Origin of the sequence: Pseudomonas sp. PS01270, from assembly GCF_029959775.1 — a bacterium.
Taxonomy (GTDB): domain Bacteria; phylum Pseudomonadota; class Gammaproteobacteria; order Pseudomonadales; family Pseudomonadaceae; genus Aquipseudomonas; species Aquipseudomonas atacamensis.
Genome location: NZ_JASCPT010000039.1, coordinates 1 through 42,176, shown reverse-complemented (window position 1 = coordinate 42,176; position 42,176 = coordinate 1). Strand labels below are relative to the sequence as shown.

Sequence of the window (42,176 nt, the reverse complement as noted above, 5' to 3'; positions counted from 1 at the left end):
GTGTGTCATTCAGCATTGAATCCTCTGGCACGACGCTTTCGCGAGCAGGCTCGCTCCCACAGTGGCGGTGGTGACTGGAATGGCGTGACGCCAGCACTCTCGACCGACCGCGTCTACACTCTTTTTCATTAACGGAGGTAGCGCTCGGCACTGCGCCGGCAAAGGAGTGCGCCATGTCGCCAGGATCTCAAGGCAACGGCCCGGCCCGGCAACGCGGGGCGATCGGCTTGATGGCGGCTGCCACCCTGAGTCTGGCGCTGGTGATGATGTTGCTGGTGGTCGACAGCGGTCGCTTGTACATGGAACAGCGCAAATTGCAGCGGGTCGTCGATACCGCCGCCCTCGAAGCGGTCAGTCGCGGCGGCAATTGCCTGCCCGGGCTGAGCGCCGCCAGTTATGCCGGGCAAAGTGCGCTGCGCAATGGCTACGTGGTGGATGCCGCCAATACGCTCGCGACCACCTGCGGCACACTGGCCACCGCTGCCAGCGGTATGCGCAGTTTCACTGTCGATGCCACGCAATCAAGCGCAGTCAAAGTCGCTGCCAGTCGTACGGTCACCAGCAGTTTTGCTGGCGGTGTGCAGGCGCTGTTCAGTGCCACGCCGGTCAGCCTCAATACCACGCTCAATGCTTCGGCAGTCGCGGCCAAACCGCAGCCGACCGTCGCCCAACTGAATATTCGCAGCACCCTCGCCAGCATCGACACAGCGCAGTCGAACATCCTCAATCCGCTCTTTTCCGGGTTGCTCGGCGGCAACGTCAACCTCACGGCGGTGGGCTGGGACGGCTTGCTGCACACCGATATCAACCTGCTCAAATACCTCGATCAACTGGCCATCGACCTCAACGTCGGTGCTGGCAATTACACGCAGTTGCTCAATACCCAAGCGACGGTGACGCAGTTGATTCAGGCCGCAGCGACGGTAGTGCAACTCAACGGCGCGACCGCGCAAGTGGTCACCGCGCTGGGCCAGTTGCAGGCCGCCGCCATCAATGCGGCGCCGGTCAGACTCGGCGAGATCCTGCAACTGCAAACCGGCACCACGGCGGCGGGGCTGGATGCCAACCTGCAATTGCTGCAACTGGTGCAGGGCGTGGTGCAACTGGCCAACAGCAAGAGCGCGGTGGCGGCGACCTTGCCGGTCAACGTGCTGGGGCTGGCCGGTGTCACGGTACGGGTGAAGGTGATCGAACCGCCGCAGTTCTCGGCGATTGGTGATCCGGCGCGGGCCAAGGCCGATCCGTTGGGACCGGACCGGATTTATGTGCGCACTGCGCAGGTGCGCACGCTGTTGTCGGTGAATCTGCCGGTGTTGACGGGAGTCGTAGGGCTGACGAACGCGGTATCAGGGCTGGTCGGTATGCTAACGCCGACGCTCAATGCGCTGTTGAGCCTGAATCTGGTGGACACAATCAATTCAGTGTTCTGCCTGTTGGGTGCCGGCTGCCAACAGCTCGATCCGAAGCTGCTGCCCTCACCGCAGATCGACATCGCGCTGGATGCCGGCGGGGCGAAAAGCTATGTCACCGATTACCGCTGCCCGACCGACGACAGCGGCAGCAAAAGCCTGACTGCCGCCACAACAACCTCTCTGGCAGATCTCAAACTCGGCAAGATCGATCCTGTCGCGGCGTTCTCTTCAGTCGCCGAACCAACGGTGGCGCCGCTGCCGCTGGTCGATCTCGGCATCATCACCTGCCACAGGGTTCTCGGCATCGGCAGTTGCGATGCCGCCTCCCACGTGCAGTACGGCGCGGGCGGCATCGCCATCAAACTCGACACCAGCGTCGCGCAGACCACGCAGAATCTGCTGTTCTCCAGCACCACACCCTTCGCCACCCCGGCCAATCTGAAACTGCCGCCCAGCGTGCTACCGGCCGCGCCGACCAGCAACATCGTCGGCAGCCTGGCGAACACCCTGTCGGGCATCAACCTGATCGTCTACAAACCCGTGGGCAGCAACCCGCTGGGCGCTGTCGTCACCGGTGTGGCTTCGTTGATCAGCGACGTCAGCGACCGCTTGTTGCCAGTGGTCACCGGTTTGATCAGTCCCTTGCTCGACCCGTTGTTGAACAATCTGCTCAAAGGCCTGGGCATCAATCTGATGAACACCGAGGTGGGCGCCAACATGACCTGCGGGCAGGCCGGCAAGGCTTATCTGGTGATCTGATCATCCGTGGCAATCGGCAATTCGATGCAGAACCGTGCGCCCTCCGTGGAGTTGCGCACGCTCAACTGGCCGCCCATGTTGGCGATGATGCCGTAGCTCACCGACAGGCCCAGACCGGTGCCGACGCCGATCGGTTTGGTGGTGAAGAACGGCTCGAAGATCCGCTCCAGCAAACGCGGATCGATGCCGCCGCCATTGTCCTCGACCCACAGCCGCACGCTTTCCTCGTCACGCTCGGCGTAGATCGAAATCCACGGTTTGAACGCTGAGTCGTTGTCGCGTTTGCTGAGCAAGGCGTCACGGGCGTTGACCATCAGGTTGATCAGCACCTGCTCCAACTGATCGACGTAGCCGCGCACCTGCGCCTCGAAACCGGTCTCACTGATGCGCAGATCGACACCTTTGCCGCGCATGCCTTCGGCCAGCAGCGACAGGGTGCCTTCGATGGCTTGGGCCGGGTTGAACAACTGTTGTTCGATTTCCGAGCGCCGGCCGAACACGCGCATGTGGTCGACCACCTTAGCCGCGCGTTGAACCTGAGCGTCGATGCGGTTGAGTTTGTCGGTCAGATAATCGACCTGCACATCACCGTTGCCGAGGCGCTTGAGCACGTTGACGATGGCCATGCGCATGACGTTCAGCGGTTGATTGATCTCGTGGGCAAGGCCGGTGGCCATTTCGCCGAGGGTGGCCATTTTCGCGCTTTGGGTGAGTTGCTGTTGCGAGCGGCGCACCTCGGTGTTGTCGCGGCCCACCGCTTGCACTTCGATCAACTGTCCCTGCTCATCGAACACGCCGCGATCCGACCAGACCCACCAGGCGTGTTCGCGTCCGGGCAATTGCAGGCTGATTTCCGCTGTACTCACTGGCTGTTGCGGCGTCAGTTGGCTCAAGCGCTGAACGAACGCTGCGCGCTGTTCTTCGGACATCCAGCCACCCAGATCAACCCCGGGCAGTTGTTCCGGGGTGGATTCCATATAAGTCGCCAACGGTCGGTTGCCAAAGATCAGCGTCAGGTCAGGGCGATAACGGCAGATCATCGCCGGCGAGTCCTCGACCAGAATCCGGTAACGCTCCTCGCTCTGCCGCACCTGCTCGGCGGCAAGCGTTGCGTCGGTGACGTCCAGCCACAAGCCCACCGCCTCGACCGGCAGGCCGAGATCGTTGCGCAGCAGTTTTGCCTCATCGAGCAGCCAGTGATAGTCGCCACGGCTGTCGCGCAGGCGATAACGCGCACGCACCGAACCTTCGCGCAGCAACTGGCGGTTGCGCTGGAAATACAGTTCACGGTCTTCGGGATGCACGCGCTCGGCCAGTGTTGCTGCATCGCAATCTTCCAGCGTCCAGCCCAGCAAGGGTTGCAGGCTGGCGCTGAAAAACGCCGGGATCAGTGCACCTTCTGCATAGCGCTGCACGTAGATCACCGCCGGTGAACTGGCAATCAGATTATCCAGCCGCGCATGGGCGGCAGCGGCGCGCTGTTGTTGATTCTGGATGTCGCTGATGTCGAGCATGAACCCGACCAGACGCCGATGCTCACCGGTGCCGCTGACCTGGCCCTGAACCCGATACCACGTCGCTGCTGCGCCGACCTCCGCGCGGTGCAGACGTACGCTCAGGGTCAGCGCTTCTCCTTGCAGTTGCAGGGCGCGCAAACGGCTGCGCAACTCGTCGCGATCGGCGGGATGAAACAGCGACAGCCAGTCTTCTACCGGCAGCAGGCGATCGCTGAGATTCAGGGCCGAGGCCAGCGTCGGCGCCAGTGCAATCTGCTCTTCGGCACTGATTTCCCACCAGCCGGTGCCGAGCAGGTTTTGCAGGGAATCAAGACGTTCCATCGATTGCACATGGCGCTGCTCGCGCAAGCGGCTGAGCAGCGGTCCGGCCAGCGCGCCGGCCAGGGTCAGCCAGTCACGATCGGTCAGCCATGGCGCCACGTTGTCGACCGTATAAAACCCACAGAGCAGCCAGGCGACCACGCCCTGGTCATTGCTGTAGGGCACGGCGAAACCGTTGGCGTTGCCGAACGTGGCCTGCAATCGCGAATGTTCATAGCGGCCCTGCGGGCCGGCGAGGCGTTGCGGCGCGCTGCCGTTGAGGCTGTCCAGCGGCGTGCCCAGCGGCTGGCCGTCCTCCCACAGTTGCGGGGCATCGTGGCCGCGAAACTGTTGATGAATCTGCCAGCCCTGGGCCTGTTCATCCAGTAACGCCACGGCGAGGCAGGGGATATGCCAGCGCTGGGCGATGGCCTGCAATTGTTCGCCAAGCACCGTCGGCAGACGCGTCAGGCTGCACGTGCGCAGACGATCGCTGACCTGCGCGGCAAGGGTCTGGCAGGCGTCGCGATCGCGCGCTTGCTGACGTTCGAGCAACAGGTCGGCGATGTCGAGCATCTGCAATCGCCAGCCATCCTCCAGCGGCTGCACCCAGCCGCGCAGGTGCAGGGGCTGATCATTGAGCCCGGAAAAGTCGAGATCGAGGAGTTGCCCCTGCCAGTCTCTGGGCTGACCTTCGATAGTCAGCAGACTGTGCGGCAGCAGGTAGGCGCTGAGCGGCAGCGGCTGACCCTGAGGTTTGTGCTGGGCGAGCAAATGCCGCAGCGGGCCGGCGATCTGCAACACATCGCCGTTGCCATCCAGATAAAAATGCAGGCCGATCGGCGGCGCGCCGAGATGGTCCGGCAAGTCGTGAGCTGCGGTGGGGGCGCGCATGAGCAAGCGCCCGAAAAACTTATCGCCGGCGGTCAAAATTGCAGGCTCGAGCGGGCGGTCAGGTGCGTGGGCAGATTGGGCACCGTGCCAATACCCGGCAGCACCAGAAACGGCATGATCTGGTTGAGCTTGCTCACCGGGTAATTGACGCTGACGGTCAGGGTGCCAGTCCCCGCGTCGTACGCCGCACTGGTGTCGGTGCCGACCACCAGATTCAAGGCCGAGGGCAGCCATTGCAGTTGTTGGGTCAGCGCAGCATTGGCGGTGTTGACCAGCACCGTCGAATAGTTCGGCGTGGTCGGGTCGACCGCAACGCTGCGGCGCACCGCCTCAGCGGTGGCCTGGTTGAACGATTGCATCATCACGAAGGGCAGGCCGTAGCTGACCAACCCGTAAAACACTGCGAAAAAGATGATGAACACCAAGGCGAATTCGATCGCCACCGCACCTTTTTGCGACCTGCGAAAGCCGTTTTTCATGCGTGCGTCTACCCTGACAGTCACTGCGTAGTATCAGCATAGAATCAATCAGGCAAAACGGACGGCTTTCAGCGGATGCAGATTTCCCTTGTTCTGATCTGGCTGGCGATCTGCGCCGCGCAGGATGCCCGGCAGCGGCGAATTTCCAACATGTTGACCTTGGGCGTAGGTGCGCTGGCGTTGGTCTGGTTGTTGGCGACTGGCACTACTTGGCTGGGCGCCGACGCGGGGCAGGGCGGCTGGGCCTGCCTGATCGCTCTGCTGCTGACGCTGCCGGGTTATTTCTTGGGCCGCATGGGCGCCGGCGATGTGAAATTAATGACAGCCCTGGGTCTTGCGACGAACGGCATATTCGTTCTTGGCGCGTTTATCGGCGCGGGCTTGGCCAGCGTGCTGTGGCTGCTGCTCGCGCCAAAAGTCTGGCCTCATATGGCTCAAGGAGTTAGAGAGCATGTGCGTCATCTGGCCCCGGACAAGTCAAAAAAGCTGCCATTTGCGCCGTTCGTGTGGGTAGGTGTAGTGCTTTCGCTGTACTGGATCACCTGATCGCGGGGTGCCACTAGTCCTATGTACATAGTCGGAAAGTGGGTCTACTTTCAATTCAGGCGAATACGCCACCAAAGTGCAGGAACCGTCAGCGTTGGCCGAGCAAATGGAGTGGTTCGTGAACAAGCCTAATTCGGTAAAAATCCTCGTGGTCGATGATCAGCCGCTGATCGTCGAAGAACTCTGTGAGTTTCTCGAGAGCAGTGGCTACCGTTGCGTGCCGTGCGACTCGAGTCTTGAAGCCATCGAGCTGTTCAGGGCGGACCCGGACATCGGTCTGGTGCTGAGTGACTTGCACATGCCGGACATGGACGGCATCGAGTTGATCCAGGCGTTGCAGCGGCTGGCCGGCAAGCAGCGGGTGTTCGAGGCGATCATGCTCACCGGGCGCGCTGACAAGCAGGATGTGATCAAGGCGTTGCGTGCGGGGATTGCCGATTACTATCAGAAGCCGATCGATCTGGCAGAGTTGCTTGAGGGTGTGCAGCGCCAGGAACTGGCTTTCCAGGAGCGGCAGAAGAATCTGCATCTGGGGCATTTGAATCAGAAGTTGCAGTTTTTGTCCGAGTCGATTGATGACCTTTATCAGGATCTGGACAAGGTACGGCGCTCGCCCCTGCCGGTGGTGAGTGATGGTGAGCCTGAGTCTGTGGAGATACCGGCGGTGTTCAATCAGTTGTCGCCCCGGCAGTTGGATGTGGCGCGGTTGGTGGGCAAGGGGCAGACCAATTATCAGATTGCCTGTGAGTTGGGGATTACCGAGAACACAGTGAAGTTGTATGTGTCGCAGGTGTTGCGGTTGACGCATATGCATAATCGGACGCAGTTGGCTTTGGCGCTTTCTCCTGGTAGTTCGGCGGGGCGGCAGCGGGTTACGGCGCATTGACTTGGCGGCCTTTGGGCCGACCATGCTTTGGGTGGTTGGGGTGAATATCCGTTTCTTCGGGTGTTGCGGCTGGCGGTTTCGCCCTTACGGCGAGTCACTTTTTCAAACGCCAAAAAGTAACCAAAAGGCTGTGCCCTGACGTTCGGCCCCTCGCTGGGGCTCGGGGTTCCTTCGCTCCGGGATCGATCCTGGCGCAGCGGCTCCGGTTTGCTTCGCTGCACCTCCTTCCGCTGTGTCTGGCTGCGCCAGACGGTCGCTGCGCTCCCACGCCCGGATCAATCCCTCCACTCAGCCTGCCGACGGGCTCCCAGATCAAGATCAAAAGCTACTCGAGCTTGCGCTCATTGTTTTGAGTGGTGAAAAGCATGCGGTGTCTGGCTTTCGTTTTGCGCTGGATTCGCCCCTCACCCCAGCCCTCTCCCGAGGGAGAGGGAGCCGATTTGCGGGTTGTTCATAATTTGCATTCGACTCGGTATCTCAGGTCGGCATACCTGACCTAAACAACTCGGTCGGTCCCCTCTCCCTCTGGGAGAGGGCTAGGGTGAGGGTGCTTTTGATTTTTATTGTTTAAATCTGTGTCTGATTTGCCAGAACCTTCCCACAAGGTTTTCAGGTTGTCCGTCGGACGTCGGGTCACTAGTCTCTGGCTGTCGCTGACAACTCAGCGGCCAGGTGTGGAAACCTGAAATTCAAGTAGTTGCTTTGCATTGCTACCGTAATCGTTGTCGGCGTGTTCGTTCGTCTGCAAACTGTGTCGCGGCGGCTGTGCGTGGGCAGACTTTGGTCTGGCCGGTTGCCTACTTATCGGTTTTCCACCCTGCGTACAGCTGCCACCTTTTGTCGTGTGGAAACGACAGAAGAGGGCGTCACAGCCAAGTAGGAGTTCTCATGGACAAACTGATCCCAGACCCACCCCCATCCCCCACCACCCCGCTCGAAGACGCCATGCGCGCCGACGATCTGATGAAAAACCGCGAAGCGATAAAACGCGCGCTCGATTTCTATCTCTGCCCCGAACCTGCAAAACCGCACCCGCCCAGCACGCTGTTCATGGTGGTGCCCAATGTCGATACCGAAAGCCTGTTGGCGCATGCCTGTGAGTCGCTGGCGTCAGCGAGTGCGATGGCGAGTAATTTCGCTGGCGAGTTGAGCGGGTTTCAGCGCAGCACGGCGTTGGCGATTCAGCAGATTGTCATGCTGGCCGAGCTGGCGGTGAATCGAGCGCTGGATCGGGTGGATCCGCAGAGCTGAAACCGCGTTATCGTTCTTCGCGAGCAGGCTCGCTCCCACCGAAAGCACGCGGTCGACTGTGGGAGCGAGCTTGCTCGCGAAGGGGCCTTTAAGCGCACCAACAAACTAATTCTTGCTCTCGATCTTCCCGCCCGCATCCGGATCGTAAAAATCCGGAATCTCGTACTGGTATTTCTTCAGCCAGCGCTGCATCGCCAGTTCGCGTTCGGTGGCGGTGGCGCTTTGCGGTTTGGGCGAGGCGGCTTTGTTGCGGCTTTGCAGGACCAGCCAGCCTTCGGTTTCCTGTTGTTGCGCCGAGGCCGGGCCGGTGTCGATGGCGTGGGCGCTGAGGGGCAGGGTGAGCAGGGTCAGGTAGCACAGGCCTTTGCGGATGGTCATGGCTGTCTCCTATTCGAGCGTCGGCGGTAGCGGGTCGATGAAGGCGGCGACGCGGTCGCCGGGTGTGGCTTTGGTGTTGGTCGGAGCTTTGAGCTTTTCCGCGCGTTGCTGCGCTTCGGTGAATTGTTCCGGGGTCAGTTTCGAGCGGCTGACGATTTCCGCAGCTTGCGGCCAGTCGTTCTGGTAGAGCAGCAGGGTGACCATGTTCAGCGTCGCCAGTTGATTGTTCTGGCTCAGCTCGATGGCGGTGAGGAATTCGAATTTCGCTTCGTTGAGGCGCAGTTGGTTGAGGTAGACCACGCCGAGATCATTGCGGATTTTTTCGTCGGTGGGCGCCAGGCGCGCGGCGCGTTGCAGGTGGGCCTGGGCCTGGCCGTTGTCGCCACGGGCGGCGTAGACCTGGCCCAGGCCATGTTCGGCCTGGGCGGTGAGGCAGCCGCCGAGCAGGCTGCGGTAAAGCGGCTCGGCTTCGCTGCGGCCGAGCAGGCGATAGACCTTGGCTTTGCGCAGGCGCACTTCGCTGAGGTTGTCCGGCAGGCTTTGCAGGTTGGCGAGGCTGGCGTGGAGCTTGCCGTCGCTGGCCAGGTCATCGGCGAGGTTCAGCGACAGTTCCTGCTCCGAGGTCAGTTTGCTGCAGCTGGACGGCGACAGCAGCGAGGTCCACGGCGCCTGGCCGTCCGTGGCGCAGCCGCTGAGCAGCAACAGACTTGCCATGACTATCAGTACTTTCATCAAACGCTCTCCATGAGCCAAGGTCAGTTTGCGAAGGCGCGGGCAATGGCGGTGAAGCCCGGGCCGGCCAGTACGATCAGCAGGGCCGGAAACAGAAACAGCATCATGACCACCGACATCTTCGCGGACATTTTCGAGATGTATTCCTGCAGCCGGGTCAGGCGTCGGTCATCGAGTAATTGCTTGAGCGCCAGCAGTGATTTCATCGCGCCGCCGCCCTGGTGGATCAGTTGCTGGAGGATCACGCAGGTGTCGGTGAATTCGTCCACCGCGAGCATCACCGCCGTCTTGTTCAGCTCCTGCCCCAGCTCCAGACCCGAGTCGACGCGGCTGAGGATCAGGCGCAGTTCGCTGGTCAGCTCCGGCAGCAGTTTCTGCGCTTCGACGCTGAGCACGCGCAGCGCTTGTTCCACGGCCATGCCGGATTCGAAGAGGATGCGCAGCAGCGGTATGAACGTGGAAATTTCCACGGCGATGGTTTTCTGTCGGCGGGCGGCGGCGTAGGCGAGCAGGCGTTTGGGCAGTAGATAGCCGCCGCCCGCAGCGAACATCGGCGCCATCCAGCGGTGGCTGGTCTGCGGAAAAAACACTTCCTGCAAAAAGATCGCCAGCCCCAGAGCGAGCAGCGGCGTGCCGATCTGGCAGGCGGCGAAGAGCGCGCGTTCGTTGGCGCGGCGCCAGCCGAGGCGGCCGAGCAGGGTCTGGGTTTCGCTGTCGATGCTCACCGAGCCCCGGCCGAAACGGCTGTTGCCCAGCGCGCGCAGCCAGTGGCCGAAACGGTTCTCCCGGACCAATTGACCGTGCAAGCGCTGATGCACCTGTCGCACGCGGCGGCGCTCGGTGAGCAGCTGATTGCCCAGCAATAACAGCGAACCGAGGAGCAACAGCAACGCCGCGAGCCAGACCATCTCAAACGCTCCGCAACATGCGCCACAGCGCCAGACTGCCCAACACCTGCAACACGGCGGCGCTGAGCAGCATGGTCTGGCCGCTTTCGTCGTGCCACATGCCGAGCATGTAGCCGGGGTTGGTCAGCATGAAATAGCTCACCAGAATCAGCGGCAGCAAACCCAAAACCCAAGCAGTCATGCGAGTTTCCCCGGTCAGCGCGCGCAACTGCCGCGCGCCCTGGTCGCGCTCGCGGATCAGTTTGATCAGGTTCTCCAGCAGCTCACTGGCGTTGCCGCCGTAGCGGTGGTTGACCTTCAGGCCGAGGGCGAACATACGCAGTTCGTCCTGCTCGTAGAGTTCGGCAAAATCGCTGACGGCGTCAGGCAAGTTCACCCCCAGTTGCACGTTGCGCTGTACCCGGCCCATGGCCGCTTTCAAAGGGGCTTCACTGGCTTCGATGGCGCCCAGGACTGCATCGCTGAGGGTGCGCCCGGACTTGAGGCTGCGCACGGTGTGGTCAAGCAGTTGCGGCAGTTGTTCGATCATGCGACGGATCCGTTGCCGGTAGCGAATGGCGATGTACAACCGCAACGCCACGGGCGGGACGAGCAACATGATCAGCAAACCAACCCAGCTCCCGAGTAAAAATCCCAGGCCCATCGCCGCCGCCCACAGGCTCAGCCACAGGCCGAAACGCTCGCTCGGCCGACCGAGGCCGGCACGTAAAAACATCCGTTCCACTCCCACCCACCTGGCCTGCTCGACGGCCAGCTGCGGTTGTCCGGCGGCGAGTCGATTGAGGACTTTTTCCTTCGCGGTCTTGCGCAGCCCTTGCAGGAACAGATAGATCGACAGCCCCAGCAGCATCAGGCAAATGGCGATGAGAATGATCGGTCCCAGCATCTGCGTGCTCCTCGCCGTCAGCCCAGGTGAGCGTCGTGGCGCAGCTTGTCGCCGGCCGGGTTGACCGCTTCGCGCACAAAGCCGAACCCCGTGCGGCGGTCGAGGCGGAACAGGGTGTTGGTGACGTAGACGTCCTCGCGAATGCCGACCACTTCCACCACTTCACTGACGCAGCGCCGGCCATCGGGCATGCGTGTCAGTTGAATGATCACGTCGAGGGCGGCGCAGATCATCTGGCGCAAGGTGCGTTCGGCAATCGAGCGTCCGGTCAGGCCGACCAGCGTCTCCAGACGCAGCAACGCATCCTGGGCGTTGTTGGCGTGCACGGTGCTCATCGAACCGTCGTGGCCGGTGTTCATCGCGGTGAGCACGTCGACCACTTCGACGCCACGGATCTCGCCGAGAATGATCCGGTCGGGACGCATGCGCAGGGCGTTGCGAATCAGGTCGCTGGCCTTGACCTCGCCATGCCCCTCAGCGTTGGGCGGACGGGTTTCCAGACGCACCACATGCGGATGGCCGAGTTGCAGTTCGGCGACGTCTTCGATGGTCACCAGCCGTTCGTGCGGGTTGATCAACTGGCTGAGGATGTTCAGCAGCGTGGTCTTGCCGGTGCCGGTGCCGCCACTGATCAGTATGTTGCAGCGCCTGCCCACGGCGTTCTGCAGAAATTCGAAAATCGCCAGATCGATGGTCTGCATCGCCATCAGGTCGGTGCTCTTGAGCATGTCCTTGCGGAACTTGCGGATCGACAGGCACGGGCCGTCGAGGGCAATCGGCGGGATGATCGCGTTGACCCGGCTGCCATCGGGCAGGCGCGCATCGACCATCGGCGAGGACTCATCGAGGCGGCGCCCGAGCGGCGCAAGAATGCGCTGCATGACCCGCTCGACGTGATGCGCATCGATAAACCGCAGATCGCTCTGATGCAGTACGCCGTCGCGCTCGATGAACACCCGGTGCGGGCCGTTGACCAGAATCTCCGTCACCGACGGGTCGCGCAGCAGGACTTCCAGTGGGCCGAATCCGGTGAGTTCGTCGACGATTTCCTCGCCCAGGCGCTCCATCTCGTAGCGCGAGATCGCCAGGTGCAAACGCGCGATGTATTCGGCGACCTTGTCGGTAACGAACTGCGCCAGTTGCTGGCGTGAACCTTCCAGCAGGTTTTTCCCCGACTCCTCGATGGCGTCGATGATGTAGCGGTGCAGCACCAGTTTCAGGCCTTCGTGATCGCTGTTGCCGATCGCTCCGCGTGGCGTCGCGCCAAAGAGTTTTTCTGCGCTCATGAGTGGCCTCGCAGACGGTCGAACCAGGTGACTTTCGGTTTGCTCAGGCCTTCGGAACGCTTGGCCAGACGTTCGCCGAGGGCGCGCAGGCTCTGGGTGAGTTTTTCCCGGGGCGCCAGTTCGAAAAGGCTGACGCCCTGATTTTTCGCGTTCAGGCGCACGTCGGGACTGAACGCCAGCACGGCGATGACTTCCAGATTGAAAGTCTTGCCCAGGGTCTCGGCATCCGGCGCGACGTTGTTCAGGTAGCGATCGATCAGCAAGCGCCCGTGCTCGAGCTTCATGCCTTTCTCGCGCCACTGGTTGAGCACGGCGAGGTTGCGTCGGCAGTTGAGGACGTTCTGGTCGGTGTACCAGAGCAGTTTGTCGCAATGGCTGACGAAGGTGCGCAACGCCTCACTGTCGGCCTGCCCGGTGAGGTTCACGACAATGTGCTGAAAGTGCTGGCGCAGGGCGCTGAGGAGCATGTACAGCTCGGCGGCGCTGGTGGTTTCCAGCGGTTCGTCAGTGTTGGCATAGGCAAGAATGCGCAGGCCGTGGTCGGCGCTGGTGAAAGCGCTGTCGATCAGCGTCGCGTCGAGCCGGCGCAAATGACGCAGGGCATCGCCGAAGTGAAACGAGCTCTCCAGCCCCAACAACGCGAGGCTGTCGCCACGGGGCAGGCCGAGATCGAGCAGCAAGGTTTGCTGGCCGCTCTTCTGCACCACCATGGCCATGTGATTGGCGAGCAAGGCACCGTCGGAACTGCTCTGCACGCCGTACATCACGGTAAGCCCGCCCAGCTGCGTGTTGGGAGTGACGGCGGGCAGGCGTTTGCCCAGGCGCCGCACCAGCCCGGCGACTTCGCTGGAGCGTGAGCCATAGGCGACAAAATCCCGCGCACCGGCGCGCATCGCATTCAGCACAAGCTGATTGTCCATACCGTCGCCGAGAGCAACGATCGCCAGCATCGGCTTGGCTTCCAGCGCACCTTCGATCAACGCACTTTGCGCCACGACATGCTCGCGGTCGAGACCGACGAAGACCAGATTGGCGAACGTTACATCAACCAGCGCGAGCAATTCATCGAGGCTGCCGGCACCGGCGCTGATCACCTGGCCGAGTGGCGCGAGGGCGCTTTGCAGCCATTCCAGATCGGTGCTGTTGCGGGTGATGGCGAGGAAGGTCTGACTGAGATTCTGGTTCATTGCGACAACCCGCTGCGCTTGTCGAAGTTGCCGTTCTCAAGGAAGAACATGCGATAGAAGTTCGGGTCGTAATTGCGCAGTTTCTCCCCCGGCAACGACGGCAGGCGCGCATCCGCCGCCAATGGCTGGACCAGATGCGGGGTGACGATCATCAGCAGTTCGCGCTCTTCGCGTTTGATCTGCGAACCCTTGAAAAACGCGCCGAGGATGGGAATGTCGCCCAGGCCGGGAAACTTGTTCACCTGCGAACTGTTGGTGGTGCTGATCAAACCGCTGATGACGAAACTTTCGCCATCGCCCAGCGATACGCTGGTATCGGTGCGGCGGATGGTCAGCGCCGGAACGGTGGTGCCGGCGATGTTCACCGCGTTGGCAAAATCAAGTTCGCTGACCTCCGGGGCGACCTTCAGCGCGATGCGGTCGCGGCCGATGATGGTTGGCGTCAGGGTCAGGCGGATGCCGAATTCCTTGTACTCGATCGACACGCTGTCGCTGCCGGAACTGGGCACCGGAATCGGGATTTCCCCGCCGGCCAGGAAGCTCGCACTCTGCCCGTTCAACGCCACCAGACTCGGCCGCGCCAGGGTGTAGGCGAAGCCGCTGGTTTCCAGGGCGTTGATGATCGCCATGGTCTTGCCGCCGACCCAGGAGAAATTGAACAGCGAGTTATCCACCGGCAGGCGCGGCTGCGGCACGCCGTCAATCGGTGGCAGCGTGCCGGGCGAACCGAACAGGAAATTGCCGCGCGTGCCGATCAGCGACGCCGTGGCTTCCTTGAGTTTGGTGCGGCTGACTTCGACGAAGCGGATGTCGGTCTGCACCTGCGATGGCAGGGTCGGATCGTCGGACGGCACGCTGCTGGTCAGCGCCGTGGTCGCCGCGCCCTGGACGAAGACCATGGCTTGCTGCGGCTGCGCCGAGCAGGCGGTCCAGACCATCAGGCTGGTCGCGCCGGGGCCGACGCCCGTGAGCAAAAAGGACGAACCGCCATTGGCATGCACGTCGGCAATTTTCGGATCGCCCACTGCCAGCCGAGTGATTGCCACCGGTGACTGCATGTCTTGCTGGAAGCCTTCACCGATCTCGATCACCGAGGGCAGGCGCGGCAGTGCCGAGCAATTGCCCACCGCCGCGAGGGCGGTATCCATCGTCAATCCCAACAACAGCAAGGCCCGGAGCGCCGGTTTCAATGTCGGTCTGAGTCGACTCTGCATGCACGTGAATCCTTGCGCAGTCATGGGGTTTGTTGGCTGATCTGGTTGCCGCGAATGATTTCCACCGCAGGCCTGGGCGCCGCGCCGGCACTGGCGGTGGCAGGTGCTCTTTGCGCGCTGCCCAGGGCGAGTTGAGTGAACTGAAAAAGCTGGCTGTTGGCGCGATCCAGGTGCGCGGGCGATTGCGCTTCGCCGGCCCAATATTTGGCCAGCCGCTGTTCTTCGCTGCTGCGCACCGCGAGGCGCAAGGTGCCGACTTGAGTGGCAAGCATCAGGCGGCTGAGCAGTTGTTCCGGCACCGCCAGCACCACGGTGCGTGCGGCGATGCGGCGCTGGTCCTGTTTGAGTTTTTCTTCGGCGCTGAGGCTCGGCGATGCCGGTTGGCCGTCGTTGGTCAGGCCGTACTGATCACCGATCCCGAGCACGCGCAGGGCCGGAACGGCGATCTGCGCCGACTGCTGCAGATTGCTCGCGTCCTCGCGCAGATACAGCAGCACGTCAACGTAATCGCCCGGCAGCAACTGCCCGGCGGCACCGATCACTTCATCGACGGCCACGGTCAGTGCGCGCTCGTCGCGGCGAATCATCCGCGCCAGCGCACCGCCAGCCTGGAAGCTTTCGTCATTCAGCCAGGTGCCGGCGCTGAGGTGGCGCCAAGGCGTGCGGCCGACTGCTTGTTCAATGCTGGTCAGGCTGCCGGCCGGCGCGCTGCGCAGTTTTTCCACGGTCACATCGGCGGCGGTCAACGGCGTGAACGGCGCTACATCATGGAGCAGCACTACTACCGGTTGGCGGGTCTGGTCTTCGGCAATCGCGACAGTCTGTTCAATGCTGACCGCTGGGGCGACGGGCGCCTCGGCGACCGGGGCCGGCTGACGACTGAGCACCAGCCCCCAGTAACCGACAAAAACCGCGCCGAGCAACAGCAACGCGGCTAGGCCCATGGTGACGCGACTGTTCATGACGGCTCTCCCTTTCCTGCTGCACAACCGATTGCATTTGCTTGCGAAAGGCGGACTGCTTCGGCAGCTATGAACATGCAACTATTTCGCTATTTCCAAGCTAGCTGATCCAAGCAAAAGCGCCATTAATGACAGGCGAAATAACCGTACCAAAGTATGAATCTGGCCAGTTAACAGCCGGAAACGGCGGAAAAACGATGGGATTAATGCTTTGTGATTAATGCGTTCTTACAGTTGTTGGGCGGGGGTTTGTTGACAATGCTCAGGTGGCACGGTGGAACCTTGCCGCGGTGGTGATGTCGGCGCCAGAGGCGCGAAGGAGTGGACCTATGTTTCGTATGACTTTTGATTATGTGATCGCCAAGGCTCGCGCGTTTGCCCGCAGTGAAGAGGGTGCTTCGGCGATCGAATATGCGATTGTGGTGGCGATGGTGGCTGTGGTGGTTGTGGCGTTCGTCACTCCGCTTGGAGACAGGGTCTTGGCGATCTTCAACAATATTCTGACCTCGCTCGATGGTACGGCTGTGACTCGGCCAACGCCTTGATCTTGTGAATACTGCACCTGGCTGATATCGCACTACACTGGATTTACCTTTCAGTATTCAGGTATTGCCTATGAACGCGTCTTCGTCGTCCCGCCAACAGCTGCTTCTGGTTGATGATGAAGAAGACGCGTTGCTGGAATTGGCGGAGTTGCTGGAGGGGGAGGGGTTTGTCTGTCATACCGCGACGTCGGTGAAGCTCGCGCTGCATCATCTGACCCGGCATCCGGATATTGCTCTGGTGATTACTGATCTGCGTATGCCGGAGGAGTCGGGCATGTCGTTGATCAGGCGGTTGCGTGAGCATACGTCGCGGGCGCATTTGCCGGTGATTGTGATGTCGGGGCATGCGGATATGGAGGATGTCAGCGATATGTTGCGGTTGCAGGTGCTGGATCTGTTTCGCAAGCCGATTTATCACGTGAGGTTGTTGGAGACTCTCGATAATTTGTTTCCCAAGCCTCGGGTTGGGGCTGGGTGAACTCGGCGGCCTTTGGGCCGACCGTGTTCTTGGGGGGGGGGTGAATATCCGTTGCTGCGGGTGTGGCGGCTGGCGGTTTCGCCCTTACGGCGAGTCACCTTTTTCAAACGCCAAAAAGGTAACCGAAAAGGCTTGCTCCTACGTTCGGCCCTCGCAGGCTCGGGTTCCTTCGCTCCGTGACTGATCCGGGCGCAGCGGCTACGGTTTGCTTCGCTGCACCTCCTTCCGCTGTGTCTGGCTGCGCCAGACGGTCGCTGCGCTCCCACGCCCGGATCAATCCCTCCGCTCAGCCTTCCGACGTCGACGGTGGATCAAGATCAAGAGCACTCGAGCTTGCGCTCATTGTTGAGTGGGGCGGCTTCGCCGCGGGCAGCTGCGCTGCCTTGCTTTTGCTTTTGCTTTTGTGGGAGCGAGCCTGCTCGCGAAGGCGGCCTGCCAGCCGACCTGTTTCTCGCTGATGTACTCGATTCAAACTGTGGGAGCGAGCCTGCTCGCGATAGCGCCCTGCCAGCCAACCTGTTTCTCGCTGATGTACTCGATTCAAACTGTGGGAGCGAGCCTGCTCGCGAAGGCGGCCTGACAGCCGACCTGTTTCTCACTGAACGCACCCGATCAAACTGTGGGAGCTGGCTTGCCAGCGAAGGCGGCCTGACAGCCGACCTGTTTCTCACTGAACGCACCCGATCAAACTGTGGGAGCTGGCTTGCCAGCGAAGGCGGCCTGACAGCCGACCTGTTTCTCGCAGATGTACTCGATTCAAACTGTGGGAGCGAGCCTGCTCGCGATAGCGCCCTGCCAGCCAACCAATTTCTTCCTGATGTACATCAATCCTGTGGGAGCTGGCTTGCCAGCGAAGGCGGCCAGTCAGCCAACAACGCTCTGCCTGACTCACCACCTGCGCAATCAACCTCTTGCTCTTGTCACTCCGGCACAAGCCTGTCCAGTACGCGGTTGACCGCCAGTTCGCCCAGCATGATCACCTGCTGTATTCCCAACAGGGAGTTGCGCTGCGGTCCATCGATAAATCCGGCGAGGTCGCTGGCCATGATGCTCGCCGAGGCCAGTGATTCGCAGGCATGCACCAGCAGGGTTTCGTTGTCCGCGGCCGGGTCGACGATGAACAGGGTGCTGGGTTTGCGCGGTGCGGCGGGGTCTTTGATGAGGCGGGGGTTGAGGTAGTAATCGATGGCGCGGTCGGCGGCTTCCTTGAGTTTTTGCGCTTCGACGAGCGGGTCGGCGAAAGTCGGATCGGCAAGGGGTGGGTCGGGCGTTATCTTTTTCACGGGCTCAGTCTCCTTGTGGAGTAAGGGCCGCAACCTCTCGCTGCTAAACGATAAGGGAGGCAGCTGCACGCAGGTTAGTCGACCGATGAGCCACGAAATCGGCGCGCCCGGAGGCGCCCTGCGCACAGCCACCATCAAGTGCAGGTATGCAATACCTGGGTGACAGGAACCTGTGCGTCGTGGACAAGCGGGCGACTAAACCCGACCACTGATGAGCAGTGGCAGGCAAACGATAGAACCCGCGCCCCAGGCGCACAAGCCGGCGGATTCTGGCGTAGCCGTAGGCAACGGCGCAAGGATTTGTGGGCTGTTGCGAGGTAACGGGGCGTGTGTTTAAACGGCTGGTTTAAGCGCTGCGATAAATCGGTTGAATAGCCGAACGCTTTCGCGAGCAGGCTCGTTCACACAGGGACGGCGGTTGTACTCAGCAACCATGAACACCGCCGAATCTGTGGGAGCGAGCCTGCTCGCGAAGGCGGTGCGTCAGTCAAAAAAATCCTGACTGACACACCGCTCGGCCATCACAACTGATAACTGAAACTGATGCTGTACCGCGGCTTGCGATTCAACGTATCCAGCGCTTCATCGGACATCGCCTTCGCCACTTCCAGCGCCACGTTGTAATACTTGGCATCACCAAAGCGCAGCCCGACGGCGGTCGATGACAGGTTGTTGGCCTGCACCGGCAGTTGGTTGAACCAGCTGCGCGAGCGGTCGACGACGACGTAGGGTTGCAGGATGCGCACCCAGTTGCCCTCGCGGTTGAAGCTGTAGTTGACCTCGTAAGCCACGCCCCAACCCTTGTCGCCTGAGGCCTGGTCGTCGGGGTAGCCACGGCCGAAGTTCTGCCCGCCGAACACGGCGCGTTCGCTGTCGGGCAAGGTGTCGTCGCTCCAGTACAGCGCCGCCGAGAGCACGCCTTGCCAGTTGTCGAGGAACTTGTCGCTCTGCACGCCGGACAGTCTGACGCGGAAGAAATCCAGGTCGATGTCGTCATAGTTGGTGTGTGCGCCGAGGCTGTCGAAGCCCTGGTAGACACCGGCACTGAGGATGCGCAGTTGGCGGGCGTCGGCCTTGCGCCAGTCGCCTTCGAAAGCCAGGGCGCGGACGTCGGTGCGCAGTTCGGTGCTGAAGGGAAAGTTGATGCCGTCGTAGCGCGTCTTGTCGTCGACCGCATACAAGCGCGAGCCGGCGGTCAGCAGTTCGTTGGCGGAGGCGATCAGGGGCGTGCTGAAGCCGATCGAGTAGCGATCGTTCTCGCGGTGGGTACTCAGGCGTCCGCCACCGCCCACCAGCACTTCGGTGTCCGGGTCGGCGCGGTAACGCGAGGCCGAGACGTTGAGCTGCGTGCCCTCGGTATCGAGGAACTGGCTGTAGTCGAGACGGTAGTAATGCTCTTTATCGTCGCCCGGTGGAAACAGGCCGCTGAGGCTCAACTGTTCGCCCATCGACGTCTGCGAATTGCTGCTGACACCGAGCAACGCCTGCGGGCCGTTACGGTTGTCTTCGGTGGTGCTCAGGGTGCTGGTGAACGGTTTGCGACTGGCCTGGGCAACCAGAGTGGTCGCGCCATCGGTGGTGCCCGGCGGTGGCACTTGCGCTTGAATGGTGACGCCGGGAATGCGGCTCATCAGCGTGGTGTAACGCTCGAAGGTCTTGCGCGTCAGCGGGCGTTCGGCCTGGATTTTCGCGGCGAGTTTGTCGAGCAGACTTTTGACCCGGCCGATGTCGCCCTGCATCTGGATATCGCGCACGTAGCCCTCGACCAGCACCACGCGGGCCACGCCGTCATCGAAGTTCTGTTGCGGCAGGAACGCGTAGGACAACAGATAGCCATCCTGCTGATAGCGGCGGGTGATGTTGCGCGTGGCTTCGATCAGTTCGGCAAGGCTGGCCTGGCGGCCGATCAGGGGCTTGTAGATTTCCGCGAGTTCGTTGAGCGGGTAGATCGTACCGCCTTCGATCTGCACGGTCTTGAGGTTGACCTTGGTTTCCATCAGCAATGGCTGTGCGGCGGTCGCACCCGGGTCCGGCACTTGCAGCGGCGCTGCGCTCGGCCGATAGGCGTCGGCGGGCAGGTTGGGTACGGGGAGGTTGCGGATGGTTTCGTTGCTGTTGAGAAAGCTGGGCAAGGTGTCGGCGAGGGCAGCGGAACTGAGGCTCAGGCACAGCAGGGATGCCAGTACGCGCATAGGACACTCCATGGTCAGAACACAGCACAGGGCAGATTTTTCCGTAGAAAAAAGGCGGAAGACTCGTGGGAATCTTCCGCCCTCAACCAAGCGTAGGCGCTGTAGGTAAGGCCGTCGAATCGGCCAGGTGCAATTTAGCGTTTGTTGCCGCCCAGCGCGCCGGTCAGGCCGCCGAGTACCCCGCCCAGACCGCCAGTTGTGCCGCCAGTGGCAGTGCCGCCGTTGACCAGGCCACCGACCGCTGCCACGGTGCCGCCGACGTTGGTAACCAGACCGCCGACAGCAGTGGTGACCGGATTGTTGGTGGCGGCAATCGCTCCGCCGAGATTACCGACGGCGGCGCCCACCTGATTTGTAAGACCAGCGACCGGAGTGCCGAGACCGGTAGCGGCGCCGACCTGTTGAGTGACAGTGGTGACCGCGCTGGTGACCGGATTGAGGCCCGCACCGACTGCGGCGCCGACACTGGCCAGCGGCGACGTGGTTGCAGTGATCGGTGTGCCCGAGCCGCCAAGTACGGTGTTGATCGACGCAATCGTGTTGCCCAGCCCGCCAGCGGTGACGCCGCCGGCACTGACCACGCCGCTGGTGCTGCCGGCATTCAGACCGCTGCCGACGTTGACCACCGCACCACCGACAGTTTGCAACAGACCGGTGCCGCCCAGCCCGCCACCGATGCCACCGATGCCGCCAGTACCCGAGCCAGTGCCATTGGACACCAGGCCGCCCGCTTTGCCGACCGCCGTGCCGGTGTTGCTCAGGGCGCCGCCGAGGGTGTTGGTCAGGGCATTGCCGCTGCCTGCGTCGGTAACTTTGCCGCCGAGGCTGTTCACCGTGCCGCCCACTTTCGAGATCACCCCTTTGAGCGGATCACCCAGGCCGGTGGTAACGCCGAGTTTGTCGGTGGTGCTTTCGACCATGGCGATCACCGGCACCAGGCCGCTGCCGACCTTGTTGGTCAACTGGCTGGTCGGGCCGCTGGTCAGTGAGGTGTTGAGGGTGTCGCCAAGCATGGTGACTTTTTCACCGATGCCATCGACCAGCGGCGCCACGCGGGTGACTACACCGCCAACGACGGGAACGCTTCGGGTCGCGGTGTTGAGTTTGACGCTGAGGTCCGACACGCCGTCGCCAACATCGGCAACCACGCCGCCAACCGAGGCCACGGTGGTGGTCAGGCCATTGGGGTCAGTGGCCAGTTTGCCGATGCCATCAGTGACGCCATCGCCCAAGGTGCTGACCACGTTGCCGGTGGTGTTGGCCACGCTTTGCACGATGCCGCCAGCGACCGGAACAGTGCTCAGCGAATCGCCGATCTGGCCGACGCCATCGCCGACACCGCTGACGGTTTTGCCGACATCCTGAACAAGTGTTGTGGTCACCAGCGAAGGTGCAGCGGGATTGGTCGGGTTGGTGGGATCGGTCGGGTCTGTCGGATTGGTTGGGTTGGTCGGATCGGTGCCGCCGCCGGTACCGCCGGTTCCGCCAGTGCCACCTGTTCCACCAGTGCCTGCGGTACCGCCACCGGTGCCGCCGGTGCCACCAGTGCCGGCAGTATCGCCGCCGGTTCCGCCACCCGCGCCACCGCTGCCATCGGTGCCCGCCGTGCCGTCCGCCGTCGAGCTGCCCGAACTGCTGCGATGACCGCCACCGCCGCTGCTGCAGCCGACGAGGCCGACCGAAAGAATCAGTGCCAGCGCGATTGCCGATTTGGACCACATCACTTGAGTTTTCATGATTGAGATTCCTGCACCTGTCACAACGTTACGTTGCCTTCGATGGCTCGCCGATCTGTCGTCGGCGATGCCTCGTCCGTGGCTGTAATCTCAGTCGACGGCAGGTTTTTCACCATTCTCAAGTTGGTATTAACCCCTTTATATAGAGGGCTCGGCGCTATGCCGAAGGACTAATACCCAGGTAATAAACGGGCAAAAAAAAGCCTTGATATTCAAGGCTCGGTTTTTTGCAAAGCGGCGGGCAGGGCGCGGAAAAACTTAAGTGATATATACACAATTAACGGGTTTTCCGCCCCGCCAGATCAGGCGATCGGTTGCCACTGACCGACCATATGTTCCAGGTCGCCGGCACCGATCAGGCGCAACTCACCGCTGGAGCCCGCGGCACTGGCTAGCAATATCACTTCACTGGGCAGGCGCACCGGTTTGCGAAAGTGCACGGCGATTTCCAGGTTGGCTTTGGGCAGGTGATCGGAGAGTGCCGCCAGTGTCCGCGCCTTGTTCCACAGTCCATGGGCAATCGCGGTGGGAAAACCGAACAGTTTGGCGCTCGCTGCACTGAGGTGAATCGGGTTGTAGTCGCCGGAGACTTTCGCATACTGGCGACCGATATCGGCCGGCGCAGTCCAGCGCGTCACTTCGAGCAAATCCTGTGACGGCTGCCAGTCTTGGGCCAGCGCCTCGCCCTCGAGTTTCACCCCGCGACAGAGCATCCGGCTTTCGGCTTCCCACAGCGGCCCGAGTTGATCGTCCAGGGTGGTCAACAGATCGAACGTCGCGCCCTTGGCATGTGGTTGCAGGTTGTGCACACGCACGCTGACTTGCGCGCGACTGATCGCGCCCATCGGCCGCAGCACGCGGATGCGGTTGCTCAGGTGAATCAGCCCCAGCAGCGGGAACGGAAAATCCCTGGCCGTGAGCAATTGCATCTGCAAGGCGAAGGCGAGGATGTGTGGATAGGTCGGCGGCAGCAGGCCGTCATCGACGAAACCGCAGACCTTGCGATAAGCCGCCAGCCGTTTGCCGTCGATATCGACCCAGCAGCGCAGGCCGCTGTCGGGCAGTTGCGTACCGGTGATTTTGCGTCGCGTTGCTGCGCGCGAGTACAGCGCGGGCAGACTCGGTTCGCGATCCAGCGTGTGCCATTCGATGCTCATCTTTATGCCCCCAGAACGCTTTGCCCACAGACCCGCAGCGCTTGGCCGGTGAACGCGCCCGTGCCCGGTTGCGCCAGCCACGCCACGGCTTCGGCGACGTCTTGCGGCAAACCGCCCTGGCCCAGCGAACTCATGCGCCGCCCGGCTTCGCGCAGGCCGAACGGAATGTGCGCGGTCATTTGCGTTTCGATAAAACCCGGGGCGACAGCGTTGATGCTGATGCCGCGTTCCAGCAGCGTCGGTGCCCATGCCTGGGCCAGACCGATCAGGCCAGCCTTGCTCGCCGCGTAGTTGGTTTGCCCGCGATTGCCGGCGATGCCGCTGATCGAGGCGAGCAAGACCACCCGTGCGTTGTCGCGCAGGGTGCCGCTGTCGAGCAGCGCCTTGGTCAGCACTTGCGGCGCGTTGAGGTTGACGGCCAGCACCGCGTCCCAGAATTCCGGGGTCATGTTGGCCAAGGTTTTGTCACGGGTGATGCCGGCGTTGTGCACGAGGATGTCGAGGCCGTCGGGCAGCTGTTCGATCAATTGCGCGGCGGCGTCATCGGCGCAGATATCGAGTGTGATCGCCCGGCCGCCGAGGCGCGCGGCAAGGGCCTCGAGGTCGGTCTTGGCTGGCGGTACGTCGAGCAGAATCACCTCGGCGCCATCACGTGCGAGGGTTTCGGCAATCGACGCGCCGATGCCGCGCGCGGCACCGGTGACCAGCGCCTTGCGCCCGGCCAGCGGGCGGGTCCAGTCAGTCACCGGTGTGGCGCACGCGGTCAGGCGAATCACCTGGCCGGAAACGAATGCACTTTTCGGCGAGAGGAAAAATCGCAGCGGGCCTTCCAATTGATCCTCGGCACCTTCGCCGACGTAGATCAACTGCAATGTGCCACCGCCGCGCAGCTCTTTGGCCAGCGAGCGCGAGAAGCCTTCGAGTGCTCGCTGCGCACTGGAGGCGAACGGATCACCCAGGCTTTCCGGAGCACGGCCGAGAATCACCAGGTGCGCGCTATGGTCGAGATTCTTCATCAATGGCTGGAAGAATTCGCGCAACTGCTTGAGCTGATCGGTGTGCTGCAAATCGCTGGCGTCGAACACCACCGCTTTGAGTTTCGGCCCGTGGCCGGGGATCCATGCAGTGGCCAGCGAGGGCTCGGTGCCATAGCTGTAGATCGCATCGGTCAAGCGGTTGGCAAACCCGCTGATCCGTTCGGCCAGCGGCCCGCCACCGAGCAACAGGGCGCCCTCGATCGGCCGCAGACGCCCCGCCTGCCAGCGTTCCAGCCGCACCGGCGACGGCAGGCCCAAGGCCCCGACCAGACGATGGCCGAAGGATGAGTTGGCGAAGTCGATATAGCGGTCAGACATGGAACGCTCTCCAGAAGTTGGGGTTCAAAGTGTGGACTGTCTACGGCAATCAATCGTTCGATCGGCGCAATAAGGCCTACGCTTGAACACTCAGGTTTAGCAGGTCTTGCAGATAAATGCGGTTCATGTGGGAGCGAGCCTGCTCGCGAAGGCGCTGTATCAGGCGCTGAAGAGGCTGAATGTGCCGGCCTCTTCGCGAGCAGGCTCGCTCCCACAGGGATTGGGCAAATTTCGACCATTTGGAACAGGAGCTTTTCATGACCCAGCTGCGCCGCGTCGCGATCATCGGCGGTAACCGCATCCCTTTCGCTCGCTCCAACGGGCCGTACGCCACGGCCAGCAATCAGGCGATGCTCACCGCCGCGCTGGAAGGCTTGATCGAACGCTACAACCTGCATGGCCAGCGCATCGGCGAAATGGTGGCGGGCGCGGTGCTTAAATTGTCACGGGATATGAACCTGACCCGCGAATGCGTGCTCGGCTCGCGCTTGTCTCCGACGACACCGGCCTATGACATTCAGCAAGCCTGCGGCACCGGTCTGGAGGCGGCGTTGCTGGTGGCGAACAAGATCGCCCTCGGCCAGATCGACTGCGGCATTGCCGGCGGCGTCGACACCACCTCCGACGCGCCGATCAGCGTCAGCGAAGGCCTGCGCAGGATTCTTCTACAGGCCAACCGCGCCAAGAGTACCGGCGACAAACTGAAAACCCTTTTGCAGTTGCGCCCCCAGCACCTGATCCCCGAATTCCCGCGCAACGGCGAGCCACGCACTGGCCTGTCGATGGGCGAGCACTGTGAGCTGATGGCGCAGACCTGGAATATTCCCCGCGAAGAACAGGATCAACTGGCCCTCGAAAGCCACCACAAACTCGCCGCTTCCTACAGCGAAGGCTGGCACAACGATCTGATGACGCCGTTCCTCGGCCTGACCCGCGACAACAATCTGCGCCCGGACCTGACCCTGGAAAAACTCGCCACGCTGAAACCGGCCTTCGAGAAAAGCGCCAAGGGCACGCTGACGGCCGGCAATTCCACGCCGCTCACCGATGGCGCTTCGGTGGTGTTGCTGGGAAGTGAGGAATGGGCCAGAGAGCGCGGTTTGCCGATCCTTGCTTATCTGCGCGACGGCGAAGCGGCGGCGGTGGATTTCGTCAACGGTGCCGAGGGCCTGCTGATGGCGCCGGTGTACGCCGTGCCACGCTTGCTGGCGCGCAACGGCCTGACCTTGCAGGATTTTGATTACTACGAAATTCACGAAGCCTTCGCCGCGCAAGTGCTGTGCACGCTCAAGGCCTGGGAAGATCCCGAATATTGCCAAACCCGCCTGGGACTCGAGGCGCCGCTGGGTTCGATTGATCGCAGTCGGCTCAATGTGAAGGGCAGTTCGCTGGCGGCGGGGCATCCGTTCGCCGCAACGGGCGGGCGGATTGTCGCGAACCTGGCCAAACTGCTGGATGCGGCGGGCAAGGGCCGAGGGTTGATTTCGATCTGTGCGGCGGGCGGGCAGGGTGTCACCGCGATCATTGAACGCTGAAAAAGCCCCTCACCCTAACCCTCTCCCAAAGGGAGAGGGGACTGATTGGGGGATGCTCGAGATCGACGCCGACCTGAGCGCCCTTCACCGAATCCAAAGCTGCGATTCAAACCAGAAGCGCTGCGGTCTCTCAGGTCGATGCATTACGGGAGACACCTCGGTCGGCCCCCTCTCCCTCTGGGAGAGGGCTGGGGTGAGGGCAACTGAAGTTCACCGACCATGTCAGATTCTGTCGCAAATGCCCTTGCCGACCGATACCAATCAATGCCACGGTCTCGGCTATGATTCGCCCGGGTCGCTGCGATTGATCCGGCACAGTGTGTGCATCCTCAAGGTTCACAGGTCGGCAACCCCTCCCCGTCGGGCGAGGATTGCCGTATAACGAGTGACATTCGCGTGTTTGGTAATAAAGGACCCACAATAAAAGCTGATGAAGACTCCAAAACGCATTGAACCCCTGATCGAGGACGGTCTGGTCGACGAAGTGCTGCGTCCACTGATGAGTGGCAAAGAGGCAGCTGTTTATGTAGTGCGCTGCGGCAATCAGTTACGTTGCGCCAAGGTCTACAAGGAGGCGAATAAACGCAGTTTCCGCCAGGCGGCCGAGTATCAGGAAGGCCGCAAGGTTCGTAACAGTCGTCAGGCGCGGGCCATGGCGAAGGGGTCCAAGTTCGGTCGCAAAGAGACCGAAGACGCCTGGCAGAACGCCGAAGTGGCGGCGCTGTTCCGTCTGGCCGGCGCCGGTGTGCGAGTGCCCAAACCCTATGACTTCCTCGACGGCGTGCTGTTGATGGAGCTGGTGGCCGACGAATTCGGCGACGCCGCGCCGCGTCTGAACGACGTGGTACTGGAGCCGGATCAGGCGCGCGAATATCACGCGTTCCTGATTTCGCAGATCGTGCTGATGTTGTGTACCGGTCTGGTGCACGGTGACCTCTCCGAGTTCAACGTGCTGCTGACCCCGACCGGTCCGGTGATTATTGACCTGCCCCAGGCAGTCGACGCTGCGGGCAACAACCACGCGTTCAGCATGCTCGAGCGTGACGTTGGCAACATGGCTTCGTACTTCGGCCGTTTCGCGCCGGAATTAAAGAAGACCAAGTACGCCAAGGAAATGTGGGCGTTGTACGAAGCCGGCACCTTGCACCCGAACAGTGTGCTGACCGGCGAGTTCGACGATCCCGAGGACCTGGCGGATGTCGGCGGGGTGCTGCGCGAAATCGAAGCGGCGCGCCTCGACGAGGAACGCAAGCAGGCCATTCGCGCGGCGGACGACGCGCCGAAAGGCAAACCCGAAGAACCGCCTCCACCGCCGTGGATGCAGTGATCGCGTGATGAAAAACCCGGCTTCGGCCGCGTTTTTTGTTTGAGTCAAAAAGCACCCTCACCCCAGCCCTCTCCCGGAGGGAGAGGGGGCCGACCGAGGTGTCTTTAGCCATACATCGACCTGAAAAAACCGAGTCGATTATGGATTCAAAGAAAAACGTTCAGGTCGGTGTATCTCCCAAATATCCCCCAATCGGTCCCCTCTCCCTTTGGGAGAGGGCTAGGGTGAGGGGGCTTTCGGATCCTGGCTTATTCGCGTCTACTGTCCAGCGCTCCAACCACACTCAAGGACTGAATGTGACCACCCCACGCAACACCCACCTGATCGTAACCGCCCGGCTGATCTCCGATTTCGGCGCCTTCCTCAACATGGTCGCGCTGGCCACTTACGTTTATTTGCTGAGTAACAGCGCCATGAGCGTCGGCATCTTCCTTGCCAGCCGCGTCGGTGGCGGAATTTTCGCCAGCCTGATCGGCACGCGCTTCTACCGGCGCTGGCAGGGCCGCGCGCCGCTGATTGCGTTCGATCTGTTGCGCGCCGCACTGCTGGGGCTGCTGTTGATCACACCGGCCAGTCAGCAGGCATGGCTGTTGCCGTTGATTGCCTTCGGCCTCGGTCTGGGCAATTCGATGTTCGCCATCGGCCTCAACAGCCAGTTGCCGCGTTTGATCGCGCCGGCGCAATTGCTCAAGGCCAATGCCTGGATTACTTCAGCTTCTTCTGCGGCGATGGTCGGCGGCAGTCTGGTCTCGGGGTTGCTGGTGGCTGCTTTTGGTTTCGAAACGGTCTTCGCCCTCAACGCGCTGACCTATGTGCTCGCGGCTCTGTTGATCGTGCCGCTGCGTTTCGAAAAAACCGATGTCAGCGAACAGCCGCAACGCGGTGAATGGTTTGCGCTGCGGCAGGGCCTGCGTTCAGCGCCTGTGGTCGCGGCCATGCTCGCGGTGACCATGGCCGACACCTTGGGCAGCGCCGCGCACAACGTCGGCTTCCCGATCATTTCCAAACTGCTCACGCCCGAGGCAGCGAGTACGACCTTGGGCCTGGCGCTTGCGGTATGGGCCAGCGGCAAACTCCTCGGCGCGCGCATCGCCAGTCACCTGAAAGGCTCGGAGAACAGTCACCTTGAAAGACGATTTTTCTGCGGTGTGGCGCTGATGTCCTGCGGGTTCATTCTGATGTTCCAGCAGCACAGCCTCTACGGTCTGCTGCTGTTCGCCTTGCCGGCCGGGCTCGGCGACGGGGTGTCCGAAGTCAGCCTGATGTCACGGCTGCAACGGGAACCTGCGGCGTTGCGCCTGCCGATTTTCAGCGTGCTGACCTTGCTGCAGATGAGCGGTTTCGGCATCGGCATGCTGGTCGCCGCGCCGTTCTACGCGTGGTGGACGCCGGGGGCCGTGGTCATGCTGTTCCACGGCATTCCCCTCGGCACCCTGTGCGTGGTGACGCTGTTGCGGATCAGGCGCGAGCGGGTTGCGCGCAGCAGCCCGACGCCAGCTCCTTGAGGATCGGGCAGTCCGGGCGATGGTCGCCGCTGCAATGCTCGACCAGATCCTGCAGGGTGTCCCGCAACTCGCCGAGCTCGCGGATCTTCTGGTTCAGCTCGTCGATGTGCTGGCGCGCCAGTGCTTTCACATCGGCGCTGGCGCGCTGGCGATCCTGCCAGAGGGTCAGCAGCTTGCCGACCTCTTCCAGGGAAAAGCCCAGATCTCGCGAGCGCTTGATAAACGCCAGCGTGTGCAGGTCATCGCTGCCGTACACGCGGTAGCCGCTGTCGGTGCGATTGGCCGCTTTGAGCAGGCCGATCGATTCGTAATAGCGGATCATTTTTGCACTCAGGCCACTCTGCCGGGCCGCTTGGCCGATGTTCATCGGTGTTCCTCCAGGTCCTTGGGTTTCCAGGTTTTCAACAGTAGCGCATTGCTCACCACGCTGACGCTTGACAGCGCCATCGCCGCACCGGCCAGCACCGGATTGAGGAAGCCGAACACCGCCAACGGAATGCCGATCAGGTTGTAGACAAAGGCCCAGAACAGGTTCTGGCGAATCTTTGCGTAGGTCTTGCGACTGATCTCCAGCGCCGCCGGCACCAGTCGCGGATCGCCGCGCATCAGGGTGATGCCGGCCGCATGCATGGCGACGTCGGTGCCGCCGCCCATGGCGATGCCGATGTCGGCAGCGGCGAGGGCCGGGGCGTCGTTGATGCCATCGCCGACCATGGCAACTACGCCGGTTTTCTTCAGCTCGGCGACGGTCGCGGCCTTGTCGGCAGGCAGCACTTCGGCGTGAACACTGCGGATGCCCAGGGCCTCGGCCACCACCCGTGCGCTGCCGCGATTGTCGCCGGTCAGCAGGTGGCTCTGGATATCCCGCGCGGCGAGTTGTTGCACCGCTTGCAGTGCGCCGGGTTTCAGCGTGTCACCGAAGGCGAGCAGACCCAGCACCTTCGGCTGAGGACTTTGCTCAATCAACCACGACAATGTGCGGCCTTCACTTTCCCAAGCCTCGGCGGATGCGCTCAATTCACCGGTACTCAAGGCGCTTTCGTCGAGCATCCGCCGATTGCCCAGCGCCAGGCGCCGGCCATCCAGCGTGCCGGCGATGCCGCGTCCGGTCAGCGACTGGCTGTCGCTGACATCGGGCACGTTCAAGCCGCGTTCGGCGGCGGCATCCAGCACCGCTTTGGCCAAAGGATGCTCGCTGCCGCGCTGCAACGCACCGGCCAAGGTCAGCAGATTATTCTCGTCACCATCGACCGCGCTGAAGTGCGCGATACGCGGCGTGCCCGAGGTCAGCGTGCCGGTCTTGTCGAACACCACGCTGCTGACTTCATGGGCGCGCTCCAGCGCTTCGGCGTCCTTGATCAGAATGCCGTGGCGCGCCGCTACGCCGGTGCCGGCCATGATCGCCGTCGGAGTGGCGAGGCCGAGGGCGCACGGGCAGGCGATCACCAGTACGGCGACGGCATTGATCACCGCAGTTTCCAGCGGTGCGCCGTACAGCCACCAGCCGATCAGCGTGGCCAAGGCGATCAGCAATACGGTCGGCACGAAGATCTGGCTGACCTTGTCCACCAGTTTCTGGATCGGCGCTTTCGCTGCTTGCGCGTCTTCGACCAGACGAATGATCCGCGCCAGCACCGTTTCCGCGCCGAGCGCCTGGGTGCGCACCAGCAAACGACCCTCGCCGTTGATCGCGCCGCCGGTGACCTTGTCACCCGGTTGTTTCGGCACTGGCAGGCTTTCGCCGCTGATCAGCGCTTCGTCGGCGTGGCTCTGGCCTTCGACGACTTCGCCATCCACCGGGAAGCGTTCGCCGGGTTTGACCAGCACCAGATCGTCGAGGCGTAGGGCGCTGATCGCAACGTCCTGCTCACGCCCGTCGATGACTTGAATCGCCCGCTCCGGCCGCAACGCTTCAAGAGCGCGAATGGCGCTGGCGGTCTGGCGTTTGGCGCGGCTTTCGAGATATTTGCCGAGCAACACCAAAGCGATGACCACCGCCGAGGCCTCGAAATACAGATGCGGCATGCGTCCCGCCGCGCTGGCCCATTCATAGACACTCAGGCCATAACCGGCGCTGGTGCCGAGGGCGACGAGCAGGTCCATGTTGCCGGCGCCGGCGCGCACGGCTTTCCACGCCGCCACATAAAAGCGTGCGCCGAAGATGAATTGCACGGGGGTGGCGAGGGCGAATTGCGCCCAGGCCGGGAGCATCCAATGAATGCCGAACGGCTGCAGCAACATCGGCAACACCAACGGCAGAGCAAGGGCGATCGCACAGATCAATGCCCAGCGCTCGCGGTGCAGGCGTTTTTGCTGGTCATCGGACTGTGGCCGTTCAGCTTGCCAGACGCTCGCCGAGTAACCGGCCTTGCTCACCGCGTCGAGCAGGGTTTGCGTATCGACCTGGCCGAGCAATTCGAGGTGCGCACGTTCGTTGGCCAGATTGACACTGACGCTGCTCACGCTTGGGACTTTGCTCAGGGCGCGTTCGACGCGACCGACGCAGGACGCGCAGGTCATGCCGTCGATGCTCAATTCGACGGTTTGCCGGGGCACGCTGTAACCGGCGCGCTCCACGGCTTGCATCAGCGCCGGCAGGCTGTCGTCGGGCGCCTGTACCCGGGCCTGTTCGGTGGCGAGGTTGACGCTGACGGCACTGGCGCCGCTGACCTTGCGCAGCGCCCGCTCGACACGCCCGGCGCAACTGGCGCAGGTCATGCCGGCAATCGGCAGATCGAAAGTGGTGGATTCGGACATCGGTCGCGCTCCCTGTAGTGGATGTCTACAGGATCAACCTTGCCATGCGGGCAAGGTCAAGCACCATTCCGCAAGATGTTGATCGTTCCCACGCTCCGCGTGGGAATGCCTCCTGTGACGCTCCGCGTCACGCTTCGGGACGCAGAGCGTCCATGGCTGCATTCCCACGCAGAGCGTGGGAACGATCGGCGACGGATCGGGTGTCTGCTCAGTAACCGAGGCCTGCAGGTTTCAGGTACACGCCTTCGGCATTCATCGCCAGGCGGAACTTCAGCACATCGCCGGCATGCAGCACGACTTCCTGCGAACCCGGTGCGAGCATGCCGGGGTTGCAACCCGGTGCCTGGCCCGGCAGCAGTTTCAGGCGCAGCGAAACCTTGCCCGGTGGCAGGTTGAACGAAGTGCTCTGCTCCTGGAACAGGCGCGCCGAGAGCTGGTCCTGGATGTACACGCCGATTTCGCACGAGGTCGCCACTTCGAGGCGCTCGCGGGAAATGATCAGTACCGCGTAATCCTCGCCGGCGGCTTGCACCTGCGGGACGGCGGCGAAAAGGCTGAGCAAGCCAAACAGGCCCAAAGCTGACCAGCGCATGGCTGAATCTCCTGAATTCCAGTCATTGATGCATGCAGCTTGGCCGAGCGCGACGCCGATTGCCAGCCCGGCAGTTTTTCGCAGAACTTGACCTTGCCATCGTGGCAAGCTCGAGACTGCCGGCAACCTCACTCAAAGGAGTCTTCCCATGCAAGTGTTCAACGTTCAAGGCATGTCCTGCGGTCATTGCGTCAAAGCCATCACCACTGCGGTGCAGGCGCTGGATCCGGCGGCCAGCGTGCGCGTCGATCTGGCGGCCAAGGAAGTCGGCGTCGAGAGCGCGCTGAGTGCCGACCAGGTGATCGAAGCGATCCGCGAAGAGGGTTATGAGGTGAAGCTCGTCTGAAATTGATCGTTAGCGAGCTATCGGAATGTTCAAGGCGTCCGGGCGCGGCTAGACTGTCGGGCTGCGACTTGCCCACCTGGATGCCTGATGAATTTCCGCACGATCTTGATACTCGGCGCCTTGAGCGCCTTCGGTCCTTTGGCGATCGACTTCTATTTACCTGCCTTCCCGGCCATGGCGCTGGCGTTCGGCACCGATGAGCAGCATGTCCAGCTGACGCTGGCGGCGTACTTCCTCGGTCTGTCTCTGGGCCAACTGGCTTACGGGCCGATTTCCGATCGTTTCGGCCGGCGGCTTCCGCTGCTCAGCGGCGTTGCTCTGTTCACCCTTGCGTCATTGGCCTGCGCCTACGCGCCGAGCCTGGAATGGCTGATTGGCGCGCGTTTCGTCCAGGCACTCGGTGGTTGTGCGGGCATGGTGATTTCCCGTGCGGTGGTCGCCGACAAGTGCGATGCGGTGGGCTCGGCGAAGGTGTTTTCCCAGTTGATGCTGGTGATGGGCCTGGCGCCGATTCTGGCGCCGATGCTCGGTGGGCTGCTGGTCAACACCACGGGTTGGCAGTCGATCTTTCTGGTGCTCACCGGGTTCAGTGCGGCGGCGGGTCTGGCGGTGGCGTTGGGGCTGCCGGAAAGCATGCCGGCCCACGTGCCGCGCCAGCCGTTGTCCGGTGCGTTGCGCCAGTACGCGCGACTGGTCAAGGACTCGGTCTATCTGGGCCATGCCCTGACCGGTGGCATCGCGATCGCCGGCATGTTCGCCTACATCGCTGGCTCACCGTTTGTGTTCATCAAGCTCTACGGTGTACCCGCCGAGCACTTCGGCTGGCTGTTCGGCACCAATGCGGCGGGTTTCATTCTGGTGGCGCAGGTCAATGCGCGTCTGCTGGCCAAGCGTGGCCCGGCGTTCTTGCTGGTGCGCGCGGTGTGGGTGTACTTCCTCGCCGGGCTGACGCTGCTGGCGGTCGGCGCGATGCGTCCAGAGGCGTTGTGGCCGTTGCTGATTCCGCTGTTCATCTGCATTGCCAGCCTCGGCTGCATCATTCCCAACGCCTCGGCTTGCGCAATGAACGGCCAGGGCGCCCGTGCCGGCAGTGCATCGGCAATGCTCGGTTGCCTGCAATTCAGCATCGCCGCCGGTGCCGCCGCGTTGGTGGGGGTGTTGCACGATGGCAGCGCCGTGCCGATGGCCATGGTCATCAGCCTGTGCGGTCTGCTGGTGGTGAGCGTCGCGCTGCTCACCCGGCGCTTGCAGAATGCCCGGGCGCTGGCGCAAGCCCAGGTCTGAACGCTCGACTTTGGAGCTCAGCCGACGGCGCGCTGCTGGCTGGGTTCGGGAATCCGGTGGGGCGCGCAGAGTCGCGCTTCGAGGGTGCGAGTGAAGGCCAGAGCCTCGGCTTCACTGCGAAAGGTCACGACGTGCTGGTCCAGACGCACCTGCCATTGAGACTTTGCCACTTCTTTTATCAGGATCTTCATTGCTGACCTCCCTTGCGTAAAAGATGTATCGCAGAGGCTTCGATTGTAGACCCCGATACCCGCGCAATTGTGACAAGGGTCAAGCAACCGACTGACGGCAAAAAGCCCCGCAACCGCTCTGGCATCACGAGCGGTTGCGAGGCTTTATTTTTTTAGAAACCTTCTAAAACAATTTTCCCCTTGGCCTTGCCGCTTTCCAGCAGCTCATGGGCACGGCGCAAGTTGGCCGCGTTGATCGCGCCGAAGTGCTCGCCCAACGTCGTTTTCAAAGTGCCGGCGTCAATCAGCTCAGCGACGCGGTTGAGCAGCTTGTGCTGTTCGATCATGTCCGGCGTTTCGAACAGCGAGCGGGTGTACATGAACTCCCAGTGCAGCGACAGGCTCTTGCGCTTGAGCAGGCTGATGTCGAGGGACTTCGGATCGTCGATCAGCGCCAGTTTGCCTTGCGGCGCGAGGGCTTCGACCAGTTGCGCCAGATGCTGATCGGTCTGGGTCAGGCTGGCGACGTGGGTCACGCTGGCGATGCCGGCGCGCTTCAATTCTTCGCTCAGCGGCTGGCTGTGATCGATGACCAGATCGGCACCGAGTGCGCTGACCCAGTCACGGGTTTGCGCACGGGAGGCAGTGCCGATGACTTTCAGGCCGGTCAATTGCTTGGCCAATTGAGTGAGGATCGAACCCACGCCGCCCGCCGCACCAACGATCAGCAGGCTCTGGCCTTCATCGTTGCTGCCCTCGCTGATTTGCAGGCGCTCGAAGAGCAATTCCCACGCAGTGATCGCGGTCAGCGGCAGCGCGGCGGCTTCGGCAAAACCGAGGGACTTGGGCATGTGGCCGACGATGCGCTCATCAACCACGTGCAGCTCGCTATTGCCACCGGCCCGGGCAATCGAACCGGCGTAGAACACCTTGTCGCCCGCCTTGAACAGGGTGACTTCGCTGCCTACAGCCTTGACCACACCGGCAACGTCCCAGCCCAGCACTTTCGCCGCGCCGTTTTCCGGCGCCACGTTCTGCCGCACTTTGGTATCGACCGGGTTGACCGAGATGGCTTTGACCTCCACCAAGAGGTCGCGCGGGCCGGCAACCGGTTCTGGCAGTTCAATGTCTTGCAGGGACTTGGCGTCGCTGATCGGCAGGGACGCGTAATAGGCAATGGCTTTCATGGATGGCTCCGTACAGTTGATAGAAGAAGGAAATCGGGATGAATTCGATGGAGGCCATCATTGGCTATTTCTCTGCGCGATAAAACCGGCTAAAAGAGCAGTCTCTTTCAATATTTTTTTGATAATCGAGGCTGCGCATGCTGCGTTTTGATGACCTGCAGTTGTTTGTTCGCGCGGCGGATCTGGGCAGCCTGTCGGCGGCGGCACGGGTGATGGACATGTCTGCGGCGGTGGCCAGCGCGGCGTTGAAGCGCATTGAGCAACAACTCGGTGCCAGGTTGCTGGCGCGTTCGACCCGCAGCCTGCGCCTCACCGCCGAGGGCGAAGGCTTCCTTGAATACGCCCGCGCCGCCCTGAGCAATCTCGACGAAGGCCGTCGACTGCTCGCCAGCGGACAGGACCAGGTCAGCGGAATTCTGCAACTGTCAGCACCCTCGGATTTCGGTCGCAATCTGCTGCTGCCGTGGCTCGACGCGTTCCAGCGTGAACACCCGAAACTGACGGTACGCCTGCTGCTTGGCGACCGCATCGCCGACCTGTTCCGGCAACCGGTGGACATCGCCCTGCGCTACGGCGAGCCGGAAGATTCCAGCCTGATCGCCTTGCCCATCGCGCCACACAATCGCCGCGTGTTGTGCGCATCTCCCGATTACCTGGCCCGGCATGGCGAACCGCGCCAGCTTGAGCAGCTGGCCCAGCACAACTGCCTTTTGTACATGCTCGGCAGCCGCGTCCACGACCACTGGAGTTTCCACGATGGCAAGCGTGAAGTCGGCCTGACCGTGAGTGGTGACCGCTTCAGTGATGACGCCGACGTCGTGCGGCTATGGGCGCTGGCCGGTGCCGGTATCGCCTACAAATCCTGGCTCGACGTCGGCGCCGATGTGCTCGCCGGACGCCTCAAAGTGCTGATGCCGGAACTGCTGTGTGAGCGCGCACCGCTGAATCTGTTGTGCGCCCATCGCGCACAATTGAGTAAGCCGGTGAACCTGCTGAGGGAGATGCTCGCCAGCCGATGCGCCGAATTGAGTAGCCAATTTCCCGGTTTCCTCAAAGTTGATCATTAGTCGCAGGCAATTAGAGAAATTTCTGTCAGGAACAATCGCCACCTGCCCAGGCCCAGGCGCAGGACGTCTGGCTTAACCCGCTTATACTAGCGCCCGCCTCATGCCTGCACTGACACCCGGCGCGCAGACCCCGTAACGCGTTGCCGGCTTTTGGTGACGGTTGCTACTTCTGCTGCCAGGTTGTGTGCCGGAGCAGCTGGTGTCGGTGGCATCCCTTGCCACCGATCCCGGGCGATTTTCGCGTGTTGGCCGATGCCCCATAACCGGCCAGGATGTCTCCGAGCGGTAGACGATACGATTCAACAGGGAGTGAACATATGGAACATGCACCGTGCATCAGCCAGATCGCGACATTGCTGGCCGACCCCAAGCGCAGCGCGATGATGTGGGCGTTGATGGATGGCTCGGCCCGGCAAGCCGAAGAGCTGGCGCTGCTGGCCGGGCTCTCGCCGTCGTCGGCCAGTGCCCATCTGGGACGCCTGTCCGCAGGGGGGCTGTTGAACATCGAAATGCGTGGGCGCAAACGCTTCTTTCGCCTGGCGGCACCGGAAATCGGCGCGGCGATCGAAGCACTGGCCAGCGCCACCATTGCCAGCGCGCCACGGCAAATCCCTGATGCGCTGAAACGCACGGCTCCCATGGTCAGACCACAGGCGGCGCCGTCTTCGCTGTTGCGTGCGCGGTTCTGCGACGATCATCTGGGCGGTACTTTGGCGGCCGACCTGTATCAGCGCCTGCTCGATGCCGGCTGGATCGAACAGCTTGAGCAGCGGGTGGTGGTGACGCACAAGGGCTCCACCCGACTGGCCCAGCGCGGAGTGTTCATCCAGGCCCTGGCCCACCGCAACGTGCAGGTCGCCTGCGCCTGCCCGGACTGGAGCGAGCGTCGTCCGCACATGGGCGGCTCACTGGGCGCGGCGCTGTTGCAGTTGTTCATGCAGTCGGGCTGGCTGACCTTGCCCAACGATTCCCGCGCCTTGCAGTTGACCGCCACCGGCCAGCGCGAAATCCATCGCTTTGCCAAGGAAACCGAGCTGGAAACAGCGTTCTAGAGCGTTGCTCGGCGATGAGCTGAAGGCTGACGTCGTCCACGGCTGTGAACAGGTCGCATCCAGTACGACCTCTGAATGACCATGACGCACACTCGATCCGGGGATTTCTCGGATGGGGGAGCACAACATGAATACACAACGCTTTAGTGCGGCTGAGCGCCTGGAACGGCTGCCGCTCAGCGGTTATCACCGCGTCATTTTCATCATCATTGCCTTGGCGTTTTTCTTCGACTCCATGGATCTGGCGATGATGACTTTCCTGCTCGGCTCGATCAAAGCCGAGTTCGGCCTGAGCAGTGCGCAAGCGGGGTTGCTGGCCAGTTCGAGCTTCTTCGGCATGGTGCTCGGGGCGTCGCTGTCGGGAATGCTCGCCGACCGCTTCGGGCGCAAACCGGTGTTTCAGTGGAGCATCGTGTTGTGGGGCGTGGCCAGTTACCTGTGTTCGACGGCGCAGACGGTGGAGACGCTGACGCTGTTTCGCATCCTGCTCGGAATCGGCATGGGCATGGAGTTTCCCATCGCACAGTCGATGCTGTCGGAATTGATTCCGGCGCAACGACGCGGGCGCTACATCGCCCTGATGGACGGCTTCTGGCCGCTGGGGTTTGTCGCGGCGGGTGTGCTCTCGTACTTCCTGCTGCCGCTGATTGGCTGGCGCGATATTTTCCTGGTGCTGGCAGTGCCGGCGGTGTTTGTCCTGGCGATCCGCTTTTTCATTCCCGAGTCACCGCGCTGGCTGGAACAGGCCGGGCGTGACGCCGACGCGGACAAAGTGTTGAGCGGCATCGAAGCGCGAGTGCGTGCTTCGCTGGGCGGTGCAGCCTTGCCGGAACCTGTTCGTTTGCCTCGCACGGTGACGCCACCGGGCAATTTCTTCTCGGCACTCAAGCAGATCTGGTCGCCGCAATATCGCCAGCGCACAACGATGATCTGGAGTCTGTGGTTCTTCGCATTGCTGGGTTTCTACGGGCTGACTTCCTGGCTCAGCGCATTGCTGCAGCAGTCGGGTTTCGCCGTGACGCAATCGGTGTATTACACGGTGCTGATCTCGCTCGGCGGGATTCCCGGCTTCCTCATGGCGGCATGGTTGGTCGAGCGTTGGGGGCGTAAACCGGTGTGCATCGTCACCCTGCTCGGTGGCGGGGTGATGGCGTTTCTGTATGGGCAGAGCGCGGTGTTCGGCGGCAACGTGGCGTTGCTGATCGGCACCGGCTTGTTGATGCAGTTCTTTCTGTTCGGCATGTGGGCGGTGCTCTACACCTACACGCCGGAGCTGTACCCGACTTCCGCACGGGCAACCGGCTCGGGATTCGCCTCGGCCATCGGCCGCGTCGGCTCGCTGCTCGGGCCACTGGTGACCGGGCTGGTGTTCCCGATTACCGGGCAGGGCGGGGTGTTCGCGCTCGGCGCGGCGTGCTTCGCGATCGCGGCGGGCGTGGTGTGGCTGTTCGGGATGGAGACGCGGGGCAAGACCCTGGAAGAGCTTACTGAAACCAAAGTCACAGGCTAACGCTGATCAAAACTGTGGGAGCGAGCTTGCTCGCGAAAGCGGTGTATCAAACAACATCTGTGTTGGATGACACACCGTATTCGCGAGCAAGCTCGCTCCCACATTGGGTTATGCAGGTGATGCGGTGTTGCTTACGGTTTTACCAACCGCGCATCCAGGCTGTTCTGCGCCAAGCGCTTGGCCTGATCCTGGGTCATGCCCAGATGCTCGTGCAGCGCATGGAAGTTCTCGGTCACGTACCCACCGAAATACGCCGGGTCATCGGAGTTCACCGTGACCTTCACGCCGCGCTCGAGCATGTCGAGGATGTTGTGCTGCGACATGTGATCGAACACGCAGAGTTTGGTGTTCGACAGCGGGCATACGGTCAGCGGAATCTGCTCGTCGATGATCCGCTGCATCAGGCGCTCGTCTTCGATCGCGCGTACGCCATGGTCGATGCGCTGGATTTTCAGCAGGTCGATGGCTTCCCAGATGTACTCCGGCGGGCCTTCTTCACCAGCGTGAGCGACGGTGAGGAAACCTTCGTCGCGGGCGCGATCGAAGACGCGTTTGAATTTGCTCGGCGGGTGGCCCATCTCGGAACTGTCGAGCCCGACCGCGACAAACGCATCACGGAACGGCAGCGCCTGATCGAGGGTTTTCTGCGCTTCGTCTTCGCTGAGGTGGCGCAGGAAGCTGAGGATCAAACCGCTGCTGATGCCCAGTTGCGTCTCGCCATCCTTGAGCGCGGCGGCGATGCCGTTGAGCACCACTTCGAACGGGATGCCCCGGTCGGTGTGGGTCTGCGGATCGAAGAATGGTTCGGTATGAATCACGTTCTGCGCTTTGCAGCGCAGCAGGTAGGCCCAGGTCAGGTCGTAGAAATCCTGCGAGGTGCGCAGCACATCGGCGCCCTGGTAATACAGGTCGAGAAATTCCTGCAGATTGTTGAAGGCGTAGGCCTTGCGCAGGGTTTCGACGTCGCTCCACGGCAGGGCGATCTTGTTGCGTTCGGCCAGGGCGAACAGCAGTTCAGGCTCCAGCGAACCTTCCAGATGCAGGTGCAGTTCGGCTTTGGGCAGGGCGTTGAGCCAGTCGTACATAGTCTTTTCTCATCAGGTGCAATGCCGGCATTCTACAGAGGCTGGCCGCAACAATTGGCAAAACCTGACCAGGTGATCGATCAAACCGCCTCTTGCTCGCGACGATAGGCATAGGTATCGGCGAAGCGCGACAGCAGGAATTCGGCACAGGTGGTGGTCGGATATTTCGCCGGGTGCTGGGCGTCCTGGCAACCGGGCAGGCATTCGATGCGCGTGTCCGGGTGCGGTTCGGCGAAGAACGGCATCGAATAACGATCCACGCCCAGCGGGCTGATCACCCGGTGCGGCGTCGAGCGATAACGGTCGTTGCTCCAGCGCGCCATCATGTCGCCGAGGTTGACCACGAACGTGCCGTCAATCGGTGGCGCGTCGATCCATTCACCATTGACGTTCTTCACCTGCAAACCGCCGGCGCTGTCCTGATAGAGCAGGGTGATGCAGCCGTAATCGGTATGGGCGCCGGCACCTTGTTGCTCGGCGGAGCTGGCGGTGTGACGCGGCGGATAATGGATCATGCGCAACACGCTGACCGGGTCGACAAAGCGCGAATCGAAGAAGTCGCGCTCGATGCCCAGCGCAATGGTCATCGCCCGCAACAGGGTTTGCGCCAGCGCCTGCATGTCGAGGTAATGCTGCTCCATCAGCCTTTCCCAGCCGGGTTGCGCCGGATGCCGATTGGGGCCGCGCAAGGGTTTTTCCGCGAGCACCTCGGGATGTTCGTCCGGCAAGTGCAGGCCCATGTCGAAGGTTTCTTTGAGGTCACTGGGTTTGTCCGGGTCCAGTTGCTCGGTGGCAATCGCACCGTAGCCGCGATGATGGCGGGTCTGGGTAATGTCGATCTTCAGTTTTTCTGTGGCTGGCAGGGCGAAGAAGCGCTGGGCGTGATCGAGCAGATCGTCGATGCGCTGCGCCGAGATCGGATGGCCCTTGATGTAGAAAAAGCCCCACTCGCGACAGGCTTGGTCGATCTGCCCGGCCACGGCGGGCCAGGCGTTTTCGTCGTCGCCATAGAGCGGGCTGATATCAATGATCGGAAGCTGATCCATACACAATCCTTGAATACGCTGTGTTTCCAATGTGGGAGCGAGCCTGCTCGCGAAGAGGGAGTGTCAGAGAACATTTTTGTTTAATGACACACCGCTTTCGCGAGCAGGCTCGCTCCCACAGGGTTTTGTGTGGTGAATCGGGGGGCTACTTCGGCGTCTCGGCCGTCCTGCCCTCAACGTAATAATTCATCGAAGCCAGTTCCGCATTGGTCGCGCTCACGCCCGCGGGGATTTTTTCCACACCGGCCTGATCCCTGATCGGCCCGGTAAACGGCTGCAATGCGCCGCTCTTGATGTCGGCGATCAACTGCTCGGCTTCGGTTTTCACCGGCGCCGGCACCAGATCGCTGATCGGCAGTTCCACTGTGCCTTCCTTCAACCCGCCCCAGTAATCCTGGGATTTCCAGGTGTGATCGATCACGCTCTGCGTCGCTTGAATGTAGTGCGGCGCCCAGTCGTTGACGATCGAGGTCAGCACCGCTTTCGGGCCGAAGTGGGCCATGTCCGAGGCGTAGCCCACGGCATACACGCCGCGCCGTTCGGCAGCCTGGATCGGCGCCGGGCTGTCGGTGTGCTGGAACACCACATCAACGCCCTGATCGATCAGCGCATTGGCGGCGTCGGCTTCCTTGCCCGGATCGAACCAGGAGTTGACCCACACCACTTTGATTTCGGTGCCAGGGTTGTACTTGTTCAGGGCCAGCTGTATGGCGTTGATGTCGCGGATCACTTCCGGAATCGGGAACGAGGCGACATAGCCGATCTTCTTGGTCTTGGTCATCTTCGCCGCGAGGAAACCGCCGACGTAACGGCCCTCGTAAGTGCGCGCCAGGTAGGTGCCGAGGTTCTTGTCCTGCTTGTAACCGGTGGCGTGTTCGAACGTCACCTTGGGAAATTGCTTGGCGACTTTCACTGTCGGGTTCATGTAGCCGAAAGACGTGGTGAAGATCAGGTCATATTTGTCCTTGGCCATGTTGCGGATCACCCGCTCGGCGTCGGCGCCCTCGGCGACGTTTTCCACGTAGTTGGTGGTGATCTGCGTGCCGAGTTTTTCCGCCAGGGCCTTGCGCCCCTGTTCGTGCTGATACGTCCAGCCGTGGTCACCGATCGGGCCGATGTAGACGAAGCCGACCTTCAGCGGATCGGCAGCGCTGGCGCTCAGGCTGATTCCCAGACCGATGGCGGCGTACAGCAGTTTGTGCAGCGGACGTATTGGCATAAACCCGAACTCCATTTTGTTGTGTGTGCTCAGGGCCAATGCAAATTGCTGACCAACAGGACAACAAACGCATTCGAAAACGCGGCGCGGCCTTCGCGAGCAGGCTCGCTCCCACAGCGGACGCATTTCAATGTGGGAGCGAGCCTGCTCG

Annotated in this window: 37 protein-coding genes; 14 read left to right on the top strand and 23 right to left on the bottom strand. The window is 62.2% G+C overall.

Annotated features, from left to right (window positions below):
• Nucleotides 1–173: 173 nt before the first annotated feature.
• A complete protein-coding gene (locus tag QMX86_RS13615; protein WP_282384927.1) occupies nt 174–2,171 on the top strand; it encodes a pilus assembly protein TadG-related protein in 1,998 nt (665 codons plus the stop codon).
• Here the strand turns inward: QMX86_RS13615 and QMX86_RS13610 are convergent.
• Nucleotides 2,156–4,918: an ATP-binding protein gene (locus QMX86_RS13610; protein ID WP_282384930.1), complete on the bottom strand. Its 2,763-nt coding sequence runs from the start codon at nt 4,916–4,918 to the stop codon at nt 2,156–2,158. The genes QMX86_RS13615 and QMX86_RS13610 overlap by 16 nt on opposite strands.
• Nucleotides 4,915–5,361 (bottom strand): TadE/TadG family type IV pilus assembly protein, encoded by a 447-nt coding sequence (locus QMX86_RS13605; RefSeq protein ID WP_282384933.1) that lies wholly within the window; start codon nt 5,359–5,361, stop codon nt 4,915–4,917. The genes QMX86_RS13610 and QMX86_RS13605 overlap by 4 nt, the downstream gene beginning before the upstream one ends.
• Nucleotides 5,362–5,436: 75 nt before the next feature.
• Here QMX86_RS13605 and QMX86_RS13600 point away from each other — a divergent pair, with 75 nt between their 5' ends.
• From QMX86_RS13600 to QMX86_RS13590, 3 genes are all read left to right on the top strand, one after another.
• Nucleotides 5,437–5,907, top strand: a complete 471-nt coding sequence (locus QMX86_RS13600) for a prepilin peptidase (RefSeq protein WP_282384936.1) — start codon at nt 5,437–5,439, stop codon at nt 5,905–5,907.
• A gap of 118 nt (nt 5,908–6,025) precedes the next feature.
• Nucleotides 6,026–6,793, top strand: coding sequence for a response regulator transcription factor (locus QMX86_RS13595; RefSeq protein WP_282384937.1), 768 nt, complete (start codon nt 6,026–6,028; stop codon nt 6,791–6,793).
• Nucleotides 6,794–7,681: 888 nt separating this feature from the next.
• The gene (locus tag QMX86_RS13590; RefSeq protein WP_282384939.1) at nt 7,682–8,044 is read left to right on the top strand and encodes a DUF6124 family protein; all 363 of its coding nucleotides are present in this window, start codon (nt 7,682–7,684) and stop codon (nt 8,042–8,044) included.
• A 105-nt stretch (nt 8,045–8,149) separates the two neighbouring features.
• On the opposite strand, the gene QMX86_RS13585 is transcribed toward QMX86_RS13590, so the two are convergent.
• From QMX86_RS13585 to cpaB, 8 genes are read right to left on the bottom strand one after another with little or no spacing between them, the layout of a single operon-like run.
• Nucleotides 8,150–8,422 carry a DUF3613 domain-containing protein gene (locus QMX86_RS13585; protein WP_110647083.1) on the bottom strand — a complete coding sequence of 91 codons (273 nt, stop codon included), beginning with the start codon at nt 8,420–8,422 and terminating at the stop codon, nt 8,150–8,152.
• A 9-nt stretch (nt 8,423–8,431) separates the two neighbouring features.
• Nucleotides 8,432–9,154: a tetratricopeptide repeat protein gene (locus QMX86_RS13580; RefSeq protein ID WP_041480651.1), complete on the bottom strand. Its 723-nt coding sequence runs from the start codon at nt 9,152–9,154 to the stop codon at nt 8,432–8,434.
• Between the two features lie 23 nt (nt 9,155–9,177).
• Nucleotides 9,178–10,062 carry a type II secretion system F family protein gene (locus QMX86_RS13575; RefSeq protein ID WP_282384944.1) on the bottom strand — a complete coding sequence of 295 codons (885 nt, stop codon included), beginning with the start codon at nt 10,060–10,062 and terminating at the stop codon, nt 9,178–9,180.
• Nucleotide 10,063: 1 nt separating this feature from the next.
• Entirely contained in the window at nt 10,064–10,948 is an 885-nt protein-coding gene (locus QMX86_RS13570; protein WP_282384946.1) for a type II secretion system F family protein, read from the bottom strand.
• Nucleotides 10,949–10,965: 17 nt separating this feature from the next.
• Complete coding sequence (locus QMX86_RS13565; RefSeq protein ID WP_024011443.1) at nt 10,966–12,234, bottom strand: CpaF family protein; 1,269 nt, start codon at nt 12,232–12,234, stop codon at nt 10,966–10,968.
• Nucleotides 12,231–13,421, bottom strand: a complete 1,191-nt coding sequence (locus QMX86_RS13560) for a pilus assembly protein (protein WP_110647079.1) — start codon at nt 13,419–13,421, stop codon at nt 12,231–12,233. The genes QMX86_RS13565 and QMX86_RS13560 overlap by 4 nt, the downstream gene beginning before the upstream one ends.
• Nucleotides 13,418–14,635, bottom strand: a complete 1,218-nt coding sequence (locus QMX86_RS13555) for a type II and III secretion system protein family protein (RefSeq protein ID WP_073471824.1) — start codon at nt 14,633–14,635, stop codon at nt 13,418–13,420. Before QMX86_RS13555 ends, QMX86_RS13560 begins: the two co-directional genes overlap by 4 nt.
• A gap of 20 nt (nt 14,636–14,655) precedes the next feature.
• Entirely contained in the window at nt 14,656–15,597 is a 942-nt protein-coding gene (cpaB, locus tag QMX86_RS13550) for a Flp pilus assembly protein CpaB (protein ID WP_130929667.1), read from the bottom strand.
• Nucleotides 15,598–15,935: 338 nt separating this feature from the next.
• Between cpaB and QMX86_RS13545 the strand changes: the two genes are divergently transcribed.
• Nucleotides 15,936–16,142 carry a Flp family type IVb pilin gene (locus tag QMX86_RS13545; protein WP_041480746.1) on the top strand — a complete coding sequence of 69 codons (207 nt, stop codon included), beginning with the start codon at nt 15,936–15,938 and terminating at the stop codon, nt 16,140–16,142.
• A gap of 70 nt (nt 16,143–16,212) precedes the next feature.
• The gene (locus QMX86_RS13540) at nt 16,213–16,620 is read left to right on the top strand and encodes a response regulator (RefSeq protein ID WP_130927031.1); all 408 of its coding nucleotides are present in this window, start codon (nt 16,213–16,215) and stop codon (nt 16,618–16,620) included.
• Nucleotides 16,621–17,540: 920 nt separating this feature from the next.
• On the opposite strand, the gene QMX86_RS13535 is transcribed toward QMX86_RS13540, so the two are convergent.
• From QMX86_RS13535 to QMX86_RS13515, 5 genes are all read right to left on the bottom strand, one after another.
• The gene (locus QMX86_RS13535) at nt 17,541–17,903 is read right to left on the bottom strand and encodes a DUF6124 family protein (RefSeq protein WP_016771835.1); all 363 of its coding nucleotides are present in this window, start codon (nt 17,901–17,903) and stop codon (nt 17,541–17,543) included.
• A 521-nt stretch (nt 17,904–18,424) separates the two neighbouring features.
• On the bottom strand, nt 18,425–20,095 hold the full coding sequence (locus QMX86_RS13530; protein ID WP_282384953.1) for a POTRA domain-containing protein: 1,671 nt from the start codon (nt 20,093–20,095) through the stop codon (nt 18,425–18,427).
• A 134-nt stretch (nt 20,096–20,229) separates the two neighbouring features.
• Entirely contained in the window at nt 20,230–21,831 is a 1,602-nt protein-coding gene (locus tag QMX86_RS13525; protein WP_282384955.1) for a collagen-like triple helix repeat-containing protein, read from the bottom strand.
• 302 nt (nt 21,832–22,133) lie between these two features.
• A complete protein-coding gene (locus QMX86_RS13520) occupies nt 22,134–22,988 on the bottom strand; it encodes a MaoC/PaaZ C-terminal domain-containing protein (RefSeq protein WP_130928478.1) in 855 nt (284 codons plus the stop codon).
• Between the two features lie 2 nt (nt 22,989–22,990).
• Nucleotides 22,991–24,343, bottom strand: coding sequence for a 3-oxoacyl-ACP reductase (locus QMX86_RS13515; RefSeq protein WP_130928477.1), 1,353 nt, complete (start codon nt 24,341–24,343; stop codon nt 22,991–22,993).
• A 257-nt stretch (nt 24,344–24,600) separates the two neighbouring features.
• On the opposite strand from QMX86_RS13515, the gene QMX86_RS13510 reads away from it, so the two are divergent.
• The 3 genes from QMX86_RS13510 (at nt 24,601) to QMX86_RS13500 (ending at nt 28,710) form a co-directional block, all read left to right on the top strand.
• Nucleotides 24,601–25,878 carry an acetyl-CoA C-acetyltransferase gene (locus QMX86_RS13510; RefSeq protein ID WP_282386288.1) on the top strand — a complete coding sequence of 426 codons (1,278 nt, stop codon included), beginning with the start codon at nt 24,601–24,603 and terminating at the stop codon, nt 25,876–25,878.
• A 430-nt stretch (nt 25,879–26,308) separates the two neighbouring features.
• Nucleotides 26,309–27,205, top strand: coding sequence for a PA4780 family RIO1-like protein kinase (locus QMX86_RS13505; RefSeq protein WP_016771829.1), 897 nt, complete (start codon nt 26,309–26,311; stop codon nt 27,203–27,205).
• A 296-nt stretch (nt 27,206–27,501) separates the two neighbouring features.
• Nucleotides 27,502–28,710, top strand: coding sequence for an MFS transporter (locus tag QMX86_RS13500; protein ID WP_282386285.1), 1,209 nt, complete (start codon nt 27,502–27,504; stop codon nt 28,708–28,710).
• On the opposite strand, the gene cueR is transcribed toward QMX86_RS13500, so the two are convergent.
• The 3 genes from cueR to QMX86_RS13485 form a co-directional block, all read right to left on the bottom strand.
• Nucleotides 28,664–29,077, bottom strand: coding sequence for a Cu(I)-responsive transcriptional regulator (cueR, locus tag QMX86_RS13495; protein ID WP_016771827.1), 414 nt, complete (start codon nt 29,075–29,077; stop codon nt 28,664–28,666). The genes QMX86_RS13500 and cueR overlap by 47 nt on opposite strands.
• On the bottom strand, nt 29,074–31,467 hold the full coding sequence (cueA, locus tag QMX86_RS13490; protein ID WP_282386284.1) for a copper resistance metal-translocating P1-type ATPase CueA: 2,394 nt from the start codon (nt 31,465–31,467) through the stop codon (nt 29,074–29,076). The genes cueR and cueA overlap by 4 nt, the downstream gene beginning before the upstream one ends.
• 208 nt (nt 31,468–31,675) lie before the next feature.
• Nucleotides 31,676–32,059: a hypothetical protein gene (locus tag QMX86_RS13485; RefSeq protein ID WP_024011458.1), complete on the bottom strand. Its 384-nt coding sequence runs from the start codon at nt 32,057–32,059 to the stop codon at nt 31,676–31,678.
• A gap of 148 nt (nt 32,060–32,207) precedes the next feature.
• On the opposite strand from QMX86_RS13485, the gene QMX86_RS13480 reads away from it, so the two are divergent.
• A complete protein-coding gene (locus QMX86_RS13480; RefSeq protein WP_056787762.1) occupies nt 32,208–32,405 on the top strand; it encodes a cation transporter in 198 nt (65 codons plus the stop codon).
• Between the two features lie 87 nt (nt 32,406–32,492).
• Nucleotides 32,493–33,689, top strand: a complete 1,197-nt coding sequence (locus QMX86_RS13475; protein ID WP_016771824.1) for a multidrug effflux MFS transporter — start codon at nt 32,493–32,495, stop codon at nt 33,687–33,689.
• Nucleotides 33,690–33,706: 17 nt separating this feature from the next.
• Here the strand turns inward: QMX86_RS13475 and QMX86_RS13470 are convergent, their stop codons facing one another.
• Both QMX86_RS13470 and QMX86_RS13465 read right to left on the bottom strand, forming a co-directional pair.
• Complete coding sequence (locus QMX86_RS13470; RefSeq protein WP_177433987.1) at nt 33,707–33,880, bottom strand: hypothetical protein; 174 nt, start codon at nt 33,878–33,880, stop codon at nt 33,707–33,709.
• Nucleotides 33,881–34,032: 152 nt separating this feature from the next.
• The gene (locus QMX86_RS13465) at nt 34,033–35,046 is read right to left on the bottom strand and encodes a zinc-binding alcohol dehydrogenase family protein (protein ID WP_282386279.1); all 1,014 of its coding nucleotides are present in this window, start codon (nt 35,044–35,046) and stop codon (nt 34,033–34,035) included.
• Between the two features lie 137 nt (nt 35,047–35,183).
• On the opposite strand from QMX86_RS13465, the gene QMX86_RS13460 reads away from it, so the two are divergent.
• The 3 genes from QMX86_RS13460 (at nt 35,184) to QMX86_RS13450 (ending at nt 38,675) form a co-directional block, all read left to right on the top strand.
• Nucleotides 35,184–36,113, top strand: a complete 930-nt coding sequence (locus tag QMX86_RS13460) for a LysR family transcriptional regulator (RefSeq protein WP_016771820.1) — start codon at nt 35,184–35,186, stop codon at nt 36,111–36,113.
• Between the two features lie 317 nt (nt 36,114–36,430).
• Nucleotides 36,431–37,165, top strand: a complete 735-nt coding sequence (locus QMX86_RS13455) for a helix-turn-helix transcriptional regulator (protein ID WP_016771819.1) — start codon at nt 36,431–36,433, stop codon at nt 37,163–37,165.
• Nucleotides 37,166–37,292: 127 nt separating this feature from the next.
• Nucleotides 37,293–38,675: an MFS transporter gene (locus tag QMX86_RS13450; RefSeq protein ID WP_282386277.1), complete on the top strand. Its 1,383-nt coding sequence runs from the start codon at nt 37,293–37,295 to the stop codon at nt 38,673–38,675.
• 131 nt (nt 38,676–38,806) lie between these two features.
• Here QMX86_RS13450 and QMX86_RS13445 read toward each other — a convergent pair whose 3' ends face one another.
• From QMX86_RS13445 to QMX86_RS13435, 3 genes are all read right to left on the bottom strand, one after another.
• Nucleotides 38,807–39,760, bottom strand: a complete 954-nt coding sequence (locus QMX86_RS13445) for an adenosine deaminase (RefSeq protein WP_024011466.1) — start codon at nt 39,758–39,760, stop codon at nt 38,807–38,809.
• An 80-nt stretch (nt 39,761–39,840) separates the two neighbouring features.
• A complete protein-coding gene (locus QMX86_RS13440; protein WP_282387898.1) occupies nt 39,841–40,806 on the bottom strand; it encodes a 2-oxoglutarate and iron-dependent oxygenase domain-containing protein in 966 nt (321 codons plus the stop codon).
• A gap of 145 nt (nt 40,807–40,951) precedes the next feature.
• On the bottom strand, nt 40,952–42,025 hold the full coding sequence (locus tag QMX86_RS13435) for a BMP family ABC transporter substrate-binding protein (protein ID WP_282390394.1): 1,074 nt from the start codon (nt 42,023–42,025) through the stop codon (nt 40,952–40,954).
• Nucleotides 42,026–42,176: the final 151 nt, after the last annotated feature.

What these genes read in the sequence shown, in the direction of transcription:
- QMX86_RS13615 (WP_282384927.1), top strand. Translation starts at nt 174, where the DNA reads ATGTCGCCAGGATCTCAAGGCAACGGCCCGGCCCGGCAACGCGGGGCG.
- QMX86_RS13605 (WP_282384933.1), bottom strand. Translation starts at nt 5,361, where the DNA reads ATGAAAAACGGCTTTCGCAGGTCGCAAAAAGGTGCGGTGGCGATCGAA.
- QMX86_RS13600 (WP_282384936.1), top strand. Translation starts at nt 5,437, where the DNA reads ATGCAGATTTCCCTTGTTCTGATCTGGCTGGCGATCTGCGCCGCGCAG.
- QMX86_RS13590 (WP_282384939.1), top strand. Translation starts at nt 7,682, where the DNA reads ATGGACAAACTGATCCCAGACCCACCCCCATCCCCCACCACCCCGCTC.
- QMX86_RS13585 (WP_110647083.1), bottom strand. Translation starts at nt 8,422, where the DNA reads ATGACCATCCGCAAAGGCCTGTGCTACCTGACCCTGCTCACCCTGCCC.
- QMX86_RS13580 (WP_041480651.1), bottom strand. Translation starts at nt 9,154, where the DNA reads ATGAAAGTACTGATAGTCATGGCAAGTCTGTTGCTGCTCAGCGGCTGC.
- QMX86_RS13575 (WP_282384944.1), bottom strand. Translation starts at nt 10,062, where the DNA reads ATGGTCTGGCTCGCGGCGTTGCTGTTGCTCCTCGGTTCGCTGTTATTG.
- QMX86_RS13570 (WP_282384946.1), bottom strand. Translation starts at nt 10,948, where the DNA reads ATGCTGGGACCGATCATTCTCATCGCCATTTGCCTGATGCTGCTGGGG.
- QMX86_RS13565 (WP_024011443.1), bottom strand. Translation starts at nt 12,234, where the DNA reads ATGAGCGCAGAAAAACTCTTTGGCGCGACGCCACGCGGAGCGATCGGC.
- QMX86_RS13560 (WP_110647079.1), bottom strand. Translation starts at nt 13,421, where the DNA reads ATGAACCAGAATCTCAGTCAGACCTTCCTCGCCATCACCCGCAACAGC.
- QMX86_RS13555 (WP_073471824.1), bottom strand. Translation starts at nt 14,635, where the DNA reads ATGCAGAGTCGACTCAGACCGACATTGAAACCGGCGCTCCGGGCCTTG.
- cpaB (WP_130929667.1), bottom strand. Translation starts at nt 15,597, where the DNA reads ATGAACAGTCGCGTCACCATGGGCCTAGCCGCGTTGCTGTTGCTCGGC.
- QMX86_RS13545 (WP_041480746.1), top strand. Translation starts at nt 15,936, where the DNA reads ATGACTTTTGATTATGTGATCGCCAAGGCTCGCGCGTTTGCCCGCAGT.
- QMX86_RS13540 (WP_130927031.1), top strand. Translation starts at nt 16,213, where the DNA reads ATGAACGCGTCTTCGTCGTCCCGCCAACAGCTGCTTCTGGTTGATGAT.
- QMX86_RS13530 (WP_282384953.1), bottom strand. Translation starts at nt 20,095, where the DNA reads ATGCGCGTACTGGCATCCCTGCTGTGCCTGAGCCTCAGTTCCGCTGCC.
- QMX86_RS13525 (WP_282384955.1), bottom strand. Translation starts at nt 21,831, where the DNA reads ATGAAAACTCAAGTGATGTGGTCCAAATCGGCAATCGCGCTGGCACTG.
- QMX86_RS13520 (WP_130928478.1), bottom strand. Translation starts at nt 22,988, where the DNA reads ATGAGCATCGAATGGCACACGCTGGATCGCGAACCGAGTCTGCCCGCG.
- QMX86_RS13515 (WP_130928477.1), bottom strand. Translation starts at nt 24,343, where the DNA reads ATGTCTGACCGCTATATCGACTTCGCCAACTCATCCTTCGGCCATCGT.
- QMX86_RS13510 (WP_282386288.1), top strand. Translation starts at nt 24,601, where the DNA reads ATGACCCAGCTGCGCCGCGTCGCGATCATCGGCGGTAACCGCATCCCT.
- QMX86_RS13505 (WP_016771829.1), top strand. Translation starts at nt 26,309, where the DNA reads ATGAAGACTCCAAAACGCATTGAACCCCTGATCGAGGACGGTCTGGTC.
- cueR (WP_016771827.1), bottom strand. Translation starts at nt 29,077, where the DNA reads ATGAACATCGGCCAAGCGGCCCGGCAGAGTGGCCTGAGTGCAAAAATG.
- cueA (WP_282386284.1), bottom strand. Translation starts at nt 31,467, where the DNA reads ATGTCCGAATCCACCACTTTCGATCTGCCGATTGCCGGCATGACCTGC.
- QMX86_RS13485 (WP_024011458.1), bottom strand. Translation starts at nt 32,059, where the DNA reads ATGCGCTGGTCAGCTTTGGGCCTGTTTGGCTTGCTCAGCCTTTTCGCC.
- QMX86_RS13480 (WP_056787762.1), top strand. Translation starts at nt 32,208, where the DNA reads ATGCAAGTGTTCAACGTTCAAGGCATGTCCTGCGGTCATTGCGTCAAA.
- QMX86_RS13475 (WP_016771824.1), top strand. Translation starts at nt 32,493, where the DNA reads ATGAATTTCCGCACGATCTTGATACTCGGCGCCTTGAGCGCCTTCGGT.
- QMX86_RS13470 (WP_177433987.1), bottom strand. Translation starts at nt 33,880, where the DNA reads ATGAAGATCCTGATAAAAGAAGTGGCAAAGTCTCAATGGCAGGTGCGT.
- QMX86_RS13465 (WP_282386279.1), bottom strand. Translation starts at nt 35,046, where the DNA reads ATGAAAGCCATTGCCTATTACGCGTCCCTGCCGATCAGCGACGCCAAG.
- QMX86_RS13460 (WP_016771820.1), top strand. Translation starts at nt 35,184, where the DNA reads ATGCTGCGTTTTGATGACCTGCAGTTGTTTGTTCGCGCGGCGGATCTG.
- QMX86_RS13455 (WP_016771819.1), top strand. Translation starts at nt 36,431, where the DNA reads ATGGAACATGCACCGTGCATCAGCCAGATCGCGACATTGCTGGCCGAC.
- QMX86_RS13450 (WP_282386277.1), top strand. Translation starts at nt 37,293, where the DNA reads ATGAATACACAACGCTTTAGTGCGGCTGAGCGCCTGGAACGGCTGCCG.
- QMX86_RS13445 (WP_024011466.1), bottom strand. Translation starts at nt 39,760, where the DNA reads ATGTACGACTGGCTCAACGCCCTGCCCAAAGCCGAACTGCACCTGCAT.
- QMX86_RS13440 (WP_282387898.1), bottom strand. Translation starts at nt 40,806, where the DNA reads ATGGATCAGCTTCCGATCATTGATATCAGCCCGCTCTATGGCGACGAC.
- QMX86_RS13435 (WP_282390394.1), bottom strand. Translation starts at nt 42,025, where the DNA reads ATGCCAATACGTCCGCTGCACAAACTGCTGTACGCCGCCATCGGTCTG.